The following is a 57,671-nucleotide window of genomic DNA, read 5'->3' on the forward strand; positions in this document are numbered from 1 at the left end:
TTGCCTTCCAGACCAATATTCTGGCGCTGAACGCCGCGGTAGAAGCGGCCAGAGCCGGAGAGCAGGGGCGTGGTTTTGCGGTTGTGGCAGGTGAAGTCCGGACTCTGGCAAGCCGTAGTGCCCAGGCAGCAAAAGAGATCAAAGCGCTGATTGATAATTCAACCCACTGTGTAGGCATGGGATCGCAGCAGGTTTCGGATGCCGGTAAAACCATGGCAGAAATTGTCGCGGCGGTGACCCGTGTGACCGATATCATGGGCGAAATTGCGTCTGCTTCTGAAGAGCAGAGTCGGGGGATTGAACAGGTTAGCCTCGCGGTTTCGCAGATGGACAGCGTGACCCAGCAAAACGCCGCGCTGGTGGAGGAGTCTGCGGCGGCGGCGGCCTCTCTGGAGCAACAGGCCGAGCAGTTGCGGCAGGCCGTTGCGGTATTTCGTATTACCCGCGAGAAGGCGGTGAGTGGGGCTCGAAAACCACTGCAGGACGCTCCGCGCCAGGATCGCGTTGTCTCTACTACCCAGGATCAACATTGGGAAACGTTCTGACCTGAAAAAGTCCGATTTTGCTCACGCTAAAAGCCGGGTTCGTTGCCCGGCTTTCGTGTATTCAGAGCGCGTTAAAATGCGTGCGCAGGCTCTCTGAGTAACTATCAGAGGAATGCGGTCTCTTTGCTGGTATACTTCATCCACTGAATTGTTTGTATGCTGTCGCAAGTTTTGTGGTTAGTGCGAGCCACCGTCTCTTTGGCGGTGTATCAAGGTAAGTGCTTTCTTTCGATTTGCATGATGTGTTAACTGATAAAAATCAGTGAGTTATTTCTTTTATGAAACATACTGTAGAAGTCATGATCCCGGAAGCGGAGATCAAAGCGCGTATTGCCGAACTGGGACGTCAGATTAACGAGCGTTACAAGGACAGCGGCAGTGATATGGTGCTGGTAGGCCTGTTACGCGGTTCATTTATGTTTATGGCTGACCTGTGCCGTGAAGTGCATGTCTCCCACGAAGTCGATTTCATGACCGCCTCCAGCTACGGCAGCGGAATGTCCACCACGCGTGATGTTAAAATCCTCAAAGACCTGGATGAAGACATTCGTGGCAAAGACGTGCTGATTGTTGAGGACATCATCGACTCCGGCAACACGCTGTCAAAAGTGCGTGAAATCCTGAGCCTGCGTGAACCTAAATCTCTGGCGATTTGTACGTTGCTGGATAAACCTTCTCGCCGTGAAGTGAACGTACCGGTCGAGTTTATCGGTTTTTCCATTCCAGATGAGTTCGTTGTTGGCTACGGCATTGACTATGCACAACGTTATCGCCATCTGCCGTATGTTGGCAAAGTGGTGCTATTGGACGAGTAATGGGCTGGAGCGCCTGATGGCGCTTCGCTTATCAGGCCTACGGCGCTGATTTGTAGGCCGGGTAAGGCGTAACCGCCACCCGGCAATATCACCTTACTTATGGTTGCTGTGCTTCTGGCTGAGGTTCGACAACCCCTGTCGGTAGCGTTGCTCCAGTGTTTCGCGGCTGGTAGCCGTGACGTCCAGATCGCGCAGCAGACCATCATGAATACCGTAAGCCCAGCCGTGAATTGTCACTTTCTGACCGCGTTTCCAGGCTGAACGCATAATGGTTGAGTGGCCCAGGTTATAGACCTGCTCCATAACATTCAGTTCGCACAGGGTGTCCATGCGACGTTCCTGCGGCATTTCGCCCAGCAGTGAGCTGTGTTTAAACCAGATATCGCGGATATGCAGCAACCAGTTATCAATCAGCCCCTGTTCTTTATTTTCAATAGCCGCCTGGACGCCGCCGCAACCATAGTGGCCACAAATAATAATGTGTTCCACTTCCAGCACATCCACCGCATACTGAACCACTGAGAGACAGTTCAGGTCGGTGTGAATGACCAGATTAGCAACATTACGGTGAACAAACAGTTCACCCGGTTCAAGACCGGTTAAACGTTCAGCGGGAACGCGGCTATCGGAACATCCAATCCATAGAAAACGCGGATTCTGCGCATGCGTCAGCGTTTCAAAAAATCCGGGATCCTCTTCTATCAGCATCTTTGACCATAGTGCATTGTTGCTGATGAGTGTATCTATGTCTTTCATGGAGTTGTACAACCCGAAGCCAGATAAATTCGATGGGCTAATATAGGGTAACTCCGGCATTATTTAAACTATATATAAAATGTCAGAACGTAAGGTAAGTAAAAAACCATGACCATTGCTCTGGAACTTCAACAACTTAAAAAAACCTATCCCGGTGGCGTTCAGGCGTTGCGTGGCATAGATTTGCAAGTCGAAGCGGGTGATTTCTATGCGCTGCTAGGTCCCAATGGCGCGGGGAAGTCCACCACCATCGGTATTATCAGCTCGCTGGTGAATAAAACCTCCGGGCGGGTGAGCGTGTTCGGCTACGATCTCGATAAAGACACGGTTAACGCCAAGCGTCAGCTTGGGCTGGTGCCGCAGGAGTTCAACTTTAATCCGTTTGAAACCGTGCAGCAGATCGTGGTCAACCAGGCCGGTTACTACGGCGTAGAGTATAAAGAGGCGGTTAAACGCAGTGAAATTTATCTAAAACAGCTCGACCTGTGGGAAAAACGTAACGAGCGTGCGCGCATGCTTTCCGGCGGGATGAAGCGCCGCCTGATGATTGCCCGTGCGCTGATGCACGAGCCAAAATTACTCATCCTTGATGAACCAACTGCCGGTGTTGATATTGAATTACGCCGCTCAATGTGGGGCTTTTTAAAGGATTTAAACGATAAAGGTACGACGATTATTCTAACCACCCACTACCTTGAAGAAGCGGAAATGCTGTGTCGCAATATCGGCATTATTCAGCACGGCGAGCTGGTGGAAAACACCTCGATGAAAAATCTGCTCTCTAAGCTCAAATCTGAGACGTTTATTCTCGATCTGGCGGCGAAAAGTCCGCTACCTAAGCTGGAAGGCTATCAATACCGCCTGGTTGATACCTCCACGCTGGAAGTTGAAGTTCTGCGCGAACAGGGGGTGAACAGCGTGTTCTCGCAGCTGAGCGCTCAGGGTATTCAGGTATTGAGTATGCGGAACAAGGCGAACCGGCTGGAAGAGCTGTTTGTTTCTCTGGTTCATGAAAAACAAGGAGATCGCGCATGATGCAGCTTTACTGGGTCGCGCTGAAAAGCATCTGGGCGAAAGAGATCCATCGCTTTATGCGTATCTGGGTGCAAACCCTGGTGCCGCCCGTTATCACCATGACGCTCTATTTTATTATCTTTGGTAATTTGATTGGCTCACGGATCGGTGAAATGCACGGTTTTAGCTACATGCAGTTTATCGTGCCGGGGCTTATCATGATGGCGGTGATTACCAACTCGTACGCTAATGTGGCGTCGTCGTTCTTTAGCGCCAAGTTTCAGCGCAACATTGAAGAACTGTTGGTTGCACCGGTACCGACGCACGTAATCATCGCCGGTTTTGTCGGCGGTGGCGTGGCTCGCGGTCTGTGTGTGGGCATTCTGGTCACGGCTATCTCACTGTTCTTCGTGCCGTTCCAGGTGCACTCCTGGGTCTTCGTGGCGCTGACGCTGGTGCTGACGGCGGTGCTGTTTTCGCTGGCGGGCTTGCTGAACGCGGTTTTCGCCAAAACCTTTGACGATATCAGTCTGATCCCGACCTTCGTGTTAACGCCGCTGACCTATCTGGGGGGCGTTTTCTACTCGTTAACGCTGTTACCGCCGTTCTGGCAGGGACTGTCGCACTTGAACCCGATTGTCTACATGATTAGCGGGTTCCGCTACGGTTTCCTCGGCATTCACGATGTGCCGCTGGTGACGACCTTCGGTGTGCTGGTGGTGTTTATCGCCGCGTTTTATTTACTGTGCTGGTATCTGATTCAGCGCGGGCGCGGACTGCGCAGCTGACCTCTTTTCCTCTCCCTGAACGGGAGAGGAAACTTTTGATGTTTATCACCCTTACATATTTATCACCCTGATAAACTACTTGCCTGCTAAGGAGGTAGGCGATGCTAGGTTGGGTAATTACCTGTCATGACGATAAGGCACAGGATATGCTGCAGCGTCTGGAGAAAAAGTACGGCCCGTTGGCCCAATGTCAGGCGGTAAGTTTTTGGCGTGGACTCAGCTCGAACATGCTAAGCCGTATGATGTGCCATGCCCTGCATGCTACAGATTCAGGTGAGGGTGTGGTATTCCTGACGGATATGGCTGGGGCTGCGCCTTACCGTGTAGCGTCGTTAATGAGTCATAAACACCCCCAGTGTGAAGTGATTTCAGGTATCAGCTATCCATTGCTTGAGCGAATGATTTCGTCACGGGAATCGCTGAGCAGTTCTGCGTTTCGGGATTGCATCGTCGCACTTGGAGGCCCCGAAGTCTCCAGCCTCTGGCATCAACAACAAAAAAATCCCCCCTTCGTATTGAAGCATGATTTGTATGAGTATTAATCATTGGTATTGATGATGCTTTTGCTACAATAGCCGAGGTTACTCGCCTCGGTTATCTCATATGGTTATGCGCGTTCTGCTTGTTTTATTGCTCCTGTTTTCTGGCAGCGTCGCTGCGGCTTTGCCTGCTCGTTATATGCAAACGACCGAAGCCGCCGCCGTATGGGCGCAGATTGGTAATAAGATGGTGACGGTCGGGAATATTCGCGCCGGGCAAATCCTCGCCGTTGAGCCCATTGCGGCAGATTATTACGAATTCCCCTTTGGCTTTGGTACCGGGTTTATCGATAAGGGGCATCTGGAGCCCGTTCAGGGGCAGCAGAAAGTCGATGACGGTCTGGGCGATCTCAATAAACCGCTCAGCAACCAAAGCCTGGTAACCTGGAAAGATACGCCAGTTTATAACGCTCCGGATGTCGGTAGCGCCCCGTTTGGCGTACTGGCGGATAATCTGCGTTATCCGGTCATCAGCAAGCTCAAAGACCGACTTAATCAGACCTGGTTTCAGATCCGCATTGGTGGCAGGCTGGCCTATATCAGTGCGCTGGATGCGCAGGAAGACCACGGTATTCCCGTGTTGACCTACCATCATATTCTGCGTGATGAAGAGAATACCCGTTTTCGCCACACCTCCACGACGACTTCTGTGCGTGCGTTCAGTAACCAGATGGCCTGGCTCCAGGATCGTGGTTACACCACGTTGACGATGTATCAACTGGAAGGCTACGTGCAGAATAAAATGAACCTGCCTGCACGGGCGGTGGTGCTGACTTTTGATGATGGTCTCAAGTCGGTGAGTCGTTATGCTTATCCGATTCTGAAGCAGCACGGCATGAAGGCAACGGCGTTTATCATCTCCTCACGCATCAAGCGGCACCCGCAGAAGTGGGATCCGAAATCGCTGCAGTTTATGAGCATCTCTGAACTGAATGAGATCCGGGACGTGTTCGACTTCCAGTCGCACACCCATTTTTTACATCGGGTTGATGCGAATCGCCGGCCGATCCTGCTGAGTCGCAGCTATCACAATATTTTGTTCGATTTCGCCCGTTCGCGCCGGGCATTGTCCCAGTTTAACCCTCACGTCCTGTATCTTTCGTACCCGTTTGGCGGTTATAACGCCACGGCGGTAAAAGCAGCAGGCGACGCGGGATTCCACATGGCGGTCACCACGGTGAGAGGGAAGGTTAAGCCGGGAGATAATCCGTTCTTATTGAAAAGGCTTTATATTTTAAGAACGGATTCGCTGGAGACGATGTCGCGGCTGATAAGCAACCAGCCGCAGGGGTAAGGCTATCAGGCAACCTGTACCGGAATAGCTTTCGCGGTACGCTTCATTTCGTTGTCGCCTTCAAAGTAAGCCACTTTCGGGCGCCATGTACGGGCTTCTTCATCAGACATGGTGACGAAGCTGGCGATAATCACAATGTCGCCAACCTCTGCACAATGCGCTGCCGCACCGTTCACCGAGATGATTCTGGAGCCGCGTTCAGCCGCAATTGCATAGGTTGAGAAACGTTTCCCATTCGTCACGTTCCAGATATCAATAGCTTCATTTTCCAGAATACCGGAGGCATCAAGGAAATCCTGGTCGATGGCGCAGGAGCCTTCATAGTGCAGGTCCGCCTGCGTGACTTTTACACGGTGGAGCTTGCCTTGCAGCATGGTGCGAATCATAACTTCTATACCCTGTCGTTTACCTTGGCTAAGCAGGTGCTACTGACCTGCTTTGAGAATTTTCAGGCAGTATTGCCTGATTTTTAACCCCTGTCTACTGGGCTAATGTAACGCTTTGATTATCGATCAGACGAGCCTGACCCAGCCAGGCGGCAACCAGAATCACTGCGCGTTTACTGCTTTCAGTCAGTTCAAGCAGCGTGCCGGCGTCGCGGATCTGAATGTCGTCGGCGCGGAAGCCTTTTTCATTCAGCTCGTGTTCAGCAATGGCGATAATCTCTTCCAGATCGCGTTCCCCAGCCTGTAATTTTTCGCCAATGCGGCTCATCACTTTGTACAAGCCAGGGGCGACTTTACGCTGCTCTGCCGTGAGATAGCCGTTACGCGAGCTTAGGGCTAAGCCGTCTTTGGCGCGAATAATCGGTACGCCGACGATCTCAATGTCATAACCCATATCCGCCACCATTTTGCGGATCAGCGCCAGTTGCTGGAAATCCTTCTCGCCAAAGCAGGCGATATCTGGCTGGATCAAATTAAACAGCTTGCTGACGATAGTGGAAACACCACGGAAGTGGCCCGGACGGCTGGCGCCTTCAAGCATGGTAGACAGTCCCGGAACATCAACATAGGTATGACCTTCCGTGCCCTGCGGATAGATTTCTTTCTCTGATGGCGCAAAGACGATATCGACTTTGCGTTTGTTCAGCTTTTCGCAATCTTCCTGCAGCGTGCGTGGATAGCGCGCCAGGTCTTCCACACGGTCAAACTGCATTGGGTTGACAAAAATACTGACGATCACCACATCAGCCTGAGCTTTTGCTTCATCAACCAGCTTCATATGGCCGTCGTGCAGGTTGCCCATTGTCGGAACCAGCGCGACGCGTTTGCCTTCCTGACGCAGACGACGAATGTGCTGGCGCAGCAGCGGCAGAGTTTCAATAATTAACACTTGGACTCCTTAATGGAAACTGTGTTCTTCACCCGGATAGACGCCGGATTCAACCTCAGCAATATACTGCCGTACTGCGGCGCGCATGTCGCCCGCTTCAGCGAGGAAATTTTTGGCAAATTTAGGGATATGGCCGCCGGTAATGCCAAAGGCATCATGCATGACGAGGATTTGTCCATCAGTGACGTTACCTGCGCCAATACCAATAACCGGAATCGACAACGCATCGGTGACGCGCTTCGCCAGCTCAACCGGTACGCATTCCAGCACCAGCAACTGAGCGCCAGCCGCTTCCAGCGCCAGCGCGTCGTCGAGCAGCGTTTGCCCGGCATCACCACGGCCTTGCACCTTATAGCCACCAAAAATGTTGACGGACTGCGGGGTCAGCCCCAGATGACCGCACACCGGGACCGCGCGTTCGGTGAGCATTTTCACCGTATCGACCAGCCACGCACCGCCTTCTACCTTGACCATGTTGGCGCCCGCACGCATAACCACCGCGGCATTTGCAAAGGTTTGTTCTGGCGTAGCGTAGGCCATAAACGGGAGATCGGAAAGCAGCAGGCAGTTGGGTGCCCCGCGACGCACGGCGCGGGTGTGGTAGGCAATATCTTCAACGGTGACGGGGAGGGTAGAATCATGGCCCTGAACGGTCATGCCCAGCGAGTCGCCAACCAGCATCACATTGATACCTTCGTCGGCAAAGAGTTTCGCGAAGCTGTAGTCGTAAGCCGTAATCGTCGCGAAGCGTTTCTTCTCTTGCTTGTATTTTTGCAGCAATGAGATTGTTGTCGGTTTCATAACATTTCCTGATGGTGAAAGTCATATTTAACGGCATTCTAGCAGTCACATTCAGGGGGGCAATTGATTTAAGCAATCGTTTGGCGCGAAAGCAGTAAACGCTAAAGGGAAAGGATTACTTTACCAGTGTGCAGGTTTTGCTGCACCGAGTTGGGCGAGGTGTTGATGTAGGCTGGTTCCGTCCGGGAAGCTCAGTTCAGGCGCAATTTCATACAGCGGCCACAGCATGAAGCCGCGGCTCTTCATGTCGTAGTGCGGCACGGTCAGACGTTCGGTGTTAATCACTTTATCGCCAAACAGCATGATGTCGAGGTCCAGCGTACGCGGGCCCCAGCGTTCAGCTTTACGTACGCGACCCTGCTGTAGCTCAATACGTTGGGTGTGATTAAGCAGTTCTTCGGGCGCGAGAGTCGTTTCCAGCGCCACGGCCGCGTTCAGGTAGTCTGGCTGATCCTGTGGGCCTAACGGCGGCGTACGGTAAAACGAGGAAACGGCGACGATGCGGCTGTCGGGAATGTCGCCGATCGCTTGCACGGCAGCATTAACCTGCTCCAGAGGTGAGGCTAAATTGCTGCCGAGCGCAATATAAGCGAGGGTCACGCGGAACCTTCGCGACGTGGCGCACGTTTGCGCGGACGACGATGGCGGCGGCGTTCTGGTTCTTCGTCGAGTTCGTTCAACATGCCTTTTTGTTCCGGCGGCGCGGAAACCTGGAATTCGCCCCACCACTGCGCCAGACGCTGCAGTTCGGCGTTATTTTCCACTTCGGCACGCAGGGCCAACAAGTCGTAGGCAGCGCGGAATTTTGGATGCTCCATCAGCTTCCAGGCGCGTTTGCCCTGACGACGGGACATGCGTAACTGAAGCTGCCAGATATCACGGGTGAGCGACGTCAGACGCTTAGGAATAGCCAGCGAGCGGCAGGCTTCGTCCAGTACATCGTTCATCGCCAGTGCGAAAGCGTCGTAATAGGCCAGACCGCTTTCCTGTGCGATTTTCTGCGCTGCTTCCAGTAACGGGTACCAGAACATCGCCGCAAACAAGAATGCCGGATTCACGCGCATATCATTGTGGATACGGGTGTCGGTATTCTTTAGTACCTGGGCAATGATGCGTTCCATCGCGCTGTCACCGTCTTCGGTGAAATAGCGGGTGATGGTTGGGAACAGCGGCTGGAACAGGCTGTACTCACGCAGTTTTTTATAGGTTTCATACCCGTAGCCCGCCTGTAACAGTTTGAGCGCTTCTTCAAACAGGCGTGCGGGGGGAATATCGTTAAGCAGCGTTGCCAGACGTGGGATCGGCTCTGCGGTTTCCGGGCTGATACGCATGTCGAGTTTGGCGGCAAAGCGCACGGCACGCAGCATACGTACAGGATCTTCGCGGTAGCGCGTTTCCGGATTACCAATCAGGCGGATGACGCCATCTTCGAGATCCTGCATGCCTCCGACGTAATCACGCACGGTGAAATCGGCCACGCTGTAATACAGGCTGTTAATCGTGAAGTCGCGGCGCTGGGCATCTTCTTCGATGGAGCCGAAGATGTTGTCACGCAGCAGCATACCGTTTTGCCCGCGCTGTGACGTTGTGCGATCGGACTCACTGCCTTCATGGTGTCCACGAAAGGTCGCAACTTCGATAATTTCCGGGCCAAACATGACATGGGCCAGACGGAATCGACGCCCAACCAGGCGACAGTTACGAAACAGTTTTCGCACCTGATCTGGCGTTGCATTGGTGGTGACATCAAAATCTTTCGGCTTTTTGCCCAGCAAAAGATCGCGTACGCCACCGCCTACCAGCCATGCCTCGTATCCGGCCTTATTGAGCCTGTACATTACCTTCAGGGCATTTTCACTGATATCTTTGCGGGAGATAGAGTGCTGCTCACGCGGGATTACCGTCATATGCGGACGGGCGACGGCAAGCTCGGCCTCGCGCTCCTCACGGCTTAGCACCTTGCGGCAAAAATTAGCGACTCGGGTAAAAATAGTGCACCTCGGTAGTGTCAAACTTCAGTCAGAACAAGTGTTGCTGTGTAAAAATCGCGGCTAATCATAGCTCAGCATGAGTCATTTGAGAATGCCGGATTTACATTCACTGAACCCGGCACAGTCGTAAGCGTCCAATTTTGCACCGCAGTTTGCAGTAATTCTTCCACACTCAGCGCTTGCCACGGTATTACAGTGTTCTGGCCGAGGAAGCGCAACGCGTTAATGAGAACCGGGCGTGGATCGCCGTGCGGCAGGGCAGGCGCATGATTCTGTTTAGAAAGTTTAGCGCCTTGCTCGTTGAGCGCCAACGGCAGATGAATATAGTCCGGTACTTGCCAACCGAACTGTTGATACAACGAAATTTGGCGTACAGTCGGTTCGATGAGATCCGCGCCGCGTACAATCTCTGTTACTCCCTGGAAGTGGTCATCAACCACTACTGCAAGGTTATAAGCAAACAGTCCGTCGCGTCGGTGGATAATAAAGTCTTCCCGTGCAAGCTCTGGGTCGGTGTGAATATTGCCGCGCAGCAGGTCGTTAAAGTGTAAAACGGGATGCTGTTGCTTGATGCGTACCGCTGCATTTTCCGGCCCGTGGCGTAACGCACGGCAATGACCGTCGTAAATCCCGCCAATACTCTGAATACGGGCGCGTGTGCAGGTACAGTAGTAACTTAAATCTTGTTGTTGTAACCAGGCCAGTGCCTCACGGTAGGCGTCATGGCGTTGCGACTGCCACATGATTTCGCCATCCCAGTGCAGTCCATAATGTTCCAGCTGACGCAGAATCGTCTCTGCAGCACCGGGAACTTCACGAGGGGGATCGATGTCTTCAATGCGTACCCGCCAGATTCCGCGCTGTGCACGGGCCTGCAGATAACTGCCGAGGGCGGCTACCAGGGAACCAAAATGCAGTTCACCGGAAGGTGAAGGGGCAAAACGGCCAATGTAGGGTTTGTCTGTCATGTCGATGGATAATATAAAAGAATAAGGCGGGAGAAACTCCCGCCCAGGTACTGTCGGATTAGCGTAATGCTACCCGGCATGCAACAGTCTACGGGATTAACCCGCCATCTGTTTTTCGCGAATTTCTGCCAGCGTTTTGCAGTCGATGCACAGATCGGCTGTTGGACGGGCTTCCAGACGACGAATACCAATTTCTACGCCGCATGATTCGCAGTAGCCGAAATCTTCGTCTTCTACTTTCTTCAGTGTCTTCTCGATCTTTTTGATCAGTTTGCGCTCACGGTCACGGTTACGCAGCTCAAGGCTGAATTCTTCTTCCTGTGCGGCACGGTCAACCGGATCAGGGAAGTTAGCCGCTTCGTCCTGCATATGAGTCACAGTGCGATCGACTTCATCCCTGAGTTGATTACGCCATGCTTCAAGAATACGCCTGAAGTGCGACAGCTGGGCTTCGTTCATATACTCTTCGCCCGGTTTCTCCTGGTACGGCTCCACCCCAGCGATGGCGAGAATACTCAGGGACGATGTTTTACGGTTTTGCCCTTCTTGCATGTTGCTTCTCCTTAACACGCACTATCGATCCCCATGTTCGGGGGAAAAATCAGGTCGCTATAAATAGCAGATGCTTTTCCGGATAGCAATTATCTATACGTAACACTTGACAACCCTGTGAGGAAAAGCGTATTTGCGCACGCGGCCAGAATATTAATTAACCCGTTGTTTACACCATTACAAGGCAATGGGCAACGGCTCTTTAAGAGTCATACCATGGGCAGAAAGTTCCGCTTTATAAACCAGAATTTCGACCCCCTTTAGCTGTGCTTCGACTAATAACTGCGCATATTTTGCATCGATATGGCGCGCGGGTGAAAACCGTGTAATGGCTGAATGTAGTACCGCGAAAAATATGACGGCACGTTTACCTTCAGCCGCTACGCTCATCAATTCCCGAAGATGTTTCTGACCTCGTTCAGTTATGGCATCGGGAAAATAACCATACTCTTTTTCCGCCAACGTGACTGATTTTACTTCAATATAGCAGTCAGTCCGGGAATCTGCCTGTAACAAAAAATCAATACGGCTGCCTTCTGCGCCGTATTTTACTTCACTTTTCAACACGCTGTAGCCAGAAAGCTCCACAATGAGTTCATTCTGAATAGCCTCTTTCGTTAAGCGATTGGCCCATAGCGTGTTAACACAAATAAATGCATCAGATGCGGTTTGCGTTAATTCCCAGGTATGTGGATATTTCCGCTTAATATTTTCTGATGTTGAATACCAGACGGTATCACCCGGGGTTGCGCATCCGGTCATTGCTCCGGTATTTGGGCAGTGTAGCGTCAAGGTTGTGCCATCCGGTGTGATCACATCCGCTAAAAAACGTTTATAGCGCTGAATTAGCGTAGCGCGTTGTAAAGGGGGAGAAAATTGCATGAATAATACCCTTGATTATTTGCTCAGCACCCAGCGTTGCAAGGTTGAATAGCGAGTGCGTCCTCGCTCAAATGACGAGGCATAAAGCGCAAACTCCGTAACCGGAAATGACCAGCAAAAACCGGGTGGCGGGATGGCGACTGCATGACTGGCATCGCGCAAGAGCGTGATATGCGGGTGAAAGGGCTGTGGGCTCTGGTAGCATCCGCTGCGTGCGGCCTGTGCTCGCAGCATATTGGCCAGTTGCAATAACCCGCGTGGCGGCTGACGCATTCCCAGCCACACAACCCGCGAACGCAGCCATTGCCCTGCATCGTCCAGCCTGAGCGTGAACGCCGGCTGGCGAATGCGTCCAGCCAGTTGTGATAGCGCCTGCTGTTTCTCGGCACTCACATTCCCTAAAAAAGCCAGCGTCAGGTGCAGATTGTCTGCGGCGACCGGACGGCCCGCCTCCGGCGGAAATTGTGCGGCTCGCCAGTGGATGAGCTGCTCCCGAACCTCAGCAGGCAATTCAATGGCAAAGAACAGCCGTTTCGGCTCAGACATGATGGATACTCGGTTATGAATTAACGCGATGCTACAATGCAGCGCGAAGAATGTTAACCCTCTGGAGTCATTTGTGACGTCGTTGCCCGTTGCCGCCATAGTGCCTGAACTGCTTACCGCCCTTGATGCTTCACCGCAGGTCCTGCTGACCGCGCCGACCGGTGCCGGGAAATCGACCTGGCTGCCGCTACAGCTTCTGGCGCATCAGGGGATATCGGGGCGCGTTATCCTGCTGGAACCGCGTCGCCTGGCGGCTCGCAATGTGGCACAACGACTGGCGGAGTCGCTGAACGAAAAGCCCGGCGAAACCGTGGGCTATCGCATGCGTGCGCAAAGCTGCGTGGGGCCGCAAACCCGGCTTGAAGTGGTCACGGAAGGTGTGCTCACACGCATGATCCAACGTGATCCAGAATTGCAGGGCGTTGGTCTGGTGATCCTTGATGAATTTCACGAGCGCAGCCTGCAGGCGGATCTGGCACTGGCGCTGCTGTTGGACGTACAGCAAGGCTTGCGGGACGATTTAAAACTGCTGATTATGTCAGCCACACTGGACAACGGGCGTTTGCAGCAGCTGTTGCCTGAAGCGCCTACCCTTGTTTCCGAAGGACGTGCGTTTCCTGTTGAACGGCGCTACCAGCCGCTGGCGACGCATTTACGTTTTGATGAGGCGGTTGCTATTGCCACCGCGGAGTTGCTACGTAACGAGAGTGGCTCGTTGCTGCTGTTTTTACCGGGTGTAGGGGAAATTCAGCGCGTGCAGGAACAGCTGGCAGGCCGCGTGGGTAGCGATATTCTGTTGTGTCCGCTGTACGGCGCATTGACGCTGGCCGAGCAGCGCCTGGCGATTTTGCCCGCGCCGCAAGGTAAGCGCAAAGTGGTGCTGGCGACCAATATTGCCGAGACCAGCTTAACGATTGAAGGCATCCGGCTGGTGGTGGACTGCGCCCAGGAACGCGTGGCGCGCTATGACGCGCGCACCGGTTTAACGCGGTTGATTACCCAGCGCATCAGCCAGGCATCGATGACCCAGCGAGCCGGGCGTGCAGGTCGTCTGGAGCCCGGTATCTGTCTGCATCTGCTTGCCAAAGAGCAGGCGGAAAGAGCGGCGGCGCAGGGAGAGCCTGAGATATTACAGAGCGATCTGTCCGGTCTGCTAATGGAACTGTTGCAATGGGGATGCACCGATCCTGCACAGTTGAACTGGCTGGATACGCCGCCAACTATCAACCTGCAGGCGGCAAAACGGCTGTTACAGATGCTGGGTGCGTTGGAGGGCAACAGGCTAAGTGCCACGGGGCAGAAAATGGCGGCGTTGGGTAATGATCCCCGTTTAGCGGCTATGCTGGTTAGCACCAACAATGATAACGAAGCGGCAACGGCGGCGAAACTGGCCGCGATTCTGGAAGAGCCGCCGCGCGGTGGCAGTACCGATTTAGCCGTCGCATTTTCACGAAATCAGCCCGCCTGGCAACTGCGTAGCCAGCAGCTATTGAAGCGCCTGAATGTGCGGGGAGGCCAGCCCGATAGCGAACGGTTAGCACTTTTACTGGCGCAGGCGTTTGCCGACAGGATCGCGCGCCGTCGCGGGTTGGATGGACGTTATCAACTCGCCAACGGGATGGGGGCGATGCTGGATGCCGATGATGCCCTTGGACGCCATGAATGGCTGATAGCACCACTGTTACTGCAGGGCAGCGCGTCACCGGATGCGCGTATTTTATTAGCGTTGCCGCTGGATATTGAAGCGTTGATGCAGACGTGTCCTGAACTGCTGCAACAGTCCGACACCATCGAATGGGATGAAGCCCAGGGAACGTTAAAAGCACTGCGCCTCACGCGAATAGGCCAGTTGACGCTAAAAGTGCAGCCACTGGCCAGGCTCTCGGAAGATGAGTTGCATCAGGCGATGCTGAATGGTATTCGCGATAAAGGGTTAAGTGTGCTCAACTGGACGCCGGAGGCCGAGCAGTTTCGGCTGCGTTTGCAGTGTGCGGCAAACTGGTTACCTGAGTACGACTGGCCTGCGGTAGATGAGGATTCTCTGCTGGCGACGCTGGAGACCTGGCTGCTGCCGCACATGAGCGGTGTGCACTCTTTACGTGCGCTCAAAGCAGTAAATGTGGGCCAGGCATTGCGCGGTTTGCTGGACTGGTCGATGCTGCAACGTCTGGATAGTGAACTGCCTGCGCATTACACTGTGCCGACGGGAAGCCGGATAGCCATTCGCTATCACGAGGATAACCCTCCGGTATTGGCCGTTCGGATGCAGGAAATGTTTGGCGAAGCGAATACGCCAACCATCGCCGGGGGGCGTGTGCCGTTGGTGCTGGAGCTGCTTTCTCCGGCCCAGCGACCGCTACAGGTCACCAGCGATCTGAGCGCATTCTGGAAAGGATCGTACCGTGAGGTACAAAAAGAGATGAAAGGGCGTTATCCCAAACACGTCTGGCCGGACGATCCGGCGAATACCGCGCCAACGCGGCGCACCAAAAAGTATTCATAAATTGAGAGATTTCTTCTTCTGTCGCCTGACGGAAGAACGGAGAATCGGGCCTTTGCGCCTGAATGTTGCGGAGAAAAAGCATGGCGGGGAATGACCGCGAGCCAATTGGACGTAAAGGGAAACCGTCACGTCCGGTGAAACAAAAGGTGAGCCGTCGTCAACTCAGAGATGACGAGTATGACGACGATTATGATGATGACTATGAGGATGAAGAACCGATGCCGCGTAAGGGTAAGGGCAAAGGGCGTAAGCCTCGTGGTAAGCGTGGCTGGTTCTGGCTGCTGGTAAAACTGTCGATCGTCTTTTTGGTGCTGATCGCGATATATGGCGTGTACCTGGACCAAAAAATCCGTAGCCGCATTGATGGCAAAGTCTGGCAACTGCCTGCGGCTGTTTATGGCCGGATGGTTAACCTTGAGCCAGAAATGCCCATCGGCAAGAACGAGATGGTGAAACTGCTGGAGGCGACACAGTACCGTCAGGTGACGAAAATGACGCGCCCGGGCGAATTTACCGTGCAGGCGAAGAGCATTGAGATGATCCGCCGTCCGTTTGATTTCCCGGACAGTAAAGAAGGGCAGGTGCGTGCGCGTCTGACCTTTGATGGCGATCATCTGGATACTATTGAGAATATGGATAACAACCGCCAGTTCGGTTTCTTCCGTCTCGATCCGCGTTTGATCACCATGCTGTCTTCCCCTAACGGTGAGCAGCGTCTGTTCGTTCCGCGCAGCGGCTTCCCGGATTTGTTGGTAGATACGCTGCTGGCGACCGAAGACCGCCATTTCTATGAGCACGACGGCATCAGCCTCTATTCCATTGGACGTGCGGTGCTGGCGAATCTGACGGCCGGTCGTACGGTGCAGGGGGCCAGTACGCTGACACAGCAACTGGTGAAAAACCTGTTCCTGTCCAGCGAGCGCTCGTACTGGCGTAAAGCGAACGAAGCCTATATGGCGCTGATCATGGATGCGCGCTACAGCAAAGACCGCATTCTTGAGCTGTACATGAACGAAGTTTATCTCGGTCAAAGCGGCGATAATGAAATTCGCGGCTTCCCGCTGGCGAGCCTCTATTATTTCGGTCGTCCGGTGGAAGAACTGAGTCTCGACCAGCAGGCGTTGCTGGTGGGGATGGTTAAAGGGGCGTCAATCTACAACCCATGGCGTAATCCGAAGCTGGCGCTGGAGCGTCGTAATCTGGTGCTGCGCCTGCTGCAACAGCAGCAGATTATCGATCAGGACCTGTATGACATGCTGAGCGCGCGCCCGTTAGGCGTGCAGCCGCGTGGCGGGGTGATTTCACCACAACCAGCGTTTATGCAGATGGTACGCCAGGAGCTACAGGCGAAGCTGGGCGATAAAGTCAAAGATCTCTCTGGTGTGAAAATTTTCACCACCTTTGATTCCGTGGCACAGGATGCGGCAGAAAAAGCGGCGGTGGAAGGCATTCCGGTGCTGAAGAAACAGCGCAAGCTGAGCGATCTGGAAACCGCGATTGTGGTCGTTGACCGCTTTAGCGGCGAGGTTCGTGCGATGGTCGGCGGCGCAGAGCCGCAGTTTGCGGGCTATAACCGCGCGATGCAGGCCCGTCGTTCCATCGGTTCTCTGGCAAAACCGGCAACCTATCTGACGGCGCTGAGCCAGCCGAAGCTGTATCGCCTGAATACCTGGATCGCCGATGCGCCGATTGCGCTGCGCCAGCCGAACGGTCAGGTGTGGTCACCGCAGAACGATGACCGTCGCTATAGCGAAAGCGGTAAAGTAATGCTGGTGGATGCGTTAACGCGTTCAATGAACGTCCCGACCGTCAATCTGGGGATGGCGCTGGGCCTGCCCGCGGTTACCGAGACCTGGACGAAACTGGGCGCCCCGAAAGATCAGCTCAATCCGGTTCCGGCGATGCTGCTGGGGGCGTTGAACCTGACGCCAATTGAAGTGGCACAGGCGTTCCAGACCATCGCCAGCGGGGGTAACCGTGCGCCATTATCAGCACTGCGTTCGGTCATTGCTGAAGATGGGACCGTGCTGTATCAAAGCTTCCCGCAGGCAGAGCGCGCAGTGCCTGCACAGGCGGCATATATGACGCTGTGGACCATGCAACAGGTGGTTCAACGCGGTACGGGTCGCCAGCTTGGCGCGAAGTACCCAGGGCTGCATCTGGCAGGGAAAACCGGGACCACCAACAACAACGTGGATACCTGGTTTGCCGGTATCGACGGCAGCCAGGTGACGATTACCTGGGTAGGCCGCGATAACAACCAGCCAACCAAGTTGTACGGCGCCAGCGGCGCGATGTCGATTTATCAGCGTTATCTGGCGAACCAAACGCCAACACCGCTGGTGCTGACGCCGCCGGAAGATGTTGTTGATATGGGTGTAGATTACGACGGTAACTTTGTGTGCAGTGGTGGTATGCGTACGCTGCCAGTGTGGACTACCGATCCGGATTCGTTGTGTCAGCAAGGTGAGATGCAGCAGCAGTCAGGTAATCCGTTCGATCAATCAACGCAGTCGCAGCCTCAACAGCAGCAGCAACAGCAGCCGCCGCAGCAGGAGAAGAAAGACAGCGACGGCGTCGCAGGTTGGATCAAGGATATGTTTGGCAGCAACTAATGCCTACCTCAAAACCCGCTCCGGCGGGTTTTTCTTTTGACGCCATTCGGTTTTGTTTTGCCTGATGGCGCTGCGCTTATCAGGCCTACGGAATTTGAGCAGCCGTGTCGCTATCCGGTACGTCTTCCGTTAAAACATTTCAGCTTAATTTATTAACCCTTTCTTTTCATCTGGTTATTTCTTAACCCCTTAGTTTTAGTAGGGGCGCGTAGTGCTTGCGATCGCAACAGCGTTTCGAATATCATGCTCTCGTTATAATAATAATTCTCGTTTACGTTATCATTCACTTTCATCAGAGAAATACCAATGGCGCGTCTTAAAACTGCTCAGCCAAACTCCTCACTGCGCAAAATTGCAGTCGTGGTAGCCACAGCGGTTAGCGGCATGTCTGTGTATGCACAGGCGGCGGTTCAACCGAAAGAAGAAACAATCACCGTAACCGCAGCACCTGCCGCACAAGAAAGCGCATGGGGGCCTTCGCCGACGATTGCCGCGAAGCGTTCCGCCACCGCAACCAAGACTGATACGCCTATCGAAAAGACCCCGCAGTCTGTTTCGGTTGTGACGCGTGAAGAGATGCAGATCCATCAGTCTCGTTCCGTAAAGGAAGCACTGGGTTATACCCCGGGCGTTGTGGTCAGTAACCGTGGCGCTTCGAATACCTACGATTTTGTCAGCATCCGTGGTTTTACCTCTGTCGGTTTAAGCCAGAACAACTATCTGGATGGTCTGAAACTACAAGGAAACTTCTATAACGACGCGGTTATCGATCCTTACATGCTGGAGCGTGTTGAGTTGATGCGTGGGCCAACTTCCGTGTTGTACGGTAAGAGTAATCCTGGTGGGATTATTTCGATGGTTAGTAAACGTCCAACCACCGAGCCGCTAAAAGAAGTTCAGTTCAAAATGGGAACAGATAATCTGTTCCAGACTGGGTTTGATTTTAGTGACGCATTAGATGATAACGGTGAATTCTCTTACCGTTTAACCGGGCTGGCTCGTTCCACAAATGAGCAACAGCAGGGTTCTGAATCACAGCGTTATACCGTTGCTCCGTCCTTCTCATGGCGTCCTGACGACAAGACCAACTTTACATTCCTCTCCTATTTCCAGAATGAACCCGAAACGGGTTACTACGGTTGGTTGCCGAAGGAGGGTACGGTTGAACCGCTACCTAACGGCAAGCGTCTGCCGACAGATTTTAATGAAGGTGCTTCAAATAATACTTATTCCCGCAATCAGAAAATGGTGGGATACAGCTTTGAACACGGCTTTAATGACACGTTCACCGTCCGGCAGAATTTACGTTTTGCTGAAATGAAAACGTCGCAGCAGAGCGTGTACGGCACGGGTATCTGTACAACAAATACGTTTAATGCGCCTTGCCAGGCAATTCCGGTCGATCAGCGCGATCACTATCTTGGCCGTGGCACCGTTGTCGATGACGAACGTTTGCAGAACTTCAGTGTTGATACCCAGTTACAGAGCAATTTCGCGACGGGAACGGTGGAGCATACATTGCTGACAGGTATTGACTTCATGCGTATGCGTAATGATATCAATGCTAAATTTGGTACAGCTCCTGTTCTGGATCTTTATAACCCACAGCCTCTGGATGATTTTGCTTTCGATTCTACCGAGCCTTATCAGATGAACGAAACCAAACAAACCGGTATCTATATCCAGGATCAGGCGGAATGGGATAAGTGGGTCTTTACGCTGGGTGGTCGTTATGACTGGTCACAGCAAGCAACGACAATTCGCCAGAATTCAACCACGCCGCAAGCGGGTTATATTGAGCGTAACGATCATCAGTTTACATGGCGTGGCGGTGTAAACTACCTGTTTGATAATGGTATTTCTCCGTACGTTAGCTATAGCCAGTCATTTGAACCAAACGCATTCGATCTCTACAGCACTCCACGCATGGCTTTTGCGCCATCTAAGGGTGAACAATATGAAGCAGGTGTAAAATACGTGCCGAAAGATCTGCCGGTGGTGATTACGGCTGCGGCATATCATTTGACGAAGACGAATACGCTGACAACTGATCCGACCAACTCGAATCTGCAAGTTCCGTCAGGCGAAGTACGTTCTCAGGGCTTTGAATTTGAAGCTAAAGCGGCCTTGAATGCCAATATCAATGTGACAGCTTCATATACTTACACTGATGCGGAATATACCAAGGATACCAATCTCAAAGGGAACAACGTAGAACAAGTTCCTGAACATATGGCATCACTCTGGGGCGATTATACCTTTAACGAAGGCGTTCTGTCGGGACTGACACTGGGAACCGGTGGACGTTTTATCGGTTCTAGCTATGGCGATCCTGCAAACACCTTTAAAGTGGGAAGTGCTGCTGTGATGGATGCGGTTGTTAAATACGATTTAGCGCGTTTTGGTATGGCAGGCTCTAGTGTTGCCGTCAACGTTACCAATCTGCTGGACCGTGAATACGTTTCTAGTTGCTTCCAAACCTATGGCTGCTTCTGGGGCGCAGAACGTCAGGTCGTTGCAACAGCAACCTTCCGTTTCTAATTTCTCTTTGGGCACGCTTTGCGTGCCCGTTTTACAAGTTGGCCGCTATGCAGGAAAACAGATCCCATCCCGACACGACGTTTGCGTTGAAGAATGTCTCCTTCCGTGTGCCTGGCCGCACGCTTTTGCATCCTCTCTCGTTAACCTTTCCCGTGGGTAAAGTGACCGGTCTTATCGGCCACAACGGCTCCGGTAAATCCACCTTATTGAAAATGCTGGGACGCCATCAGCCGCCGTCAGAAGGTGAAATCCTGCTTGATGAGCAGCCGCTGGAGAGCTGGAGCAGTAAAGCATTTGCCCGTAAGGTCGCCTATTTACCGCAGCAGTTACCGCTGGCCGAAGGGATGACGGTACGTGAGCTGGTGGCGATTGGTCGTTATCCGTGGCATGGGGCGCTGGGACGTTTTGGCGTGGCTGACAGAGAGAAAGTAGAAGAGGCTATTTCGCTGGTCGGCTTAAAGCCGCTGGCGCATCGCCTGGTAGATAGCTTGTCTGGCGGCGAGCGTCAACGTGCGTGGATTGCCATGCTGGTGGCGCAGGACAGCCGCTGCCTGCTGCTTGATGAACCGACCTCGGCGCTGGATATCGCGCATCAGGTTGACGTGCTGGCGCTGGTGCATCGCTTGAGCCAACAGCGTGGGTTGACTGTGGTTGCCGTACTGCATGATATCAACATGGCGGCCCGCTACTGTGATTACCTGGTCGCGCTGCGCGGCGGTGAAATGATTGCCCAGGGAACGCCCGCGGAACTGATGCGTAGTGAAACCCTGGAACTGATTTACGGTATCCCGATGGGCATTTTGCCGCATCCGGCCGGTGCCGCACCCGTGAGTTTTGTCTATTAATGATTGGATTACCTCATCTTTCCCGTCGACGGCTGCTAACGGCAATGGCGTTGTCGCCGCTACTGTGGCAAATGAATACAGCCCGTGCGGCGGCGGTTGATCCACAGCGTATAGTGGCGCTGGAATGGCTTCCGGTTGAGCTGCTGTTGGCGCTGGGTGTTGCACCTTACGGCGTCGCGGATGTTCCAAACTACAAACTGTGGGTCAACGAACCCGTGCTGCCGGACTCCGTCATTGATGTCGGATTACGTACTGAACCAAACCTCGAACTGCTGACCGAAATGAAACCCTCATTTATGGTCTGGTCGGCAGGTTACGGTCCTGCACCTGAGAAGCTTGCACGTATTGCGCCGGGTCGTGGCTTTAACTTCAGTGATGGCAAAAAACCGCTGGCGGTTGCGCGTCAGTCGTTGCAAGAACTGGCGCAGTTGCTGAATCTGCAGACCGCTGCCGAACGTCATCTGGCGCAGTACGAACACGTGATTGCCAGCCTGAAACTGCGCTTTGTTCAGCGAGGCTCACGGCCATTACTGCTGATGACCCTGCTCGATCCTCGCCATATGCTGGTGTTTGGGCCTAACTGCTTGTTTCAGGAGGTGCTGGATGAGTACGGGATCCGCAACGCCTGGCAAGGCGAAACCAACTTTTGGGGCAGCACCGCAGTAGGAATTGATCGGCTTGCCGCCTACAAAGATGTTGATGTGCTGTGCTTCGATCACGGTAACAACAGGGATATGCAGGCACTGATGTCCACACCGTTGTGGCAGGCGATGCCATTTGTTCGCGCCGGACGTTTTCAGCGTGTTCCCGCCGTCTGGTTCTATGGTGCAACGCTATCGGCGATGCATTTTGCCCGCATTCTGGATAATGCGCTGGGGGGCAAAGCGTGAGTAAACGAATTGCGCTATTCCCGATCCTTCTGCTGGCGGTTCTGTTTGTGGCTGCCTGCTGGCTGACCTGGTTTAACTTTTCCGCTGCTCTACCGCGTAGCCAGTGGCAACAGGCTATCTGGTCACCGAATATCGATATCATTGAGCAGATGGTTTTCCACTACAGTTTGCTGCCGAGGCTGGCGATTTCACTGCTGGTCGGTGCCGGGCTGGGGCTGGTCGGCGTCTTATTTCAGCAGGTGCTGCGTAACCCACTGGCAGAGCCAACCACGCTGGGCGTCGCAACCGGTGCGCAGTTGGGCATTACCGTCACCACGCTATGGGCGATTCCCGGTGCGCTGACCACGCAATTCGCGGCGCTGGCGGGAGCATGTGTTGTTGGGGCACTGGTGTTTGGCGTTGCCTGGGGCAAGCGTCTTTCTCCGGTGACGTTAATCCTTGCCGGGCTGGTGGTCAGCCTGTACTGCGGGGCAATTAATCAGTTGATGGTTATCTTCCATCACGATCAGCTGCAAAGCATGTTTTTATGGAGCAGCGGTACGCTAACCCAAACCGACTGGAGCGGCGTACAGCGCCTGTGGCCGCAGTTGCTGGGCGGCGTGATGCTGACGCTGCTGTTACTGCGCCCGATGACGCTGATGGGATTGGATGACGGCGTAGCGCGTAACCTCGGTCTGGCGTTATCGCTGGCGCGCCTGGCGGCCTTGTCGCTGGCGATTGTTCTCAGCGCCTTACTGGTTAACGCCGTTGGGATTATCGGCTTTATTGGCCTGTTTGCACCGCTGCTGGCGAAAATGCTCGGCGCGCGGCGTTTGTTGGCGCGTCTGATGCTGGCTCCGCTGATTGGGGCATTGATCCTCTGGCTCTCTGACCAAATTATTCTGTGGCTGACCCGCGTATGGATGGAAGTCTCCACTGGTTCGGTGACGGCGCTGATTGGCGCGCCATTGCTGCTGTGGCTGTTGCCGCGCCTTAGAAGTATGAGCGCGCCGGATATGAATGCCAGTAACCGCATCGCTGCTGAGCGCCAGAATGTACTGATGTTTGCCCTGGCAGGCGGGGCGATATTGCTGCTGACCGTTATTGTGGCGCTCGCGTTTGGTCGCGATGCGCACGGCTGGACATGGGCCAGTGGTGCAATGCTGGATGAGTTGATGCCCTGGCGCTGGCCGCGTATTCTGGCTGCACTGGTGGCTGGCGTAATGCTGGCTGTGGCGGGTTGTATTATTCAGCGTCTGACCGGAAACCCAATGGCCAGCCCGGAAGTATTAGGCATTAGTTCCGGGGCGGCATTTGGCGTGGTGTTAATGCTATTTCTGGTCCCCGGAAATGCCTTTGGCTGGCTGATGCCGGCCGGGAGCCTCGGGGCGGCAGCCACCTTGCTTATTATTATGATTGCCGCCGGGCGCGGGGGCTTTTCACCGCACCGCATGTTGCTGGCAGGGATGGCGCTCAGCACGGCGTTTACAATGCTGCTGATGATGCTGCAGGCCAGCGGCGATCCGCGCATGGCGGGTGTGTTGACCTGGATCTCCGGCTCAACCTATAACGCGACGGGCGAACAGGTGCTGCGCACCGGAATTGTAATGGTTATCCTGCTGGCAATGACGCCGCTGTGCCGTCGTTGGCTGACGATTTTACCGCTTGGCGGCGATACGGCGCGGGCAGTGGGGATGGCGATCACGCCGTCGCGAGTAGGATTACTGCTGTTGGCGGCGGGGCTGACGGCAACAGCAACCATGACCATTGGACCGTTGAGCTTTGTCGGGCTAATGGCGCCGCATATTGCTCGTATGATGGGCTTTCGCCGGGCGATGCCGCATATGCTGATTTCGGCGCTGGCGGGAGGCGTGTTGCTGGTGTTTGCCGACTGGTGTGGGCGTATGGTGCTGTTTCCGTATCAGATCCCAGCGGGACTGCTATCGACGTTTATTGGCGCGCCGTACTTTATCTATCTGCTGAGAAAACAGAGTCGTTAATATGCCGGATGGCGGCATAAATGCTTTATCCGGCCTACGGGGGCAAATGTAGGCCGGGTAAGCGTAAGCGCCACCCGGCAATTCATCACTTACAATTTCGCAAACACCCGGCGTGCGGCGTCGATGGTGTTATTGATATCGTCTTCGCTGTGCGCGACAGACATAAAGCCCGCTTCGAAGGCGGACGGCGCCAGGTAAACGCCTTCATCCAGCATCATGTGGAAGAAACGCTTGAAGCGTTCAACATCGCAGGCCATCACGTCCTGATAGCAGGTCACGGTTTCGGCATCGGTGAAGAAAATCCCGAACATCCCGCCGACATGGTTAACTACCAGCGGAATATTCGCTTCTTCGGCAGCTTCCAGCAGACCTTCCGCCAGACGCGTCGTCAGTTCGTTCAACGTCTCATGAATCCCCGGCTGGGCGACTTCATTCAGACAGGCGAATCCGGCCGCCATCGCAATTGGATTACCGGAAAGCGTCCCCGCCTGGTAAACCGGTCCGGTCGGCGCCAGTGCGTCCATCACATCGCGACGGCCACCGAATGCGCCAACGGGCATGCCGCCGCCGATGATTTTGCCAAGACAAGTCAGGTCCGGTACAACGCCGTAATAATCCTGCGCACCGGCCAGCGCCACGCGGAAACCGGTCATCACTTCATCGATGATCAACAGCGCGCCAAACTCATCGCACAGCGCACGCAGGCCTGGCAGGAATTCCGGCAGCGGCGGGATGCAGTTCATGTTGCCCGCGACCGGCTCAACGATGATGCAGGCGATCTCCTGCGGATACTGTTCGAATGCCGCACGTACTGAGGCAAGATCGTTATAGGTGCAGGTCAGGGTATGTTTTGCGAAATCTGCCGGAACCCCCGGGGAGTTAGGCTGACCCAGCGTTAACGCGCCGGAACCGGCTTTGACCAGCAGACAGTCGGCATGACCGTGGTAGCAGCCTTCAAATTTGATGATCTTATCGCGACCGGTGAAACCGCGCGCCAGACGGATCGCGCTCATTGTGGCTTCGGTACCGGAGTTCACCATACGTACCATATCCATGGTTGGCACTAACTCAGTGACCAGCGCCGCCATTTTTACTTCCATTTCGGTCGGCGCGCCGAAGCTTAAACCGCGCTCTGCCGCTTCAATCACGGCATTGCGAATTGCCGGGTGGTTGTGACCCAGCACCATCGGCCCCCAGGAGCCGACATAATCGATATAGGCTTTACCATCGACATCATACAGATATGCGCCGTCAGCTTTTTCAATAAACAGCGGAGTACCACCCACGCCAGTAAAGGCGCGAACGGGGGAGTTAACGCCGCCGGGGATAAGTTCGCGTGCTGCGCTGTAGAGGTTTTCAGACTTACTCATGGATGGGGTCCTGGTTCGTAGAAAAAGTAAATGCCCGCTATTCTAGTTATTCAGAGAAGGTTATGAAAGTTTTGCGTATTTGAAACAATACGATTTACAGGGGATTTTCACGAAACGTGCGAGTAGAATGCCATTTCCGTATTTGTATTACCAATTAATGATTATCTGATGAAAACAGACACCCCTTCTTTTGAAGCACAACAAATTGTGCGTTTACGGCGCAGGGATCAGATCCGTCGACTCCTTGATCGTGACAAAACGCCGTTGGCGATCCTCTTTATGGCCGCCGTGGTGGGGACAGTGACGGGGTTGGTGGGTGTGGCGTTTGAGAAAGCCGTGACCTGGGTGCAGAATCTGCGTATTGGCACGCTGGCACAGGTTGCTGACCACGCCGTCCTGGTATGGCCTTTGGCGTTTATTCTTTCTGCATTGCTGGCGATGGTGGGTTATTTTCTGGTGCGTAAATTTGCCCCGGAAGCCGGTGGTTCGGGGATCCCTGAGATTGAAGGCGCATTGGAAGAGCTCCGCCCGGTGCGCTGGTGGCGTGTGCTGCCGGTAAAATTTATCGGCGGTATGGGTACGCTGGGTGCCGGAATGGTGCTTGGCCGGGAAGGGCCAACGGTGCAAATTGGTGGCAATATCGGGCGCATGGTGCTGGATATTTTCCGCATGCGTAGCGCCGAAGCGCGGCACACCTTACTGGCAACCGGTGCGGCTGCGGGGCTGTCAGCCGCGTTTAATGCGCCTTTGGCCGGCATTCTGTTCATTATTGAAGAGATGCGACCACAGTTTCGTTATAACCTCGTGTCGATCAAAGCCGTATTTACCGGCGTGATTATGTCGAGCATTGTATTTCGTATTTTCAACGGCGAGGCCCCGATTATTGAGGTCGGGAAACTCTCCAATGCGCCGGTTAATACGCTGTGGTTGTACCTCATCCTCGGGATTATTTTTGGTTGCGTCGGGCCGTTGTTCAATACCATGGTGTTGCGTACCCAGGATATGTTTCAACGCTTTCACGGTGGTGAAATTAAAAAATGGGTGCTGATGGGCGGTGCGATCGGCGGCCTGTGCGGGATCCTCGGTTTGATTCAACCTGAAGCGGCAGGCGGTGGATTTAACCTGATCCCGATTGCCGCTGCGGGCAATTTCAGCGTGGGCCTGCTGCTGTTTATCTTTATCGCCAGGGTTATCACCACGCTGCTGTGCTTCTCATCCGGCGCGCCTGGTGGGATATTTGCCCCGATGCTGGCGTTAGGCACATTGCTGGGAACTGCATTTGGCATGGCTGCAGCAGCCTCTTTTCCCCAGTATCATCTGGAGGCGGGGACGTTTGCTATTGCCGGGATGGGGGCATTGCTGGCCGCTTCAGTGCGTGCGCCGTTAACGGGCATTGTGCTGGTGCTGGAAATGACGGATAACTATCAGCTCATTTTGCCAATGATTATTACCTGTCTTGGCGCAACACTATTAGCCCAGTTTATGGGGGGAAAACCGCTATACTCGACTATCCTTGCCCGCACGCTGGCTAAACAGGAAGCGGAGCAGGCGGCAAAAAGCCAGAGTACCGCCACGGGCGAGAATACTTGAACGAAATACCAGGGTATTAGATAATGGCCTTAACCATTGGGTTATAATTTGCCCAATTGCCAATGTCGTTTGGAGCAAAATATGAGTGATGACGTAGCGCTGCCACTGCAATTTACTGAAGCAGCAGCCAATAAAGTAAAAAGCCTGATCGCAGATGAAGATAACCCAAATCTGAAATTACGCGTGTATATCACCGGCGGTGGTTGCAGCGGTTTCCAGTACGGTTTTACCTTTGATGATCAGGTAAACGATGGTGATATGACCATTGAGAAACAAGGTGTTGGTCTGGTGGTTGACCCGATGAGCCTGCAGTATCTGGTAGGCGGTGCGGTTGATTATACCGAAGGTCTGGAAGGTTCTCGCTTCGTTGTGACTAACCCGAACGCCAAAAGCACCTGCGGGTGTGGTTCCTCTTTCAGCATCTGATTGCTGTCTGCAATACCGGTGGTCTGATGGTGTAGGCCCGGTAAGCGTAGCGCCACCGGGCAATGTGCCGGATGGCGGCGTAAACGCCTTATCCGGCCTACATGTTTTGCATCGTCACATCAACGCCCGTTATCATCCAGCGCAAACGTCGGCAACTTCAAATGCCAACGAATGGCGGCAAGCCGAATCAACAGGGTGACAATCATCCCCATCATACTGGCGTTTTCCAGCGATACATTAAAGGTATAAAACGCTGTCGCATGCACGATCCCGCCGATAATACACGCCGTGGCGTAGATTTCGGTGCGCAAAATCATCGGCACTTCACGCGCTAACACGTCGCGAATAATTCCGCCGCCGACGCCGGTAATCACTCCCATACAAATCGCCACCAACGGTCCAGTTCCGGCGAGAAACGCTTTATTCACGCCAATACCCACGAACACCGCCAGGCCAACGGCATCCAGCACCGGAAGGATCCATTTCGGTAAGCGTCTTGGCTGACGCACCAGCACGATCGTCAACATACTGGTGATCATCGCCACCACCAGGTCGGTGGGATCTTTAACCCAGAATACGGGGCCATGATCCAGCGCCATATCGCGGATCGTACCGCCACCGACGGCGGTTACCACGCCCAGGACCAGAACGCCGAAGGGGTCCATACGCAGTTTTCCGGCAAGCAATACGCCAGAGATAGCAAATACCGCGGTACCGACAATATCCAGCCAATAGACGAGCATCTTTACATCCTCACAACAGACCTGGTGGGGGCAGGCGCTAATTTACTTGTGAAAGCGCATTACAGAGTTGTTTTGCGGCGAGGATAATACGCGGGCTCGCGCGTTCAAACCAGTCACTATCAAGAGTAATAACCGGGATTTTTAGCTGATTTCCCCAGTATTGCTCAATTTTAAGAATTTCGCCTGAACCGCCGGTAGCAACAATTGCCTGAGGGGCTCTTGCCAGTACCTGTTCGCGGCTGACCTGCGGCCATGGAACCCGGCTGCCGGAAAAGATGTTTTCTCCACCACATACCTCAAGAACCTGGTTTTGAATGGAACCTTTTCCACTGGTAAATAGAGGATTTGCGCCAAACTGGAGAAACACACGTTTTTTAGGTTTGTTGGCATACTGAGACTTTAGTAAAGCATACTCATCAAGCAGGGTTTGCGCTGCTTGCTTTGCCTGTTCAGGCTTGGGACTCCATGGCGCAAGTTGACGCAATGCATCTGCGACCTGCTCGATGGTGACGGCATCGACCCAGATGACCTTAATTCCCAGGGCGGTCAGTTGATTAACCTGTCGCTCAGCATTCCCTCCACGCCAGGCAATAACCAAATCGGGTTTGAGCGCCACAATACGTTCCAGATTCATGCCTTGCCAGGTTGAGACCTCTTCAATATTTTTGGCCTCGGGCGGGTAGTTTGAATAGCTGCTGACGCCAACGGGGGTAATACCGGCGGCGAAGGCCAGTTCAGTGTTGGCTGGGGAAAGCGAAATAACGCGCGGCGCGGCGTAAAGCCACGCCGGAAGAATGAAAAGCAGGGCGACCAGCGCCCTGGAGATGTATTTAGCCATGTGCCAGTTTCTGCACCAGCGTTTCAACCATCAGGCTTGACTGTTTCGCGGCAACGACCAGGAACTCGTCAAAGCTGAGATGGGACTGCTGATCGGCGACGTCAGAGATAGCGCGAACGACAACAAACGGCACGTTAAAGTTGTGACACACGTGCGCAATTGCGGTTGCTTCCATCTCAACGGCAATCGCCTGTGGGAAGTTATGCTTAATTTTTGCCAGACCAACGGAACCATTAATGAAGGCATCGCCGCTGACGATCAGTCCACGGACGGCGTTCAGATTGAGTTCGGCAATGCAGGATTCCGCCGCAGCAATCAGTGTCGGGTTGGCTTTAAAACCGGCCGGGCAGCCCGGTAGCTGGCCAAATTCATAGCCGAATGCGGTGACGTCAGCATCGTGATAGCGCGCTTCGTCAGAAACCACGATATCACCCACTTTCAGCGTAGAAGCCAGGCCACCCGCAGAACCGGTATTGATGATGGCATCTGGCTTGCAGTGTTCAAGCAGCAGTGTTGCGCCCAGCGCCGCAGCTACTTTACCGATGCCTGATTTCAGTAGCGCAACCTCAGTACCGTTCAGTTGGCCGGTGTAAATTTCACAACCGCCAAGAGCGATTGTCTGACGGTTTTCGATTTTGTCACGCAGCAGCGTAACTTCTTCTTCCATTGCACCAATGATGCCGATTTTCATAGATTTACTCGCGATAAGCCAGATTTGAGGGCATAGTCTATCATGCGCTTAAGGGGTAGCGCATTTCTCAGGCGGGAGAGGACATGGCACAGATCGATTTCCGAAAAAAAATAAACTGGCATCGTCGTTACCGTTCACCGCAGGGCGTGAAATCTGAGCATGAGATCCTGCGCATTTTCGAAAGCGACCGTGGACGCATTATCAATTCTCCGGCTATTCGCCGACTGCAGCAAAAAACCCAGGTCTTTCCGTTGGAGCGTAACGCGGCGGTGCGTACGCGCCTGACGCACTCGATGGAAGTTCAGCAGGTAGGGCGTTATATCGCCAAAGAGATCCTCAGCCGACTGAAAGAGCAAAAGCTGTTGGAGCAGTACGGCCTGGATGAGTTGACCGGTCCCTTTGAAAGCATCGTCGAAATGTCCTGCCTGATGCATGACATCGGCAATCCGCCGTTTGGTCATTTTGGCGAGGCAGCGATTAATGACTGGTTTCGCCAGCGACTCTATCCGGCTGACGCTGAAAGTCAGCCGTTAAGCGACGATCGCTGCCTGGTGTCTGCGTTACGTTTGCGTGAAGGTGAAGAGTTGCTCAATGATATTCGCCGCAAGGTACGTCAGGACCTGTGCCATTTTGAAGGCAATGCGCAGGGCATTCGGCTGGTGCATACTCTGATGCGCATGAACCTGACCTGGTCGCAGGTGGGGGGAATTTTAAAATATACGCGCCCGGCATGGTGGCGTGGAGGTACGCCGGCGACGCATAACTATTTAATGAAGAAACCGGGCTATTACCTTTCCGAGGAACCGTATATTGAGCGGTTACGTAAAGAATTATCCTTAGCACCTTACAGTCGCTTTCCATTAACCTGGATTATGGAAGCAGCGGACGATATCTCTTATTGTGTGGCTGATCTGGAGGATGCTGTTGAGAAAAGAATCTTCAGCGTCGAGCAGCTTTACCACCATCTGTATGAGGCGTGGGGGCATCATGAAAAAGGTTCCCTGTTTAGTCAGGTTGTTGAGAACGCCTGGGAAAAATCTCGTTCAAATACATTAAGCCGCAGTACTGAAGATCAGTTCTTTATGTATTTACGCGTTAATACGCTGAATAAGCTGGTACCGTACGCCGCTCAGCGTTTTATTGATAATTTGCCGCAAATTTTTGAGGGGAGTTTTAATCACGCTTTATTAGAAGATGCCAGTAGCTTCAGTCAGTTGCTAGGGGTATATAAAAATGTAGCGGTAAAACATGTGTTTAGTCATCCAGATGTGGAACAGCTGGAATTGCAAGGCTATCGGGTTATCAGTGGGCTTCTGGAAATCTACCAACCACTGCTAAAAATGTCATTATCCGACTTTAGCGGACTGGTTGAACACGAAAGATTAAAACAGTTCCCTATCGAATCACGATTATTTCAAAAGTTGTCTACCCGCCATCGTCTTGCTTATGTTGAGGCGGTCAGTAAAATATTGCCGGGTAGTGCCGAGTTCCCGGTCATGGAATATTATTACCGCTGCCGTTTAATTCAGGATTATATCAGCGGGATGACTGACTTGTATGCCTGGGATGAATATAGACGGCTGATGGCGGTAGAACAATAAATACTCATTTGTAAAGACGGACAATAAAATTTTACTTTTTCCTTAAACTTCATTCTGGAACTTAGCGCTATAAAACGACTCTGAGGTATACAGCAATTTTGCGTGACCTGTTAATCGAGAACGAAACACATGAAAAAAACCACATTAGCAATGAGTGCACTGGCTCTGAGTTTAGGTTTGGCGTTGTCCCCCCTGTCTGCAACGGCGGCTGAGACAGCGTCTTCAGCGACAACAGCCCAACAGATGCCAAGCCTGGCCCCGATGCTCGAAAAAGTGATGCCATCGGTGGTGAGTATTAATGTCGAGGGGAGCACGACGGTCAATACGCCGCGTATGCCGCGTAATTTCCAGCAGTTCTTTGGTGATAACTCTCCGTTCTGCCAGGACGGTTCTCCGTTCCAGAGCTCACCGTTCTGCCAGGGCGGTGCTCCGGGCGCTGACAACGGCGGTGGCCAGCAGCAGAAATTTATGGCGCTGGGGTCTGGCGTCATCATTGATGCCGCGAAAGGGTATGTTGTGACCAACAACCACGTGGTCGATAATGCCACGGTGATCAAGGTTCAACTGAGCGATGGGCGTAAGTTTGACGCAAAAATCGTCGGAAAAGATCCGCGCTCTGATATCGCGTTGATTCAAATTCAGGATCCGAAAAATCTGACGGCAATTAAGCTGGCAGATTCTGATGCGCTGCGCGTGGGTGATTACACTGTAGCGATTGGTAACCCGTTTGGCCTCGGTGAAACGGTGACATCAGGTATCGTTTCTGCACTGGGGCGTAGTGGCCTGAATGCCGAAAACTACGAGAACTTTATCCAGACGGATGCGGCGATCAACCGCGGTAACTCTGGCGGTGCGCTGGTTAACCTGAATGGTGAGTTGATCGGGATTAACACCGCGATCCTCGCGCCGGACGGTGGCAACATCGGGATCGGTTTTGCTATCCCAAGCAACATGGTGAAAAACCTGACTTCGCAGATGGTTGAGTTCGGCCAGGTTAAACGCGGTGAGCTGGGTATTATGGGGACTGAGCTGAGCTCTGAGCTGGCGAAAGCGATGAAAGTGGATGCCCAGCGTGGGGCATTCGTCAGCCAGGTTATGCCGAACTCTTCTGCAGCGAAAGCCGGTATCAAAGCCGGGGACGTGATTACCTCCCTGAACGGTAAACCAATCAGCAGCTTCGCTGCCCTGCGTGCGCAGGTCGGCACCATGCCAGTGGGTAGCAAAATTAACCTTGGCCTGCTGCGCGACGGTAAGCCGGTAACGGTGAACCTGGAACTGCAGCAGAGCAGCCAGACTCAGGTTGATTCCAGCTCTATCTTCAAAGGCATTGAAGGTGCGGATATGAGTAACAAAGGCCAGGACAAAGGTGTCGTGGTAAGCGATGTGAAACCGAATTCGCCGGCGGCACAGATTGGCCTGAAGAAAGGGGATGTCATCATTGGTGCTAACCAGCAACCGGTGAAAAACATCGCGGAACTGCGCAAAATTCTCGACAGTAAACCGGCTGTTCTGGCGCTGAACATTCAGCGTGGTGACAGCTCTATCTATCTGTTGATGCAATAATCCCTCTGAACCCCTTCCCATATCAGGGAAGGGGTTTCTTTTTGTGATACCTACCACAACTCCATACTTCTCTCTTCTGCTTTGTGCATTTGCACAATGTCGCAGCCTGTTTTCTTCCCTATGCTTGAGCACTGCTCACAGGAGGGCTTTATGGCTGGCTGGCATCTCGATACCAAAATGGCGCAGGATATTGTGGCGCGCACGATGCGCATCATTGATACCAATATCAACGTAATGGATGCCCGTGGGCGGATAATCGGCAGTGGCGATCGCGAACGTATTGGTGAATTGCACGAAGGGGCACTGCTGGTGCTCTCACAGGGCCGGGTAGTCGATATTGATGATGCGGTAGCGCGACATTTGCACGGCGTGCGTCAGGGGATAAACCTGCCGCTGCGGCTTGAAGGCGAAATCGTTGGCGTTATTGGCTTAACCGGTGAGCCGGAGCATTTGCGTAAATACGGTGAACTGGTGTGTATGACCGCCGAAATGATGCTGGAGCAGTCGCGTTTGATGCATCTGCTCGCTCAGGACAGTCGTCTGCGCGAAGAACTGGTGATGAACCTGATTCAGGCTGAAGAAAACACCCCGGCGCTGGTGGAATGGGCGCAGAGGCTGGGTATAGATCTGAACCAGCCGCGCGTGGTAGCGGTGGTGGAGGTCGACAGCGGTCAGCTTGGTGTAGACAGTGCCATGGCTGAACTACAGCAATTACAAAATGCGTTGACGACACCAGAACGAAATAACCTGATTGCGATTGTTTCACTGACTGAGATGGTAGTTCTGAAACCGGCGCTCAATCAGTTTGGCCGCTGGGATGCAGAAGATCATCGCAAGCGTGTTGAACAGTTGATCGCCCGTATGAAAGAGAACGGACAACTACGCTTTCGCGTATCGCTGGGCAACTATTTTACCGGGCCGGGCAGCATTGCCCGTTCGTATCGCACCGCACGTACAACCATGATGGTCGGCAAGCAGCGCATGCCGGAAAGCCGTAGCTATTTTTACCAGGATTTAATGTTGCCAGTGCTGCTGGACAGCCTGCGCGGCGGCTGGCAGGCTAATGAGCTGGCCCGTCCGCTGGTTCGGCTGAAAGCGATGGATAACAACGGCTTGCTGCGTCGGACTTTAGCGGCGTGGTTTCGGCATAACGTTCAGCCGCTGGCGACCTCAAAAGCGTTGTTTATCCACCGTAATACGCTGGAATATCGCCTGAACCGAATTTCAGAGCTAACCGGGCTGGATTTGGGGAATTTTGACGACCGACTGTTGTTGTATGTGGCGTTGCAACTGGATGAACAGCATTAATTCCTTGCCTGATGACACTACACATATCAGGCAAAATGCCGGGGGGCGGCTTCGCCTTACCCGGCCTACGAATACATTCACATGCGGTTACTTACGCGTCAGTTTTTCCAGATCGGCTTCAATTTCGCTGATCTTATTAGTCACGACGCTTTCCAGATGACGTAAATCATCGAGGATCTTGCGTTTAAGATCGACTTCACTGCGATCGCGCTGGCAGATCTGATCCAGTTCGTCGATCACATAGCGCAGGTTTGGACTGATCTCCTGCACTTCTTTGTAGCCCTGACCGACGCCATCGGCGACAACCGTTTTACGCTGACGGGGATATTTGAACTTCACGCTCTTGGCAAAAAACTCACCTTTATCCTTTTGGAAATAGATTTTCAGGATATCGTTGTTGGCTTCTTGCCGCAGGCTGTAACGATCGATCTCTTCAGGATTAGTAATGCCCAGACTTTTCAGATTGTCATACATAGCGGTACCCTTAAGCTCACTATAACCATTGAATAATTAACGAAAAGCCTTGTTTATGCCACTCGCAGATGTAAAAAAAGCGGGCTAAGCCCGCTTTTTCAAATTGCTGTTAGTCGATGGTACGTAACAGTTCGTTGATACCCACTTTGCCACGCGTTTTAGCGTCGACTTTCTTCACGATCACCGCGCAGTACAGGCTGTATTTGCCATCTTTCGACGGCAGGTTGCCGGAGACAACCACAGAGCCCGCCGGAACGCGGCCATAATGCACTTCGCCGGTTTCACGATCGTAAATACGGGTGCTCTGACCAATGTACACGCCCATAGAGATAACAGAGCCTTCTTCGACGATCACGCCTTCAACCACTTCAGAGCGCGCGCCGATGAAGCAGTTGTCCTCGATGATGGTCGGGTTAGCCTGTAACGGCTCCAGTACGCCACCGATGCCAACGCCGCCGGACAGGTGAACGTTTTTACCAATTTGCGCGCAGGAACCCACGGTCGCCCAGGTATCAACCATCGTACCTTCATCAACATAAGCGCCGATGTTCACGTAAGAGGGCATTAATACGGTGTTACGCGCGATAAACGCGCCCTGACGTACAGCCGCTGGCGGAACCACGCGGAAACCTTCTTTCTGGAAGCGAGCTTCATCGTAGTCGGCGAATTTCATCGGCACTTTATCGAAGTAACGGCTTTCCGCACCCTCGATAACCTGATTATCGTTAATACGGAAAGAGAGCAGGACCGCCTTTTTCAGCCACTGATGCGTGACCCACTGACCCTCAATCTTTTCTGCGACGCGCAGTGCACCGGAATCCAGTAAAGCAATAACCTGATTCACCGCTTCGCGGGTTACGGTATCTACATTTGCCGGAGTGATGTCGGCACGACGCTCAAAAGCGGACTCAATAACGTTCTGTAACTGCTGCATTGTTAAACTCTTTCCATAATAAATAAAAACATTACCCTTTATCGTTTGGATTGAGGGCCTCTGTCAACCGTTGATGTACTTCCTGCTGCAGCTCATTATTAAGGGCACGCCGGTCGGCGGTGGCGATTATGAATAAATCTTCTACTCGCTCGCCAATGGTTGTAATTCGGGCGCCATGCAGCGAAATTCCCAGATCGGCAAAAATCTGCCCCACCCGCGCCAGCAGTCCAGGCTGGTCGAGAGCGATAAGCTCAAGGAATGATTTACGGTCGGTATGGGTCGGCAGGAAAGTGACCTCGGTATCGACGGTAAAGTGGCGTAATTTTGCCGGTTGACGACGCGGCTGCGGCGGTTGCCAGCTGCGCTGCGTGATGGCCTGTTCCAGTCCAAAACGGATCGCTTCGTGCCTGTCTGACGACAGCGGACTGCCGTCCGGCTCCAGAACGATGAACGTATCCATCGCCATGCCATCACGGGTGGTGAAAATCTGTGCATCGTGAACGCTAAGATTACGTCTGTCCAGTTCGGCGCAGACGGCGGCGAACAGGTAAGGGCGGTCCGGGCTCCAGATGAAAATCTCCGTTCCGCCTCGCGTTGCCTGCGGGCTGAGTAAAATTAGTGGTTTACTGAGATCGTGCTGCAGCAGATGACGCGCATGCCAGGCCAGTTGATTTGGGCTGTGGCGCACGAAATAGTTGGCGCGACAGCGCGACCAGATATGGTGCAGCGCTTCTTCGTCAATGTTGTCCATTCGCAGTAGTGCCAGCGCCTGCAGTTGATGATGGCGCACACGCTCGCGCATATCCGGCGTGTTTTGCATTCCACGACGCAGCTGTTTTTCCGTGGCGAAGTATAATTCGCGCAACAGGCTTTGCTTCCAGCTATTCCACAGTGTTTCGTTAGTAGCGCAAATATCTGCGACGGTCAGGCACACTAAAAAGCGCAGACGATGTTCCGTTTGTACTTCTTCAGCGAATTGCTTGATCACCTCCGGATCCTGTATATCACGGCGCTGAGCGGTCACCGACATTAGCAGATGCTGGCGCACCAGCCACATGACCAGATTCGTTTCACGCGAGTTGAGTCCGTGTAATTCGGCGAACTTGAGTACGTCCTGAGCCCCCAGAATAGAGTGATCGCCGCCACGTCCTTTGGCGATATCGTGGAACAGCGCAGCAATCAGAATGAGTTCTGGTTGACGCAGGCGCGGCCACAGATCCACACACAGCGGATGGCGCGGGCGAGTCTCTTCCCTGGCAAAACTTTCCAGCTTGAGCATTACGCGGATGGTGTGCTCATCCACCGTATAAGCATGAAACAGGTCAAACTGCATTTGACCGACAATGTGTGACCACTGCGGCATATAGGCCCATAACACGCTGTGGCGATGCATTGGCAACAGGCCGCGACTCACTGCACCCGGATGGCGCAACATGCTGAGAAATAGCGAGCGCGCTTCCGGAATGTAGCACAGCGGTTGAGTTAAATGACGGCGGGCATGACGCAAATGACGCAGTGTGGTGGAGTAAATTCCGGTGATCGCGCTATTGCGTACCATGATGTAAAACATCCGCAAAATAGCCTCGGGCTCGCGGATAAACAGGTCGTCATTGCGCAGGTCAATCAATGTGCCACGCAACTGAAAGTCGTCATCAATTGGGCGCGGTTTTTCATCAGCCGGCATGGCGAGGATCGCCTCGTCAAACAGCTGGAGCAGCATGTGGTTCAGTTCACTCACTCGTCGCGTTACCCGGAAATAGTCTTTCATCATCCGCTCGATCGGCTCATTGCCTTCACCGCCATAATTGAGGCGTTGAGCCACGCTGAGCTGTCGATCAAACAGCAGACGATTATCGTAACGGTTCACGATCAGATGCAATGCAAAGCGAATGCGCCACAGAATATGCAAACATTCATTCAGTTCGGCGCGCTCCGCCAGCGTCAGGAAGCCGAAGCCGACCATCTCATCCAGCGACGTGGCACCAAAATGACGGCGGGCGACCCATTGCAGGGTGTGGATGTCGCGCAGTCCACCTGGACTGCTTTTGATATCCGGCTCCAGGTTGTAGCTGGTGCCGTGATAGCGCTGATGGCGTTGATTCTGTTCTTCCACTTTGGCAGCGTAAAATTTATCGGACGGCCAGAAACCTTCGCTAAAAATATGCTTTTGTAGCTCCAGAAACAGCGCCACGTCGCCAATCAGCAGGCGTGTTTCTATCAGGTTGGTGGCGACGGTTAAATCCGATAGCCCCTCCAGCAGACACTCTTCCAGCGTCCGCACGCTGTGCCCAACCTCTAGCCTCACGTCCCATAGCAGCGTTAACAGCTCGCCGACTTTTTCGGCCTGTGCGTCAGGGAGCTTTTTACGACTCAGGATCAGTAGGTCAATATCGGAAAGGGGATGCAGTTCGCCGCGTCCGTAACCGCCAACAGCAACCAGCGCCAGATCGGCAATCTGACCGAAACCGGCTTCAATCCACAGACGCTGAAGTAACTGGTCAATAAACTCGGTGCGGGCCTCAATGAGTTGCTCTGCGGAGATCCCGCTGTCAAACGCTTCGCCTAACCAGTGCTGGAAAGCGTCGATATGCGCTTTAATGCCGGGGCAGTTGAGGTCGTGCTGTGGCCATGTCCCTGGGTTTTGCGGTTGGCCAGGCAGGGTGGGGAGGGCAGTATTTGCGTGCTGTTCAGGAAGAGTATTCATTGTGCGCCACCCATAAAAAAGCCGGATGACAGCGCTAGCGCCTTATCCGGCCTACGAAGTAGTGCAAATTGTAGGCCTGATAAGATGCAGGGGCATCGCCATCAGGCAAAACATTATTCGCCGTGTGTGATGATCGCCGGGATGGTGTCATCCGTGCGTAACGTCAGAATTTCACAGCCGTTTTCCGTCACCACAATAGTATGCTCGTACTGAGCAGACAAGCTCCGGTCTTTGGTTTTCACCGTCCAGCCGTCTTTCATGGTGCGGATACGGTAATCACCGGCATTCAGCATCGGTTCTACGGTGAAGGTCATGCCCGGCTGCAGTACCACACCGCCGTCGTCCGCATCGTAATGCAGAACCTGCGGTTCTTCATGGAAGCCGCGACCAATGCCGTGACCGCAGTATTCACGGACCACAGAGAAACCTTCGCCTTCCGCGTATTTCTGAATTGCAGCGCCCAGGGTACGCAGGCGAATACCTGGTTTTACCATGCGCAGCGCCAGGTACAGGCTTTCCTGCGTGACGCGGCACAGACGCTCGCCAAGAATGGTCGGTTTCCCGACGATAAACATTTTGGACGTATCGCCGTGGTATTCGTCTTTAATCACTGTGACGTCAATGTTGACGATATCGCCGTCTTTCAGGAGCTTGGCATCGTCCGGGATCCCGTGGCACACGACTTCATTAATAGAGATGCACACGGATTTCGGATAACCGTGATAGCCCAGGCATGCGGAAATGGCCTGCTGTTCATTCACGATGTAGTCGTTACAGATGCGATCCAGCTCGCCGGTGCTGACGCCCGGTTTAACAAACGGTGCGATCATTTCCAGTACATCAGCGGCCAGGCGGCCTGCGACGCGCATTTTTTCGATTTCTTCAGGGGTCTTGATTGAGATAGCCATGAATTCTGTCCATCAGTGCCGATGATATCGGCAATAATTGTTTAAGTGCTGCCAATGGTATCAGTCCCGCATACATGCTGCCAAATTGAGAATCATTCTAAACTTCGCCTTTCGTGCCACAGGTGCGTTGGCTGTATTTTTTCACTCCAGTCACTTACTACATGTAAGCTCCTGGAGATTCAAAAATTTGCCGCCTTCCTGTAACACGAAATTCATCGTTCATTCAGCACACAGTACCAACAATTATTGGTGTCGACGGCGTATTTGTGGTATAAAGCGCGCCGGACTTCCGTTCTATTCGCAGACTACACACGATGGACGGGAGCGACAAATCTCACTTTGTGTAACAACACACACGTATCGACACATATTCCGGGGTGCCCTTAAGGGTCGGTAATATGGGATGCGTGGAGGCTTAACCCCAACTTTTATATATAGAGGTTTTAATCATGGCAACTGTTTCCATGCGCGACATGCTCAAGGCTGGTGTTCACTTCGGTCACCAGACCCGTTACTGGAACCCGAAAATGAAGCCGTTCATCTTCGGTGCGCGTAACAAAGTTCACATCATCAACCTTGAGAAAACTGTACCGATGTTCAACGAAGCTCTGGCTGAACTGAACAAGATCTCTGCTCGTAAAGGTAAAATCCTTTTCGTTGGTACTAAACGCGCTGCAAGCGAAGCGGTGAAAGACGCTGCTAACAGCTGCGACCAGTTCTTCGTGAACCATCGCTGGCTGGGCGGTATGCTGACTAACTGGAAAACCGTTCGTCAGTCCATCAAACGTCTGAAAGATCTGGAAACTCAGTCTCAGGACGGTACTTTCGAAAAGCTGACCAAGAAAGAAGCGCTGATGCGCACCCGTGAGCTTGAGAAACTGGAAAACAGCCTGGGCGGTATCAAAGACATGGGCGGCCTGCCGGACGCTCTGTTCGTAATCGATGCTGACCACGAGCACATTGCTATCAAAGAAGCAAACAACCTGGGTATCCCGGTATTTGCTATCGTTGATACCAACTCTGATCCGGACGGTGTTGACTTCGTTATCCCGGGTAACGACGACGCAATCCGTGCTGTGACCCTGTACCTGGGCGCTGTAGCTACTACCGTTCGTGAAGGCCGTTCTCAGGATCTGGCTTCCCAGGCGGAAGAAAGCTTCGTAGAAGCTGAATAATAAGGCACGCTCGTTAGAGCGACCCCTTATATATCCTAGGTAATTCGAGTTGCTGGAAGGCGTTGACGCAACGAATCCCCCGGAGCTTACGTCAGTAAGTGACTGGGGTGAGTAAGGAAAACAACGCACCAGCAGCTTGAAGAATGACGGATATAGGCCAGGTAGTATCACGTTTGGTTAGGGGGCCTGTATATGGCCCCCTTTTTCACTTTTAAATCTGTGCGGTTTCATGCCGGGCAGATCAAATCTTCCGAGGATTTTAGAATGGCTGAAATTACCGCATCCCTGGTAAAAGAGCTGCGTGAGCGTACTGGCGCAGGCATGATGGATTGCAAAAAAGCACTGACTGAAGCTAATGGCGACATCGAGCTGGCAATCGAAAACATGCGTAAGTCCGGTGCTATTAAAGCAGCGAAAAAAGCAGGCAACGTTGCTGCTGACGGCGTAATCAAAACCAAAATCGACGGCAATATCGCTTTCATTCTGGAAGTTAACTGCCAGACTGACTTCGTTGCTAAAGATGCTGGTTTCCAGGCATTTGCTGACAAAGTACTGGACGCTGCTGTTGCTGGCAAAATCACTGACGTTGAAGTTCTGAAAGCACAGTTCGAAGAAGAACGTGTTGCTCTGGTTGCTAAAATCGGTGAGAACATCAACATCCGTCGCGTGGCTTCCCTGGAAGGCGAAGTACTGGGTAGCTACCAGCACGGTGCGCGTATCGGTGTTCTGGTTGCTGCAACTGGCGCTGATGAAGAACTGGTTAAACAGCTGGCAATGCACATTGCTGCAAGCAAACCAGAATTCGTTAAGCCGGAAGACGTTTCTGCTGAAGTAGTAGAAAAAGAATACCAGGTTCAGCTGGATATCGCGATGCAGTCTGGCAAGCCGAAAGAAATCGCAGAGAAAATGGTTGAAGGCCGCATGAAGAAATTCACCGGCGAAGTTTCTCTGACTGGTCAGCCTTTCGTTATGGAACCGAGCAAATCTGTTGCTCAGCTGCTGAAAGAGCACAACGCTGACGTAACTGGTTTCATCCGCTTCGAAGTGGGTGAAGGCATCGAGAAAGTTGAGACTGACTTTGCAGCAGAAGTTGCTGCGATGTCCAAGCAGTCTTAATTTTAAAAGGAGCCGCCTGAGGGCGGCTTCTTTTTGCGCCCGACTTGTAAATTCAGCTAAGCGCTATAGTGGCAGGGCTGAAAAGCGACATACAATGTCGCTGGAATTAACTCATCTCATTCGTTGACAGTCTCAGGAAAGAAACATGGCTACCAATGCAAAACCCGTCTACAAACGTATTCTGCTTAAGTTAAGTGGCGAAGCTCTGCAAGGTTCAGAGGGCTTCGGTATTGATGCAAGCATACTTGACCGTATGGCTCAGGAAATCAAAGAGCTGGTCGAGCTGGGAATCCAGGTTGGCGTAGTGATCGGTGGTGGTAACCTGTTCCGTGGTGCTGGTCTGGCGAAAGCAGGGATGAACCGCGTCGTGGGCGACCACATGGGCATGTTAGCCACCGTAATGAACGGTCTGGCGATGCGCGATGCGCTTCACCGCGCCTATGTGAACGCTCGCCTGATGTCCGCTATCCCTCTGAACGGCGTGTGTGATAACTACAGCTGGGCGGAAGCGATCAGCCTGTTGCGTAACAACCGCGTAGTTATTTTGTCCGCTGGTACAGGCAACCCGTTCTTCACCACTGACTCCGCAGCCTGCCTGCGTGGTATTGAAATTGAAGCGGATGTGGTTCTGAAAGCCACTAAAGTTGATGGTGTGTTTACCGCCGATCCAGCTAAAGATCCAACAGCAACCATGTACGAACAGTTGACCTATGCTGAAGTACTGGATAAAGAACTGAAAGTGATGGATCTGGCTGCGTTCACGCTGGCTCGTGACCACAAATTACCGATTCGTGTCTTCAACATGAACAAACCGGGTGCGTTGCGCCGCGTTGTGATGGGTGAAAAAGAAGGCACGTTAATCACGGAATAATTCCCGTTGCGGCTAAATGCAGGTAATATTCCGCTTTAATGTCGCGGGATACGTCCCTCAAAATTAATCAAGACTATACTTGTCACATCTTGCGTGGTGGGTATGGTCTGACTGAAACAAGCTTTCAAGGATTCGTAACGTGATCAACGATATCAGAAAAGATGCTGAAGTACGCATGGACAAATGCGTCGAAGCATTCAAAAATCAAATCAGCAAAATTCGCACGGGTCGTGCTTCTCCCAGCCTGCTGGATGGCATTATCGTAGAATATTACGGCACGCCGACTCCGCTGCGCCAGCTGGCAAGCGTAACGGTTGAAGATTCCCGTACCTTGAAAATCAACGTGTTTGACCGTTCTATGGGTCCGGCTGTTGAGAAAGCGATTATGGCTTCTGACCTCGGTCTGAACCCAAGCTCAGCGGGTTCTGACATCCGCGTTCCGCTGCCACCGCTGACCGAAGAACGTCGTAAAGATCTGACCAAGATCGTACGTGGTGAAGCTGAAGGCGCGCGTGTTGCTGTGCGTAACGTACGCCGTGACGCCAACGACAAAGTGAAAGCGCTGCTGAAAGATAAAGAGATCAGCGAAGATGACGATCGCCGTTCTCAGGACGACGTACAGAAACTGACCGATGCTGCAATCAAGAAAGTTGATGCGGCGCTGGCAGAGAAAGAAGCGGAACTGATGCAGTTCTGATTCGCCTGTACGCTAAAAACGCCGCTTAGAAGGCCTGAGAAGGCTGGATAGCGGCGTTTTGCTTTTTTATCCTGTCTCAATTCTTCTGGATGTCTCATGAAGCAATTAACCATCCTGGGCTCAACCGGCTCTATTGGTTGCAGTACGCTCGATGTAGTACGCCATAACCCGGATAAATTTCGTGTTGCTGCGTTGGTAGCGGGTAAAAATGTCGCCCGTATGGTGGAGCAATGCCTTGAGTTTTCCCCCCGCTACGCGGTGATGGATGACGAAAAAAGTGCAGCGCTGGTGAAATCCGCATTGCGGGATCATGGAAGTCGCACCGAGGTTATGTGCGGGCAGCAGGCGGCCTGTGATATGGCCGCGCTGGATGATGTCGATCAGGTCATGGCGGCGATAGTTGGCGCGGCAGGTTTGTTGCCAACGCTTGCGGCAATCCGCGCAGGCAAAAACATTTTGCTGGCGAATAAAGAGTCTCTGGTAACCTGCGGACGTCTGTTTATGGACGACGTGAAACGGCATAAAGCGCAGCTTTTGCCGGTAGATAGCGAACATAACGCGATTTTTCAGAGTTTACCGCAACCTATCCAACACAATCTGGGATACGCTGACCTTGAGCAAAACGGCGTTGTGTCTGTTTTGCTTACCGGGTCTGGTGGCCCTTTCCGTGAAACGCCATTGCCCGATCTGGCTCTAATGACTCCCGATCAGGCATGTCGTCATCCGAATTGGTCGATGGGACGAAAAATCTCCGTCGATTCCGCCACCATGATGAATAAAGGTCTGGAATACATTGAAGCGCGTTGGTTGTTTAATGCCAGTGCAAGCCAGATGGAAGTGCTGATCCATCCACAGTCGGTTATTCACTCGATGGTCCGTTATCAGGATGGTAGCGTCCTGGCCCAGTTGGGTGAGCCTGATATGCGCACGCCTATCGCCCATACGATGGCATGGCCGGAACGTGTGAGCTCTGGGGTTAAGCCTGTCGATTTTTGCAAACTCAGTGCGTTGACGTTTTCCGCACCTGATTATCAGCGTTATCCGTGCCTGAAACTGGCGATGGACGCGTTTGAGCAAGGACAGGCTGCGACAACTGCGCTGAACGCCGCAAATGAGATTACCGTTGCTGCATTTTTGGCGCAGCAGATTCGATTTACGGATATCGCCGATCTCAATTTGTCCGTACTGGATAGGATGGATTTGCAGGAACCGCAGAGCGTTGAAGATGTGCTGAGGGTCGATGCCATCGCCAGAGACGTCGCGACAAAACAAGTGACACGACTCTCAAGCTGATGATAATCACTCTGTGAGGGATCGTGCTATTTGTTAGCGTTGGGCTTCAGTGATATAGTCTGCGCCACCTGATCGCAGGTATTTGCTTTTTTTCGATCGGGTAAGCCGTGGTTTGACACGGCTTTTTTGTGGATAGGCTTCAGTATTCCTGAGTACCGTATAATCCTTTCAGGGACTAAAAACGCGTTATGTTGTCTGCAACTAAACCATTAAGCGAGAACTTGCCAGCACATGGTTGTCGCCATGTCGCAATTATCATGGATGGCAATGGCCGCTGGGCGAAAAAGCAAGGGAAGATCCGCGCCTTTGGGCATAAGGCCGGAGCAAAATCCGTCCGCCGGGCTGTCTCTTTTGCTGCCAATAACGGTATTGACGCGTTAACGCTGTATGCCTTTAGCAGTGAGAACTGGAACCGACCAGCGCAGGAAGTCAGTGCGTTAATGGAATTGTTTGTGTGGGCACTTGATAGCGAAGTGAAAAACCTGCACCGCCATAACGTGCGTCTGCGTATTATTGGGGATATCAGTCGATTTAACACACGTTTGCAAGAACGGATTCGCAAGTCGGAAGCGCTTACCGCCCAGAATACCGGGTTAACGCTGAATATTGCCGCGAATTACGGTGGACGGTGGGATATTGTCCAGGGCGTCAGGCAACTGGCACAACAGGTGCAGGAAGGTCTGTTGCGTCCAGAGCAAATTGATGAAGAGATGCTTGGTCAGCAAGTGTGTATGCATGAGCTGGCTCCTGTGGATTTAGTGATAAGGACTGGGGGAGAGCATCGAATTAGTAATTTTTTGTTGTGGCAAATTGCCTATGCCGAACTTTACTTTACGGATGTTCTCTGGCCCGATTTCGATGAACAAGACTTTGAAGGTGCGCTACATGCCTTTGCTAATCGTGAGCGTCGTTTCGGCGGCACCGAGCCCGGTGATGAAAAAGCCTGATGGGGGTCGCTTTTGCTGAAGTATCGCCTGATTTCTGCTTTTGTTTTAATACCCGTTGTCATCGCGGCGTTGTTTTTGTTGCCGCCGGTGGGGTTCGCCATTGTTACGCTGGTCGTCTGTATGCTGGCCGCCTGGGAATGGGGACAGTTAAGCGGTTTTGCCACGCGTACACAGCGAGTTTGGTTGGCGGTTTTGTGCGGGCTATTGCTGGCACTGATGCTGTTTTTGCTGCCTGAGTATCATCATAATATTCACCAACCGCTGGTTGAAGTGTCGCTTTGGGCGTCGCTGGGCTGGTGGGCCGTGGCGCTATTACTGGTGTTGTTTTACCCCGGTTCAGCCTCGGTCTGGCGTAATTCCAAAACATTACGCATAATTTTCGGCGTGTTAACCATTGTTCCTTTCTTTTGGGGAATGCTGGCGCTACGTGCCTGGCACTATGATGAGAATCATTATAGTGGCGCGCTATGGCTGCTCTATGTCATGATCCTCGTTTGGGGAGCGGACTCTGGTGCCTATATGTTTGGTAAGATGTTTGGCAAACATAAACTGGCGCCGAAGGTTTCTCCTGGTAAAACCTGGCAGGGTTTTATTGGCGGACTTGCCACTGCAGCTGTAATCTCGTGGGGTTATGGTATGTGGGCGAATCTTGAAGTTGCGCCTGTCACCTTGCTCATTTGCTCCATCGTTGCAGCCCTGGCCTCCGTGCTGGGTGACCTGACCGAGAGTATGTTTAAGCGTGAAGCAGGTATTAAGGACAGTGGTCACTTAATCCCAGGACACGGTGGTATTCTGGATCGTATTGACAGCCTGACGGCTGCGGTGCCGGTCTTTGCTTGCCTGTTGTTACTGGTATTCAGGACGCTCTAACGGATGGTCTTATGCTGAGTATTCTCTGGAATCTGGCTGCATTCATCGTTGCACTTGGTGTACTTATCACCGTGCATGAATTTGGTCATTTCTGGGTTGCACGGCGCTGCGGAGTCCGCGTCGAGCGCTTTTCCATTGGCTTTGGAAAAGCGCTTTGGCGCCGTACCGATAAACAGGGTACGGAATACGTGATCGCCTTAATTCCCCTCGGCGGTTACGTCAAAATGCTGGATGAGCGCGCTGAGCCCGTTGTACCGGAGCTGCGCCACTATGCTTTCAACAATAAAACAGTTGGGCAGCGCGCGGCCATTATCGCTGCAGGCCCGATTGCAAATTTCCTCTTCGCTATTTTTGCCTACTGGCTGGTGTTTATCATCGGTGTCCCTGGCGTTCGTCCGGTTGTTGGTGAAATAACACCCAACTCGATTGCTGCCCAGGCGCAAATTCAGCCAGGTACGGAACTAAAAGCGGTTGATGGTATCGAAACCCCTGATTGGGATACCGTCCGATTGCAGCTGGTAGCCAAAATTGGTGATGAGCAGACTATCCTCAGCGTGGCACCGTTTGGTAGTAACCAGCGACAGGATAAAACGCTGGATTTGCGCCAATGGGCATTTGAGCCAGACAAACAGGACCCCGTCACGAGTTTGGGCATTCGTCCTCGTGGTCCGCAGATTGAACCTGTGCTGTCAGAAGTGCAGGTAAACTCCGCGGCAAGTAAGGCGGGTTTGCAAGCTGGCGACAGGATCGTTAAAGTCAATGGTCAGCCGCTGACGCAATGGATGACGTTCGTGACGTTGGTGCGCGATAATCCGGATAAGCCGTTAGCGCTAGATATTGAAAGACAAGGAAGTTCCTTGTCTTTAACGTTAACCCCAGATTCAAAAGAGGTTAACGGGAAGGCAGAAGGTTTTGCGGGCGTGGTGCCTAAAGTTATTCCTCTGCCTGATGAGTATAAGACTGTACGCCAGTATGGGCCATTCAGCGCCATCCTCGAAGCCTCGGATAAAACGTGGCAGTTGATGAAGCTAACGGTCAGTATGCTGGGAAAATTGATTACCGGTGATGTAAAACTGAACAACCTCAGTGGGCCGATTTCTATCGCCCAGGGGGCTGGGATGTCAGCGGAGTTCGGGGTTATTTATTACCTGATGTTCCTTGCGCTTATCAGCGTGAACTTAGGGATAATCAACCTGTTTCCGTTGCCCGTTCTTGACGGGGGGCATCTGCTGTTCCTGGCGATTGAAAAGCTGAAGGGCGGTCCGGTATCCGAGCGGGTTCAAGACTTTAGTTATCGCATTGGCTCTATCTTGCTGGTGTTGTTAATGGGGCTTGCACTTTTCAATGATTTCTCTCGGTTGTAAGAGAGTGTTAGGAAGAACGCATAATAACGATGGCGATGAAAAAGTTGCTCATAGCGTCGCTGCTGTTTAGCAGCGCCACCGTATACGGTGCTGAAGGGTTCGTAGTGAAGGACATTCATTTCGAAGGCCTACAGCGAGTCGCCGTTGGTGCGGCTCTCCTCAGTATGCCGGTGCGCACAGGCGACACGGTTAATGATGAAGATATCAGTAATACCATTCGTGCTCTGTTCGCCACCGGTAACTTTGAGGATGTCCGCGTCCTGCGCGATGGTGATACCCTTCTGGTTCAGGTAAAAGAACGTCCGACGATTGCCAGCATCACTTTCTCCGGTAACAAATCGGTGAAAGATGACATGCTGAAGCAAAACCTCGAGGCGTCTGGCGTACGTGTTGGCGAGTCTCTGGATCGCACAACGCTTGCCGATATCGAAAAAGGTCTGGAAGATTTCTACTATAGCGTCGGTAAATACAGCGCCAGTGTGAAAGCAGTGGTCACGCCGTTGCCGCGTAACCGCGTTGACCTCAAACTGGTCTTCCAGGAAGGCGTTTCGGCGAAGATCCAACAGATCAATATCGTCGGCAACCATGCCTTCACAACCGACGAGCTTATCTCTCACTTCCAACTGCGCGATGAAGTACCGTGGTGGAACGTGGTGGGCGATCGTAAATACCAGAAACAGAAACTGGCGGGAGACCTTGAAACCCTGCGCAGCTACTATCTGGATCGCGGTTATGCTCGCTTCAATATCGATTCCACGCAGGTTAGCCTGACGCCGGATAAAAAAGGTATCTACATCACCGTTAACATCACAGAAGGCGAGCAGTACAAGCTTTCTGGGGTCCAGGTGAGTGGTAATCTGGCCGGGCACTCTGCCGAAATTGAGACCCTGACGAAAATCGAACCGGGTGAACTCTATAACGGCACTAAAGTGACCAAAATGGAAGATGATATCAAGAAGCTACTGGGACGCTATGGTTATGCCTACCCGCGTGTACAGTCGCAGCCTGAAATCAACGATGCAGACAAAACCGTTAAATTGCGTGTAAACGTGGATGCGGGTAACCGTTTCTATGTGCGTAAGATCCGTTTTGAAGGTAACGACACCTCGAAAGATTCCGTGCTGCGTCGCGAAATGCGCCAGATGGAAGGTGCCTGGTTGGGCAGCGATCTGGTTGACCAGGGTAAAGAGCGTCTGAACCGTCTGGGTTACTTTGAAACTGTCGATACCGATACTCAACGTGTTCCGGGCAGTCCTGATCAGGTTGATGTGGTTTATAAGGTGAAAGAGCGCAACACCGGTAGCTTTAACTTCGGTGTGGGTTACGGCACTGAAAGTGGCGTGAGCTTCCAGGCGGGCGTTCAGCAGGATAACTGGTTAGGTACCGGTTATTCCGTCGGGATTAGCGGCACCAAAAACGACTATCAGACCTATACTGAGCTGTCTGTCACCAACCCGTACTTCACCGTCGATGGTGTGAGTCTCGGTGGCCGTGTCTTCTATAACGACTTCCAGGCGGATGATGCAGATCTGTCCGACTATACCAACAAAAGCTATGGTACGGACGTAACGCTGGGCTTCCCGGTCAACGAATACAACACGTTGCGTGCAGGCCTGGGTTATGTACATAACAAACTGTCCAACATGCAGCCGCAGATTGCGATGGATCGTTATCTTGAATCCATGGGTGAAGACAATACCAACAGCTTTGCCGCGGATGATTTCACCTTCAACTACGGTTGGACCTACAACAAGCTGGACCGTGGGTATTTCCCTACGGAAGGTACGCGTGTCAACCTGAACGGTAAAGTGACCATCCCGGGTTCTGATAACGAATACTATAAAGCGACGTTGGATACGGCGACCTATGTGCCGATCGATGACGACCACAAATGGGTGGTTTTGGGACGCACCAAGCTGGGTTATGGTGATGGCATTGGCGGCAAAGAGATGCCGTTCTATGAGAACTTCTACGCGGGTGGTTCCAGCACTGTACGTGGCTTCCAGTCAAACACCATTGGTCCAAAAGCAGTCTATTTGCCAGGTGCTAAATCGGATTCCAATTCGAGTAACTATGAAGAGTGCTCGAGAACTGACAATAAACCTTGTCAATCAGACGATGCAGTCGGCGGTAACGCCATGGCTGTAGCGAGCCTGGAATTTATCACACCTACGCCGTTTATCAGCGATAAATATGCTAACTCGGTCCGTACTTCCTTCTTCTGGGATATGGGTACCGTGTGGGATACGAACTGGCAGAATACCGCTGACACCCGTGCAGTTGGCGTGCCAGACTACAGCGATCCGAATAATATCCGTATGTCTGCGGGTATCGCGTTACAATGGATGTCCCCATTGGGGCCGTTGGTTTTCTCCTACGCCCAACCGTTCAAGAAGTACGATGGAGACAAAGCGGAACAGTTCCAGTTTAACATTGGTAAAACCTGGTAATTGTTCTTCGCAAAGGAATGTAGTGGTAGTGTAGCGCTGACTTTAGGCGATCTTGCATGGGATCGCCTGGCCACGCAAAGAACTGCACCTTCGGGTGCAAATGGGATGGTAAGGAGTTAATTGTGAAAAAGTGGTTATTAGCTGCAGGTCTCGGTTTAGCGATGGCAACGTCCGCACAGGCTGCTGACAAAATTGCAATCGTCAACATGGGTAGCCTGTTCCAACAGGTTGCACAGAAGACGGGTGTTTCTACTACGCTGGAAAATGAGTTCAAAGGCCGCGCCAGCGAACTGCAGCGTATGGAATCCGACCTGCAATCTAAAATGCAGCGTCTGCAATCAATGAAAGCAGGCAGCGACCGTACCAAGCTGGAAAAAGACGTAATGGCTCAGCGCCAGACTTTCTCTCAGAAAGCGCAGGCTTTCGAGCAGGATCGTCAACGTCGTTCTAACGAAGAACGCGGCAAGCTGGTTAATCGTATCCAGACAGCTGTGAAATCTGTTGCGAGCAGCCAGAGCATCGATCTGGTTGTTGACGCGAACACCGTTGCATACAACAGCAGCGATGTAAAAGACATCACCGCTGACGTACTGAAACAGGTTAAATAAGTAATGCCTTCAATTCGACTGGCTGATTTAGCAGAGCAGTTGGATGCAGAATTACACGGTGATGGCGATATCGTCATCACCGGCGTAGCGTCCATGCAATCTGCGCAAACTGGCAATATCACGTTCATGGTGAATCCAAAGTACCGTGAGCACCTGAGTGCATGCCAGGCTTCTGCCGTTGTGATGACGCAGGACTCCCTTCCATTTGCTAAGAGTGCTGTGCTGGTAGTGAAGAATCCCTACCTGACCTATGCACGAATGGCGCAAATTTTAGATACCACGCCTCAGCCTGCGCAAAACATTGCACCGAGTGCAGTAATCGATGCGACGGCGAAGTTGGGTAACAATGTTTCTGTGGGCGCGAATGCGGTCATTGAGTCTGGCGTAGAACTGGGCGATAACGTGGTTATCGGCGCAGGTTGCTTCGTTGGAAAAAACACAAAAATCGGCGCAGGTTCACGCTTGTGGGCGAATGTGACGATTTACCACGACATTCAGATCGGTGAAAATTGCCTGATCCAGTCCAGCACCGTTGTCGGATCCGACGGATTTGGTTACGCGAACGATCGCGGTAACTGGGTGAAGATCCCGCAGCTTGGTCGCGTGATTATTGGCGATCGTGTTGAGATTGGCGCATGTACCACCATTGACCGTGGTGCGCTGGACGATACCGTGATCGGTAATGGTGTTATCATTGATAACCAGTGCCAGATTGCGCATAACGTCGTGATTGGCGACAATACGGCTGTAGCCGGTGGCGTCATTATGGCGGGTAGCCTGAAGATTGGCCGTTACTGCATGATTGGCGGCGCCAGCGTGATTAATGGGCATATGGAAATATGCGACAAAGTCACGGTAACTGGCATGGGGATGGTGATGCGTCCTATCACTGAACCGGGCGTCTACTCCTCAGGCATTCCGCTACAACCCAACAAGGTATGGCGTAAAACAGCTGCACTGGTGATGAACATTGATGATATGAGCAAGCGCCTCAAAGCGATTGAGCGCAAGGTTAATCAACAAGACTAAAGCACCGTCTTTGCATGTCTGACTTTTCGGCCTGTCCCATTCATACGATTGCGACAGGCCGTGTTATTATTGCCTTTTAGTATATTTTGACAGGAAGAGTATTTTGACTACTAACACTCATACTCTGCATATTGAAGAGATTTTAGAACTTCTGCCGCACCGTTTTCCGTTTTTACTGGTAGACCGCGTGCTGGATTTTGAAGAAGGTCGTTTTCTGCGCGCAGTGAAAAATGTATCCGTTAACGAGCCTTTCTTTCAGGGCCACTTCCCGGGTAAACCGATTTTTCCTGGCGTGTTGATTCTGGAAGCGATGGCGCAGGCCACGGGTATTCTGGCGTTTAAAAGCGTAGGAAAACTGGAACCGGGCGAACTGTATTATTTCGCTGGTATTGATGAAGCACGCTTTAAGCGTCCCGTCGTGCCTGGCGATCAGATGATCATGGAAGTGACTTTCGAGAAAACGCGCCGCGGCCTGACCCGTTTCAAAGGGGTTGCACTGGTCGACGGTAAAGTTGTGTGCGAAGCAACGATGATGTGTGCCCGTAGCCGGGAGGCCTGATACGTGATTGATAAATCCGCCTTTATTCACCCAACAGCCATTGTCGAAGACGGCGCCAGCATTGGCGCTAATGCTCACATTGGCCCATTTTGTATTGTTGGACCCCATGTTGAAATTGGTGAGGGTACCGTACTGAAGTCTCACGTTGTCGTGAATGGCCATACAAAAATTGGTCGCGATAACGAGATTTATCAGTTTGCCTCCATCGGTGAAGTGAACCAGGACCTGAAATATGCTGGTGAACCGACCCGTGTGGAAATTGGCGATCGCAACCGCATTCGCGAAAGCGTCACCATTCATCGTGGCACAGTGCAAGGCGGTGGGTTGACGAAGGTGGGCAGCGATAACTTACTGATGATTAACGCACACGTTGCGCATGATTGTACGGTAGGTAACCGTTGCATTCTGGCGAATAACGCGACACTTGCCGGACATGTTTCGCTTGATGATTTTGTTATCATCGGCGGCATGACCGCGGTGCATCAGTTCTGCATTATTGGTGCACACGTGATGGTGGGTGGCTGCTCTGGCGTAGCCCAGGACGTCCCGCCATACGTTATCGCCCAGGGTAACCACGCGACGCCGTTTGGCGTCAATATCGAAGGTCTGAAGCGTCGCGGCTTCACCCGTGAAGCCATTACTGCGATCCGCAACGCCTATAAAGCGCTGTACCGCAGCGGTAAAACGCTTGAGGAAGTGAAACCGGAAATCGCCGAACTGGCGAAGCAGTACCCCGATGTTCAGGCTTTTAGTGACTTCTTTGAACGCTCAACGCGTGGTCTGATTCGTTAATGACTGAGCAGCGTCCTTTAACGATTGCCCTTGTCGCCGGAGAAACCTCCGGCGATATTCTTGGTGCCGGTTTAATTCGTGCACTCAAGGCCCGTGTTCCCAATGCGCGGTTTGTTGGCGTTGCGGGTCCATTGATGCAGGCGGAAGGTTGTGAAGCCTGGTACGAAATGGAAGAACTGGCAGTAATGGGCATTGTAGAAGTGCTCGGGCGCCTGCGCCGTTTACTGCATATCCGTGCCGATCTCACTCGCCGATTCACCGACCTTAAGCCGGATGTTTTCGTCGGGATTGATGCGCCTGATTTCAACATTACCCTCGAAGGCAACCTGAAATCGCAGGGCATAAAAACTATTCATTACGTCAGTCCTTCTGTGTGGGCCTGGCGACAGAAACGCGTTTTCAAAATAGGCAGATCCACCAATATGGTGCTGGCCTTTCTGCCTTTCGAAAAAGCGTTTTATGACAAATTTAACGTCCCGTGCCGCTTCATCGGCCACACTATGGCGGATGCTATGCCGCTGGATCCGGATAAAAACGCAGCGCGTGATGTGTTAGGCATTCCTCATGATGCTCACTGCCTGGCGCTTTTGCCTGGGAGTCGCGGTGCAGAAGTGGAGATGCTCAGCGCCGATTTTCTGAAAACGGCGCAGCTATTACGTCAGCATTATCCGGATCTCGAAGTCGTCGTGCCGTTGGTCAATGCCAAACGGCGCGAGCAATTTGAACGTATCAAGGCTGAGGTTGCCCCGGAACTTTCCGTGCATATGCTCAATGGAATGGGACGCGAAGCAATGGTCGCCAGTGATGCTGCGCTGTTGGCCTCTGGCACGGCTGCACTGGAATGTATGCTGGCGAAATGCCCGATGGTGGTTGGCTACCGTATGAAACCTTTCACTTTCTGGTTGGCAAAACGTCTGGTGAAGACTGATTACGTTTCGCTACCTAACCTGCTGGCGGGAAGAGAACTGGTTAAAGAGCTGTTGCAGGATGAATGTGAGCCGCAGGCGCTGGCGCACGCGTTGCTGCCTCTGTTGGCGAACGGTAAAACCAGCCATGCGATGCACGACACGTTCCGCGAATTGCACCAGCAGATCCGTTGCAATGCGGATGAGCAGGCGGCGGATGCAGTCCTGGAGTTAGCACAATGATTGAATTTGTTTATCCACATACGCATTTGGTAGCGGGTGTGGATGAAGTTGGACGTGGTCCATTGGTTGGCGCGGTAGTGACTGCCGCGGTCATTCTGGATCCGGCTCGTCCTATTATTGGTCTGAACGACTCAAAAAAACTGTCGGAAAAGCGTCGTCTGTCACTTTACGATGAAATCAAAGAAAAAGCGTTAAGCTGGAGTTTGGGTCGTGCGGAACCGCATGAAATCGACGAGCTGAACATTTTGCATGCCACCATGCTGGCGATGCAGCGTGCGGTTGCGGGTCTGCATATTGCGCCCGAATACGTGCTGATTGACGGCAATCGTTGCCCGGCATTACCGGTACCGTCGATGGCGGTGGTCAAAGGTGATAGCCGCGTGGCGGAGATTAGCGCTGCGTCGATACTGGCAAAAGTCACCCGTGACGCTGAAATGGCGGCCCTGGATACGGTTTTCCCGCAGTATGGCTTTGCACAGCACAAAGGTTATCCGACCGCTTTTCATCTGGAAAAGTTGGCACTGCATGGCGCAACAGAGCACCATCGCCGTAGTTTTGGCCCCGTCAAACGCGCACTGGGACTCACGTCCTGATTCTTGTGTCGAAGGAATCTGAAGATGTCTGAACCTCGTTTCGTCCACCTGCGGGTGCACAGCGACTACTCCATGATCGATGGGCTGGCGAAAACCGGGCCGCTGGTGAAAAAGGCGGCCGCGTTGGGCATGCCTGCGCTGGCGATCACCGATTTTACCAACCTGTGTGGTCTGGTGAAGTTTTACGGAGCGGGTCATGGCGCAGGTATTAAGCCGATTGTTGGCGCAGATTTTCATGTCCGTAGCGAACTATTGGGTGATGAACTCACGCAACTGACTGTACTGGCTGCTAATAATACGGGCTACCAGAACCTGACGTTGTTGATATCAAAAGCCTATCAGCGCGGCTATGGCGCAGAAGGGCCGGTGATCGACAGAGACTGGTTGGTCGAGTTAAAAGAAGGTTTGATTTTGCTCTCCGGCGGTCGTATGGGTGACGTCGGACGCAGCCTGTTGCGTGGGAACAACGCACTGGTCGACGAGTGCGTGGCGTTTTATGAAGAGCATTTCCCTGATTGCTACTTCCTTGAGCTGATCCGTACCGGTCGACAGGATGAAGAAAATTACCTGCATGCTGCAGTAGCGCTGGCCGAAACACGCGGCCTGCCGGTGGTCGCGACCAACGATGTTCGCTTCCTTGAAACCGGTGACTTTGACGCGCATGAAATCCGCGTAGCAATCCACGACGGGTTCACCCTTGATGATCCCAAACGCCCGCGTAACTATTCGCCGCAGCAGTACATGCGCAGCGAAGATGAGATGTGCGAGCTGTTCTCCGATATTCCGGAAGCACTGCAAAACACCGTCGAGATAGCTAAACGCTGCAACGTGACGGTGCGCCTGGGTGAATACTTCCTGCCGCAGTTCCCGACTGGCGACATGACCACCGAGGATTTCCTCGTCGCGAAATCGCGTGAAGGCCTGGAAGAACGTCTGGAGTTTTTGTTCCCCGATCCTGAAGTTCGCACGCAGAAGCGCCCGCCTTATGATGAACGTCTGGAAGTTGAACTTAAAGTTATCAACCAGATGGGCTTCCCGGGTTACTTCCTGATCGTAATGGAATTTATCCAGTGGTCGAAAGATAACGGTGTACCGGTAGGCCCTGGACGTGGTTCCGGTGCAGGCTCGCTGGTGGCCTACGCGCTGAAAATTACCGATCTCGACCCGCTGGAATTTGACCTGCTGTTCGAACGTTTCCTGAACCCGGAACGTGTCTCAATGCCTGACTTCGACGTTGACTTCTGTATGGAGAAACGTGACCAGGTCATTGAACACGTGGCGGAAATGTACGGTCGTGATGCGGTTTCGCAGATTATTACCTTCGGTACGATGGCGGCAAAAGCGGTTATCCGCGACGTGGGCCGCGTACTGGGTCACCCGTATGGCTTTGTTGACCGTATTTCGAAACTGGTGCCGCCCGATCCGGGCATGACGCTGGCTAAAGCCTTTGAAGCCGAACCTCAACTGCCGGAAATCTATGAGGCAGATGAAGAGGTTAGAGCGCTTATTGATATGGCGCGCAAGCTGGAAGGTGTCACGCGTAACGCGGGTAAGCACGCCGGTGGCGTGGTTATCGCACCGACCAAAATTACCGATTTTGCGCCGCTGTACTGCGATGAGCAGGGGCTGCACCCGGTTACCCAGTTTGATAAGAACGACGTGGAATACGCCGGTCTGGTGAAATTCGACTTCCTCGGTCTGCGTACGCTCACCATCATTAACTGGGCGCTTGAGATGATCAACGCGCGCCGTGAGAAGAACGGCGAACCGCCGCTGGATATCGCTGCGATTCCGCTGGACGACAAGAAAAGCTTCGACATGCTGCAACGCTCGGAGACAACAGCCGTCTTCCAGCTTGAATCCCGCGGCATGAAAGATCTTATCAAGCGACTGCAACCTGACTGCTTCGAAGATATGATAGCCCTGGTGGCCCTGTTCCGACCGGGTCCGCTACAGTCGGGGATGGTAGATAACTTTATCGACCGTAAGCATGGCCGTGAAGAGATTTCCTACCCGGACGTACAATGGCAGCATGAGTGTCTGAAACCGGTACTGGAGCCGACCTACGGCATTATCCTGTATCAGGAACAGGTTATGCAGATTGCCCAGGAGCTGTCCGGATACACCCTTGGCGGCGCGGATATGCTGCGTCGTGCGATGGGTAAGAAAAAGCCGGAAGAGATGGCCAAGCAGCGCGGCACCTTTGAAGAAGGGGCGAAAAAGCGCGGCGTCGACGGCGAACTGGCGATGAAAATCTTTGACCTGGTGGAGAAATTCGCCGGTTACGGATTTAACAAATCGCACTCCGCTGCCTATGCGCTGGTTTCTTACCAGACGCTGTGGCTGAAGGCGCATTATCCTGCCGAGTTTATGGCGGCGGTAATGACCGCCGATATGGATAACACAGAGAAAGTCGTCGGACTGGTGGATGAATGCTGGCGCATGGGGCTCAAAATCCTGCCGCCGGATATCAACTCCGGGCTTTATCATTTTCACGTGAATGATGATGGCGAGATTGTCTACGGCATCGGCGCGATAAAAGGCGTGGGTGAAGGGCCAATTGAAGCTATTATTGAGGCGCGAAATGAAGGGGGTTACTTCCGCGAGCTGTTTGATCTCTGTGCGCGTACGGATATCAAAAAACTCAACCGCCGGGTGCTGGAAAAGCTAATCATGTCCGGGGCGTTTGACCGCCTTGGCCCGCATCGCGCGGCGTTGATGAACTCGCTCAGCGATGCCCTAAAAGCCGCCGATCAGCATGCGAAAGCCGAGGCAATTGGTCAGGCTGATATGTTTGGCGTACTGGCGGA

The 57,671-nt window shown here is 52.9% G+C and carries 51 protein-coding genes and 1 pseudogene (2 of these 52 cut by a window edge); 34 read left to right on the forward strand and 18 right to left on the reverse strand.

Going from position 1 to position 57,671, the window contains the following annotated elements; all coding sequences use genetic code 11:
- Together tcp and hpt are read left to right on the forward strand one after the other, a co-directional pair.
- Positions 1 to 545 carry the final stretch of a methyl-accepting chemotaxis citrate transducer gene (gene tcp, locus OGY19_RS20815; RefSeq protein WP_061067262.1) on the forward strand. Its footprint begins 1,111 nt before the window's first position, so 545 of the gene's 1,656 nt are visible here — the last part of the coding sequence; the start codon falls outside the window, past its left edge; the stop codon is at positions 543 to 545.
- Positions 546 to 823: 278 nt separating this feature from the next.
- On the forward strand, positions 824 to 1,360 hold the full coding sequence (gene hpt / locus OGY19_RS20820) for a hypoxanthine phosphoribosyltransferase (protein WP_003018658.1): 537 nt from the start codon (positions 824 to 826) through the stop codon (positions 1,358 to 1,360).
- A gap of 93 nt (positions 1,361 to 1,453) precedes the next feature.
- Here the strand turns inward: hpt and can are convergent, their stop codons facing one another.
- Positions 1,454 to 2,116, reverse strand: coding sequence for a carbonate dehydratase (can, locus tag OGY19_RS20825; RefSeq protein WP_008786227.1), 663 nt, complete (start codon positions 2,114 to 2,116; stop codon positions 1,454 to 1,456).
- 108 nt (positions 2,117 to 2,224) lie between these two features.
- Here can and OGY19_RS20830 point away from each other — a divergent pair, with 108 nt between their 5' ends.
- The 4 genes from OGY19_RS20830 to OGY19_RS20845 all read left to right on the forward strand — a co-directional run bounded on the left by OGY19_RS20830 (position 2,225) and on the right by OGY19_RS20845 (position 5,751).
- Positions 2,225 to 3,151: an ABC transporter ATP-binding protein gene (locus OGY19_RS20830; protein ID WP_048212670.1), complete on the forward strand. Its 927-nt coding sequence runs from the start codon at positions 2,225 to 2,227 to the stop codon at positions 3,149 to 3,151.
- A complete protein-coding gene (locus tag OGY19_RS20835; protein WP_003829467.1) occupies positions 3,148 to 3,918 on the forward strand; it encodes an ABC transporter permease in 771 nt (256 codons plus the stop codon). Before OGY19_RS20830 ends, OGY19_RS20835 begins: the two co-directional genes overlap by 4 nt.
- A gap of 101 nt (positions 3,919 to 4,019) precedes the next feature.
- Positions 4,020 to 4,460: a PTS sugar transporter subunit IIA gene (locus tag OGY19_RS20840; protein WP_115600957.1), complete on the forward strand. Its 441-nt coding sequence runs from the start codon at positions 4,020 to 4,022 to the stop codon at positions 4,458 to 4,460.
- Positions 4,461 to 4,521: 61 nt separating this feature from the next.
- Positions 4,522 to 5,751, forward strand: a complete 1,230-nt coding sequence (locus OGY19_RS20845) for a polysaccharide deacetylase family protein (protein WP_115600956.1) — start codon at positions 4,522 to 4,524, stop codon at positions 5,749 to 5,751.
- Between the two features lie 5 nt (positions 5,752 to 5,756).
- Here OGY19_RS20845 and panD read toward each other — a convergent pair whose 3' ends face one another.
- The 9 genes from panD to thpR form a co-directional block, all read right to left on the reverse strand.
- Positions 5,757 to 6,137, reverse strand: a complete 381-nt coding sequence (gene panD / locus OGY19_RS20850) for an aspartate 1-decarboxylase (protein WP_000621526.1) — start codon at positions 6,135 to 6,137, stop codon at positions 5,757 to 5,759.
- Positions 6,138 to 6,231: 94 nt separating this feature from the next.
- Positions 6,232 to 7,086 carry a pantoate--beta-alanine ligase gene (gene panC / locus OGY19_RS20855; RefSeq protein ID WP_115600955.1) on the reverse strand — a complete coding sequence of 285 codons (855 nt, stop codon included), beginning with the start codon at positions 7,084 to 7,086 and terminating at the stop codon, positions 6,232 to 6,234.
- Positions 7,087 to 7,095: 9 nt separating this feature from the next.
- Entirely contained in the window at positions 7,096 to 7,887 is a 792-nt protein-coding gene (gene panB / locus OGY19_RS20860; protein ID WP_101741403.1) for a 3-methyl-2-oxobutanoate hydroxymethyltransferase, read from the reverse strand.
- 120 nt (positions 7,888 to 8,007) lie between these two features.
- Positions 8,008 to 8,487 (reverse strand): 2-amino-4-hydroxy-6-hydroxymethyldihydropteridine diphosphokinase, encoded by a 480-nt coding sequence (gene folK / locus OGY19_RS20865; RefSeq protein ID WP_115600954.1) that lies wholly within the window; start codon positions 8,485 to 8,487, stop codon positions 8,008 to 8,010.
- Positions 8,484 to 9,878 carry a polynucleotide adenylyltransferase PcnB gene (gene pcnB, locus OGY19_RS20870; protein ID WP_204266837.1) on the reverse strand — a complete coding sequence of 465 codons (1,395 nt, stop codon included), beginning with the start codon at positions 9,876 to 9,878 and terminating at the stop codon, positions 8,484 to 8,486. Before pcnB ends, folK begins: the two co-directional genes overlap by 4 nt.
- Positions 9,879 to 9,949: 71 nt before the next feature.
- A complete protein-coding gene (gene gluQRS / locus OGY19_RS20875; protein WP_061067265.1) occupies positions 9,950 to 10,846 on the reverse strand; it encodes a tRNA glutamyl-Q(34) synthetase GluQRS in 897 nt (298 codons plus the stop codon).
- A gap of 96 nt (positions 10,847 to 10,942) precedes the next feature.
- Complete coding sequence (gene dksA, locus OGY19_RS20880) at positions 10,943 to 11,398, reverse strand: RNA polymerase-binding protein DksA (protein ID WP_003829221.1); 456 nt, start codon at positions 11,396 to 11,398, stop codon at positions 10,943 to 10,945.
- A gap of 177 nt (positions 11,399 to 11,575) precedes the next feature.
- A complete protein-coding gene (gene sfsA / locus OGY19_RS20885; protein WP_115600953.1) occupies positions 11,576 to 12,280 on the reverse strand; it encodes a DNA/RNA nuclease SfsA in 705 nt (234 codons plus the stop codon).
- Positions 12,281 to 12,295: 15 nt separating this feature from the next.
- Positions 12,296 to 12,826 carry an RNA 2',3'-cyclic phosphodiesterase gene (thpR, locus tag OGY19_RS20890; protein WP_048212662.1) on the reverse strand — a complete coding sequence of 177 codons (531 nt, stop codon included), beginning with the start codon at positions 12,824 to 12,826 and terminating at the stop codon, positions 12,296 to 12,298.
- 73 nt (positions 12,827 to 12,899) lie between these two features.
- On the opposite strand from thpR, the gene hrpB reads away from it, so the two are divergent.
- The 6 genes from hrpB (at position 12,900) to fhuB (ending at position 24,199) form a co-directional block, all read left to right on the forward strand.
- Positions 12,900 to 15,329 carry an ATP-dependent helicase HrpB gene (hrpB, locus tag OGY19_RS20895; RefSeq protein WP_115600952.1) on the forward strand — a complete coding sequence of 810 codons (2,430 nt, stop codon included), beginning with the start codon at positions 12,900 to 12,902 and terminating at the stop codon, positions 15,327 to 15,329.
- An 80-nt stretch (positions 15,330 to 15,409) separates the two neighbouring features.
- Entirely contained in the window at positions 15,410 to 17,944 is a 2,535-nt protein-coding gene (mrcB, locus tag OGY19_RS20900) for a bifunctional glycosyl transferase/transpeptidase (RefSeq protein WP_048212660.1), read from the forward strand.
- A 306-nt stretch (positions 17,945 to 18,250) separates the two neighbouring features.
- On the forward strand, positions 18,251 to 20,485 hold the full coding sequence (gene fhuA / locus OGY19_RS20905) for a ferrichrome porin FhuA (protein ID WP_048212659.1): 2,235 nt from the start codon (positions 18,251 to 18,253) through the stop codon (positions 20,483 to 20,485).
- A 47-nt stretch (positions 20,486 to 20,532) separates the two neighbouring features.
- Entirely contained in the window at positions 20,533 to 21,330 is a 798-nt protein-coding gene (gene fhuC / locus OGY19_RS20910; RefSeq protein WP_048212658.1) for a Fe3+-hydroxamate ABC transporter ATP-binding protein FhuC, read from the forward strand.
- Positions 21,330 to 22,220 carry a Fe(3+)-hydroxamate ABC transporter substrate-binding protein FhuD gene (gene fhuD, locus OGY19_RS20915; RefSeq protein ID WP_115600951.1) on the forward strand — a complete coding sequence of 297 codons (891 nt, stop codon included), beginning with the start codon at positions 21,330 to 21,332 and terminating at the stop codon, positions 22,218 to 22,220. The genes fhuC and fhuD overlap by 1 nt, the downstream gene beginning before the upstream one ends.
- Complete coding sequence (gene fhuB, locus OGY19_RS20920) at positions 22,217 to 24,199, forward strand: Fe(3+)-hydroxamate ABC transporter permease FhuB (RefSeq protein WP_115600950.1); 1,983 nt, start codon at positions 22,217 to 22,219, stop codon at positions 24,197 to 24,199. Before fhuD ends, fhuB begins: the two co-directional genes overlap by 4 nt.
- An 89-nt stretch (positions 24,200 to 24,288) precedes the next feature.
- Here the strand turns inward: fhuB and hemL are convergent, their stop codons facing one another.
- Positions 24,289 to 25,569, reverse strand: a complete 1,281-nt coding sequence (gene hemL, locus OGY19_RS20925) for a glutamate-1-semialdehyde 2,1-aminomutase (protein ID WP_101741409.1) — start codon at positions 25,567 to 25,569, stop codon at positions 24,289 to 24,291.
- 168 nt (positions 25,570 to 25,737) lie between these two features.
- On the opposite strand from hemL, the gene clcA reads away from it, so the two are divergent.
- From clcA to erpA, 3 genes and pseudogenes are all read left to right on the forward strand, one after another.
- Entirely contained in the window at positions 25,738 to 27,159 is a 1,422-nt protein-coding gene (gene clcA / locus OGY19_RS20930) for a H(+)/Cl(-) exchange transporter ClcA (RefSeq protein WP_048212654.1), read from the forward strand.
- 23 nt (positions 27,160 to 27,182) lie between these two features.
- Positions 27,183 to 27,248: pseudogene (gene yadW, locus OGY19_RS20935) on the forward strand (small protein YadW).
- Positions 27,241 to 27,585 carry an iron-sulfur cluster insertion protein ErpA gene (gene erpA / locus OGY19_RS20940; RefSeq protein WP_003018581.1) on the forward strand — a complete coding sequence of 115 codons (345 nt, stop codon included), beginning with the start codon at positions 27,241 to 27,243 and terminating at the stop codon, positions 27,583 to 27,585. The pseudogene yadW and the gene erpA overlap by 8 nt, the downstream one beginning before the upstream one ends.
- A 119-nt stretch (positions 27,586 to 27,704) precedes the next feature.
- Here the strand turns inward: erpA and OGY19_RS20945 are convergent, their stop codons facing one another.
- From OGY19_RS20945 to mtnN, 3 genes are read right to left on the reverse strand one after another with little or no spacing between them, the layout of a single operon-like run.
- Positions 27,705 to 28,328, reverse strand: a complete 624-nt coding sequence (locus OGY19_RS20945; RefSeq protein WP_101741410.1) for a TRIC cation channel family protein — start codon at positions 28,326 to 28,328, stop codon at positions 27,705 to 27,707.
- A 37-nt stretch (positions 28,329 to 28,365) separates the two neighbouring features.
- On the reverse strand, positions 28,366 to 29,166 hold the full coding sequence (btuF, locus tag OGY19_RS20950; RefSeq protein ID WP_048212652.1) for a vitamin B12 ABC transporter substrate-binding protein BtuF: 801 nt from the start codon (positions 29,164 to 29,166) through the stop codon (positions 28,366 to 28,368).
- Complete coding sequence (gene mtnN / locus OGY19_RS20955) at positions 29,159 to 29,857, reverse strand: 5'-methylthioadenosine/S-adenosylhomocysteine nucleosidase (protein ID WP_115600949.1); 699 nt, start codon at positions 29,855 to 29,857, stop codon at positions 29,159 to 29,161. The genes btuF and mtnN overlap by 8 nt, the downstream gene beginning before the upstream one ends.
- A gap of 83 nt (positions 29,858 to 29,940) precedes the next feature.
- Between mtnN and dgt the strand changes: the two genes are divergently transcribed.
- The 3 genes from dgt to cdaR all read left to right on the forward strand — a co-directional run bounded on the left by dgt (position 29,941) and on the right by cdaR (position 34,329).
- Complete coding sequence (gene dgt, locus OGY19_RS20960) at positions 29,941 to 31,458, forward strand: dGTPase (protein ID WP_115600948.1); 1,518 nt, start codon at positions 29,941 to 29,943, stop codon at positions 31,456 to 31,458.
- 129 nt (positions 31,459 to 31,587) lie between these two features.
- Positions 31,588 to 33,021, forward strand: coding sequence for a serine endoprotease DegP (gene degP, locus OGY19_RS20965; protein WP_005132129.1), 1,434 nt, complete (start codon positions 31,588 to 31,590; stop codon positions 33,019 to 33,021).
- A gap of 150 nt (positions 33,022 to 33,171) precedes the next feature.
- Positions 33,172 to 34,329, forward strand: coding sequence for a DNA-binding transcriptional regulator CdaR (gene cdaR, locus OGY19_RS20970; protein ID WP_005132128.1), 1,158 nt, complete (start codon positions 33,172 to 33,174; stop codon positions 34,327 to 34,329).
- Between the two features lie 87 nt (positions 34,330 to 34,416).
- Here the strand turns inward: cdaR and OGY19_RS20975 are convergent, their stop codons facing one another.
- From OGY19_RS20975 to map, 4 genes are all read right to left on the reverse strand, one after another.
- Positions 34,417 to 34,803: a DUF3461 family protein gene (locus OGY19_RS20975; protein ID WP_003018562.1), complete on the reverse strand. Its 387-nt coding sequence runs from the start codon at positions 34,801 to 34,803 to the stop codon at positions 34,417 to 34,419.
- A gap of 109 nt (positions 34,804 to 34,912) precedes the next feature.
- On the reverse strand, positions 34,913 to 35,737 hold the full coding sequence (gene dapD / locus OGY19_RS20980; protein WP_061067276.1) for a 2,3,4,5-tetrahydropyridine-2,6-dicarboxylate N-succinyltransferase: 825 nt from the start codon (positions 35,735 to 35,737) through the stop codon (positions 34,913 to 34,915).
- A 31-nt stretch (positions 35,738 to 35,768) separates the two neighbouring features.
- On the reverse strand, positions 35,769 to 38,441 hold the full coding sequence (gene glnD, locus OGY19_RS20985; RefSeq protein ID WP_048212649.1) for a bifunctional uridylyltransferase/uridylyl-removing protein GlnD: 2,673 nt from the start codon (positions 38,439 to 38,441) through the stop codon (positions 35,769 to 35,771).
- 113 nt (positions 38,442 to 38,554) lie between these two features.
- Entirely contained in the window at positions 38,555 to 39,349 is a 795-nt protein-coding gene (map, locus tag OGY19_RS20990) for a type I methionyl aminopeptidase (RefSeq protein ID WP_048212648.1), read from the reverse strand.
- A gap of 449 nt (positions 39,350 to 39,798) precedes the next feature.
- On the opposite strand from map, the gene rpsB reads away from it, so the two are divergent.
- The 16 genes from rpsB to dnaE form a co-directional block, all read left to right on the forward strand.
- Positions 39,799 to 40,524, forward strand: a complete 726-nt coding sequence (gene rpsB, locus OGY19_RS20995; RefSeq protein WP_005132117.1) for a 30S ribosomal protein S2 — start codon at positions 39,799 to 39,801, stop codon at positions 40,522 to 40,524.
- A gap of 264 nt (positions 40,525 to 40,788) precedes the next feature.
- Complete coding sequence (gene tsf / locus OGY19_RS21000; RefSeq protein ID WP_005132116.1) at positions 40,789 to 41,640, forward strand: translation elongation factor Ts; 852 nt, start codon at positions 40,789 to 40,791, stop codon at positions 41,638 to 41,640.
- 145 nt (positions 41,641 to 41,785) lie between these two features.
- On the forward strand, positions 41,786 to 42,511 hold the full coding sequence (gene pyrH, locus OGY19_RS21005) for a UMP kinase (RefSeq protein ID WP_005132114.1): 726 nt from the start codon (positions 41,786 to 41,788) through the stop codon (positions 42,509 to 42,511).
- Positions 42,512 to 42,650: 139 nt separating this feature from the next.
- Positions 42,651 to 43,208: a ribosome recycling factor gene (gene frr / locus OGY19_RS21010; RefSeq protein WP_005132113.1), complete on the forward strand. Its 558-nt coding sequence runs from the start codon at positions 42,651 to 42,653 to the stop codon at positions 43,206 to 43,208.
- A 96-nt stretch (positions 43,209 to 43,304) separates the two neighbouring features.
- Positions 43,305 to 44,501, forward strand: coding sequence for a 1-deoxy-D-xylulose-5-phosphate reductoisomerase (gene ispC / locus OGY19_RS21015; RefSeq protein WP_048212647.1), 1,197 nt, complete (start codon positions 43,305 to 43,307; stop codon positions 44,499 to 44,501).
- A 188-nt stretch (positions 44,502 to 44,689) separates the two neighbouring features.
- Positions 44,690 to 45,448: a (2E,6E)-farnesyl-diphosphate-specific ditrans,polycis-undecaprenyl-diphosphate synthase gene (gene ispU / locus OGY19_RS21020; RefSeq protein WP_040230029.1), complete on the forward strand. Its 759-nt coding sequence runs from the start codon at positions 44,690 to 44,692 to the stop codon at positions 45,446 to 45,448.
- A 12-nt stretch (positions 45,449 to 45,460) separates the two neighbouring features.
- Positions 45,461 to 46,318, forward strand: coding sequence for a phosphatidate cytidylyltransferase (cdsA, locus tag OGY19_RS21025; protein WP_048212646.1), 858 nt, complete (start codon positions 45,461 to 45,463; stop codon positions 46,316 to 46,318).
- Positions 46,319 to 46,329: 11 nt separating this feature from the next.
- On the forward strand, positions 46,330 to 47,682 hold the full coding sequence (gene rseP / locus OGY19_RS21030) for a sigma E protease regulator RseP (RefSeq protein ID WP_061067278.1): 1,353 nt from the start codon (positions 46,330 to 46,332) through the stop codon (positions 47,680 to 47,682).
- A gap of 29 nt (positions 47,683 to 47,711) precedes the next feature.
- Complete coding sequence (gene bamA / locus OGY19_RS21035) at positions 47,712 to 50,132, forward strand: outer membrane protein assembly factor BamA (RefSeq protein ID WP_061067279.1); 2,421 nt, start codon at positions 47,712 to 47,714, stop codon at positions 50,130 to 50,132.
- A 122-nt stretch (positions 50,133 to 50,254) separates the two neighbouring features.
- Positions 50,255 to 50,740, forward strand: coding sequence for a molecular chaperone Skp (gene skp, locus OGY19_RS21040; protein ID WP_005132103.1), 486 nt, complete (start codon positions 50,255 to 50,257; stop codon positions 50,738 to 50,740).
- A gap of 3 nt (positions 50,741 to 50,743) precedes the next feature.
- Positions 50,744 to 51,769 (forward strand): UDP-3-O-(3-hydroxymyristoyl)glucosamine N-acyltransferase, encoded by a 1,026-nt coding sequence (lpxD, locus tag OGY19_RS21045; RefSeq protein WP_040230032.1) that lies wholly within the window; start codon positions 50,744 to 50,746, stop codon positions 51,767 to 51,769.
- 103 nt (positions 51,770 to 51,872) lie between these two features.
- Positions 51,873 to 52,328 carry a 3-hydroxyacyl-ACP dehydratase FabZ gene (gene fabZ, locus OGY19_RS21050; protein ID WP_003018528.1) on the forward strand — a complete coding sequence of 152 codons (456 nt, stop codon included), beginning with the start codon at positions 51,873 to 51,875 and terminating at the stop codon, positions 52,326 to 52,328.
- Positions 52,329 to 52,331: 3 nt separating this feature from the next.
- Complete coding sequence (gene lpxA, locus OGY19_RS21055) at positions 52,332 to 53,120, forward strand: acyl-ACP--UDP-N-acetylglucosamine O-acyltransferase (protein ID WP_005132096.1); 789 nt, start codon at positions 52,332 to 52,334, stop codon at positions 53,118 to 53,120.
- On the forward strand, positions 53,120 to 54,268 hold the full coding sequence (gene lpxB / locus OGY19_RS21060; RefSeq protein WP_061067280.1) for a lipid-A-disaccharide synthase: 1,149 nt from the start codon (positions 53,120 to 53,122) through the stop codon (positions 54,266 to 54,268). Before lpxA ends, lpxB begins: the two co-directional genes overlap by 1 nt.
- Positions 54,265 to 54,861: a ribonuclease HII gene (gene rnhB, locus OGY19_RS21065; protein WP_101741416.1), complete on the forward strand. Its 597-nt coding sequence runs from the start codon at positions 54,265 to 54,267 to the stop codon at positions 54,859 to 54,861. The genes lpxB and rnhB overlap by 4 nt, the downstream gene beginning before the upstream one ends.
- Positions 54,862 to 54,885: 24 nt before the next feature.
- On the forward strand, positions 54,886 to 57,671 hold the 5' portion of the coding sequence (dnaE, locus tag OGY19_RS21070) for a DNA polymerase III subunit alpha (RefSeq protein WP_115600947.1). Its footprint extends 697 nt past the window's final position; only the first 2,786 of its 3,483 coding nucleotides appear in the window; the start codon lies at positions 54,886 to 54,888; its stop codon lies beyond the right edge, outside the window.

It is taken from the genome of Citrobacter sp. Cy070, assembly GCF_030332245.1.
Taxonomy (GTDB): domain Bacteria; phylum Pseudomonadota; class Gammaproteobacteria; order Enterobacterales; family Enterobacteriaceae; genus Citrobacter; species Citrobacter youngae.

Coding starts and splice junctions, on each gene's coding strand:
- map (WP_048212648.1), bottom strand. CDS start 39,349: ATGGCTATCTCAATCAAGACCCCTGAAGAAATCGAAAAAATGCGCGTC.
- can (WP_008786227.1), bottom strand. CDS start 2,116: ATGAAAGACATAGATACACTCATCAGCAACAATGCACTATGGTCAAAG.
- OGY19_RS20830 (WP_048212670.1), top strand. CDS start 2,225: ATGACCATTGCTCTGGAACTTCAACAACTTAAAAAAACCTATCCCGGT.
- rpsB (WP_005132117.1), top strand. CDS start 39,799: ATGGCAACTGTTTCCATGCGCGACATGCTCAAGGCTGGTGTTCACTTC.
- hemL (WP_101741409.1), bottom strand. CDS start 25,569: ATGAGTAAGTCTGAAAACCTCTACAGCGCAGCACGCGAACTTATCCCC.
- degP (WP_005132129.1), top strand. CDS start 31,588: ATGAAAAAAACCACATTAGCAATGAGTGCACTGGCTCTGAGTTTAGGT.
- ispC (WP_048212647.1), top strand. CDS start 43,305: ATGAAGCAATTAACCATCCTGGGCTCAACCGGCTCTATTGGTTGCAGT.
- rseP (WP_061067278.1), top strand. CDS start 46,330: ATGCTGAGTATTCTCTGGAATCTGGCTGCATTCATCGTTGCACTTGGT.
- bamA (WP_061067279.1), top strand. CDS start 47,712: ATGGCGATGAAAAAGTTGCTCATAGCGTCGCTGCTGTTTAGCAGCGCC.
- lpxB (WP_061067280.1), top strand. CDS start 53,120: ATGACTGAGCAGCGTCCTTTAACGATTGCCCTTGTCGCCGGAGAAACC.
- gluQRS (WP_061067265.1), bottom strand. CDS start 10,846: ATGACAGACAAACCCTACATTGGCCGTTTTGCCCCTTCACCTTCCGGT.
- btuF (WP_048212652.1), bottom strand. CDS start 29,166: ATGGCTAAATACATCTCCAGGGCGCTGGTCGCCCTGCTTTTCATTCTT.
- panB (WP_101741403.1), bottom strand. CDS start 7,887: ATGAAACCGACAACAATCTCATTGCTGCAAAAATACAAGCAAGAGAAG.
- hpt (WP_003018658.1), top strand. CDS start 824: ATGAAACATACTGTAGAAGTCATGATCCCGGAAGCGGAGATCAAAGCG.
- dksA (WP_003829221.1), bottom strand. CDS start 11,398: ATGCAAGAAGGGCAAAACCGTAAAACATCGTCCCTGAGTATTCTCGCC.
- OGY19_RS20845 (WP_115600956.1), top strand. CDS start 4,522: ATGGTTATGCGCGTTCTGCTTGTTTTATTGCTCCTGTTTTCTGGCAGC.
- mtnN (WP_115600949.1), bottom strand. CDS start 29,857: ATGAAAATCGGCATCATTGGTGCAATGGAAGAAGAAGTTACGCTGCTG.
- rnhB (WP_101741416.1), top strand. CDS start 54,265: ATGATTGAATTTGTTTATCCACATACGCATTTGGTAGCGGGTGTGGAT.
- cdaR (WP_005132128.1), top strand. CDS start 33,172: ATGGCTGGCTGGCATCTCGATACCAAAATGGCGCAGGATATTGTGGCG.
- pyrH (WP_005132114.1), top strand. CDS start 41,786: ATGGCTACCAATGCAAAACCCGTCTACAAACGTATTCTGCTTAAGTTA.
- panD (WP_000621526.1), bottom strand. CDS start 6,137: ATGATTCGCACCATGCTGCAAGGCAAGCTCCACCGTGTAAAAGTCACG.
- dapD (WP_061067276.1), bottom strand. CDS start 35,737: ATGCAGCAGTTACAGAACGTTATTGAGTCCGCTTTTGAGCGTCGTGCC.
- ispU (WP_040230029.1), top strand. CDS start 44,690: ATGTTGTCTGCAACTAAACCATTAAGCGAGAACTTGCCAGCACATGGT.
- clcA (WP_048212654.1), top strand. CDS start 25,738: ATGAAAACAGACACCCCTTCTTTTGAAGCACAACAAATTGTGCGTTTA.
- thpR (WP_048212662.1), bottom strand. CDS start 12,826: ATGTCTGAGCCGAAACGGCTGTTCTTTGCCATTGAATTGCCTGCTGAG.
- fhuA (WP_048212659.1), top strand. CDS start 18,251: ATGGCGCGTCTTAAAACTGCTCAGCCAAACTCCTCACTGCGCAAAATT.
- OGY19_RS20975 (WP_003018562.1), bottom strand. CDS start 34,803: ATGTATGACAATCTGAAAAGTCTGGGCATTACTAATCCTGAAGAGATC.
- erpA (WP_003018581.1), top strand. CDS start 27,241: ATGAGTGATGACGTAGCGCTGCCACTGCAATTTACTGAAGCAGCAGCC.
- OGY19_RS20945 (WP_101741410.1), bottom strand. CDS start 28,328: ATGCTCGTCTATTGGCTGGATATTGTCGGTACCGCGGTATTTGCTATC.
- OGY19_RS20835 (WP_003829467.1), top strand. CDS start 3,148: ATGATGCAGCTTTACTGGGTCGCGCTGAAAAGCATCTGGGCGAAAGAG.
- tsf (WP_005132116.1), top strand. CDS start 40,789: ATGGCTGAAATTACCGCATCCCTGGTAAAAGAGCTGCGTGAGCGTACT.
- lpxD (WP_040230032.1), top strand. CDS start 50,744: ATGCCTTCAATTCGACTGGCTGATTTAGCAGAGCAGTTGGATGCAGAA.
- OGY19_RS20840 (WP_115600957.1), top strand. CDS start 4,020: ATGCTAGGTTGGGTAATTACCTGTCATGACGATAAGGCACAGGATATG.
- glnD (WP_048212649.1), bottom strand. CDS start 38,441: ATGAATACTCTTCCTGAACAGCACGCAAATACTGCCCTCCCCACCCTG.
- sfsA (WP_115600953.1), bottom strand. CDS start 12,280: ATGCAATTTTCTCCCCCTTTACAACGCGCTACGCTAATTCAGCGCTAT.
- dgt (WP_115600948.1), top strand. CDS start 29,941: ATGGCACAGATCGATTTCCGAAAAAAAATAAACTGGCATCGTCGTTAC.
- mrcB (WP_048212660.1), top strand. CDS start 15,410: ATGGCGGGGAATGACCGCGAGCCAATTGGACGTAAAGGGAAACCGTCA.
- fhuD (WP_115600951.1), top strand. CDS start 21,330: ATGATTGGATTACCTCATCTTTCCCGTCGACGGCTGCTAACGGCAATG.
- fhuC (WP_048212658.1), top strand. CDS start 20,533: ATGCAGGAAAACAGATCCCATCCCGACACGACGTTTGCGTTGAAGAAT.